We start from the raw sequence: 51792 nt of genomic DNA on the forward strand, positions 1-51792 counted from the left end.
TGCTTCAACCCGATAACGCGGGCACCATGTCGCAACCGGCTTGCGCCGCTCTCGTCATGGATTCGGCAGGCCGGCCGTCGCGATTTCTCGCGACCCGCCCGGTGCCCTGCCGGTTCGTAACCATACCCGGTCGGTTTCACGGCGCCAAATCCGCCTCGCGGCGTTTCTGGCGGCACCTCCCGGTTGGGGCTCCGGTGGGCGTGCCCACCCGACCCCCAGGCCGTTGGCCGGCGCTCCGGCCGCTTCAGGCTTTCGCCTGTTTCGTCCGTTCCGCGCTGGCAGAGAGAAAGTTACGCGTCCGGCGGGATGATCGTCAAATCCGCCGGACGCGTCCCCCGTCACATCGTCGACAGGTGGCTATTCACCCAGCTCAACGCCCGCGAACGAACGCTTCCCCCGGCGCAGCACCAGGTATCGCCCGTGCAGCAGGTCGGCCGGAGACACCGTGGCGTCCACAGCGGTCACCCGGTTGTTGTTGACGTAGGCCCCGCCTTCGGCGATCACCCGCCGGGCCTCCTTGAGGCCACTCACCAGACCGGAGTCCCGCAGCAGACCCGCCACATCCGGCAATTCGCCGGTGAGGCGTACGAGACCCGCCTCGGTCAGGGCCGCGCGCAGAGTCTCCGGCGCCAGCTCGTCCAACGATCCGCGGCCGAAGAGCGCCTGACTGGCGGCGATCGCCTGTCGGGTCTCGTCGGCGCCGTGCACCAGGGTGGTCAGTTCCTCGGCGAGCGCCCGCTGCGCCAGGCGCGCCGCCGGTCGTTCGGCGGTGGCCTTGGCCAGCTCTTCCAGCTCGTCGCGGGTGCGGAAGCTGAAGTACCGCAGGTAGCGGTCGACCTCCTGGTCCTCGACGTTGAGCCAGAACTGGTAGAAGGCGTACGGGCTGGTCATCGTGGGGTCGAGCCAGACGGCACCGCCCTCGGTCTTGCCGAACTTCGTGCCGTCGGACTTGGTGACGAGCGGCGTGGTGAACGCCTGCACCGGCCCGGCGCCCCGTCGGCGGACGTAGTCGACGCCGGCGGTGATGTTGCCCCACTGATCGGAGCCGCCGAACTGGAGCTGACAGCCGTGCCGGCGGTGCAGCTCGAAGAAGTCGTTGGCCTGCAAGAGCTGGTAGCTGAACTCGGTGAAGCTGATGCCGGTCTCCAGGCGGGCGCGCACCACCTCCCGCGCGAGCATCTTGTTCACCGGGAAGTGCTTGCCCACGTCGCGCAGGAACTCGACGATCGACATCTCGCCGGTCCACTCCAGGTTGTTGACCAACTGGGCCGCGTTCTCGCCGGAGTACGACACGAACGGCGCCAGCTGGTCACGGATGCGCTCGACCCAGCCGGCGATCACGTCGAGGGGGTTGAGGGTCCGCTCGGCGCTCTCCTTCGGGTCACCGATCTGCCCGGTCGCCCCGCCGACCAGCAACAACGGGCGGTGACCGGCGAGTTGCAGCCGGCGGGCCATGAGGACCTGCATGAGGTTGCCGACGTGCAGGCTCGGGGCCGTGGGGTCGAAGCCGACGTAATAGGTTGCGGCCGCTCCACCGTCGAGCAGCTCGCGCAGCTCGTCGAGGCCGGTCGAGTCCTGTATCAGGCCACGCCAGAGCAGGTCGTCGGTCAGGGAGTCCCGCCCGGGCGGCGGAGAGTTGCTGTCGGTCACGGTCACCGATTCTCCCCCATCGCCGGCACCAACCCGTACCGGGTTTGTCGCAACCCGCCCCGGCTAGGCTTGCGCCCGTTGATCGAGGAGGGCTTTGCCATGGAGATTCCGGATCTGACGGGCGGTTTCGTCGCCCTGCTCGGCCTCAAGTTCGAGGAGGCCAGCGCCGACCGGGTGGTCATCAGCTGGCGGGTCCGCCCGGAGCTGCACCAGCCGTCCGGCATCCAGCACGGCGGGGTGTACTGCTCGGTCGTGGAGACCGCGGCCAGCGTGGGTGGCTCCCTCTGGCTGGCCGACCGGGGCACCGTGGTCGGGGTGTCGAACCAGACCGATTTCCTGCGGGCCGTCCGGGACGGCGAGCTGACCGCTGTCGGCACGCCGGTGCACCGGGGCCGCAGCCAGCAGCTCTGGCAGGTGGAGATCACCGACGCCGACGAGCGGCTGGTCGCCCGTGGTCAGGTCCGGCTGCAGAACCTCACGCCCGCCTGAGCGACGGCTTTCGCCAGGCCGGTCAGCTGCGGGCCTCGTCCAACATCGGCTCCGCGGCCTGGTCGGTGTCGGTGTCGCCGTCGCCGTCGGCTTCATCGGGTACGCGGCTGAGCCGTACCTCGGTGATCGCTCGGTGGTCGATGCCGGCCACCACCAGCACCCAACCGTCGAGCGTGACGTCCTCCCCGGCGACGGTCGGGATGTGCCCGAGTCGGGTCAGCACCAGCCCGGCGACTGTGGTGTAGTCACCGGCCGGACGCGACGGCAGCTCGACGCCGATGTCCGGCAGGTCGTGCACCGGGAAGGTGCCGGGCAGCAGCAGCGCACCGTCGGGGTCGCGCCGCACCGAGCGCACATCCCGGTCGGTCTCGTCGTAGATCTCGCCGACGATCTCCTCGAGGATGTCCTCCAGCGTCACGATGCCGTCGACGGCGCCGCGCTCGTCCACGACGAGCGCGATGTGCTGACGCTCGGCCTTGAACTGGCGCAGCGCGTCCACGACCGGTAGCGAGTCGGGCAGCAGCATCGGCGGTCGGGCGATCTCGTCCACCGGGCGGTCGTCGGGCACTCCCACCAGGTCGCGCAGGTGGATCACTCCGGCCGTGTCGTCGAGACCGCCGTGGCGCACGACCGGAGCCCGGGAGTGCCCGGTGGCGGCCAGCACGAGCCGCGCGGCCTCCGCGGTGGTCCCGCTGTCGAGCGTGAAGACCTGCAACCGGGGTACGAGGACAGCCCGCAACCGCCGGTCGGCGATCTCCACGGCACCCGCGATGATGGTGCGCTGTTCCTTGGTGAAGCCGTGGTTGCCGGCGACGATGTCGCGCAGCTCGTCCGGGCCGATCTCCTCCGGCTGGTGTTTGGGGTTGAGCCCGACCAGGCGGACCACGATGTCGCTGGTGGCGCCGAGCGCCCAGACGGCCGGCCGGGTGAGGCTGGCGAGCAGGTCGAGCGGACGGGCCACCAGCAGCGCCCACCGCTCGGCGGACTGCATGGCGATCCGCTTGGGCGCCAGCTCACCGAAGACCAGGGTGACGAAGGTCAGCGCGAGGGTGACCGCCACGATCGCCACCGTCTCGGCGCCGCCGCCGAACATGCCGAGCAGCGGCACCAGGGGTTTGGCCAGCGAGACCGCCGCGGCGGCGGAGGCCAGGAAGCCGGCGAGGGTGATGCCGATCTGGATGGTGGCCAGGAAGCGGTTCGGGTCCTTGGCGAGCCGGGCCAGCACCCGCCCGGCCCGACTGGTGCGCTCCAGCCGCTGGATCTGGCTGTCTCGCAGCGACACCAACGCCATCTCGCTGCCCGCGAAGAGCGCGTTGATCACGACCAGGACTCCGACCAGGGCCAGTTGGCTCCCGTAGCTCTGCACGCCCGGTTCGCTCCCTCGTGGTGGTGGCACCGGCCGCTACGCGCGGCACCCGCCGGTCGGCGAGCCCGCCCGGCGTAGGCGTGTCTTTGCCCCGTCCGGTGCCGGCCGAATCCTGCCCCGGCGAGGCTACGCCGAATCGGACGAGGTGAGGCTACGCCGGATGGGGCGACGGTGACGCAGCCCCGAATCGGATGACGGTTACGCAACGCCGGCCGGGGCGTCGGTGACGCAACGCCGGCCGGAGCGACGGTGAGTTAGGCCGACTGGGGCGTCGGTGACGCCGGCAGGTCGAGGACGTACGAGTCACCCTCTGGGCGGAAGCCGAGCCGGTGGTAGTACGGAGCCACCATCCGGGGCGGGCTGACCACCCGGTGGAAGCCCCTTTCGGTGAACAGGTGGCTGCGCCGGTAGACGAACTCACCCGGGGTGAAGTCGCGGAACTTCGGGGTCACGTAGTCCAGGTCGATCTGGGCGACGCCGGGCGCCTCGGCGTGCGACAGGACCACGCCGACCACCTCGTCGGCCGTGACCACGAGGAACGCCGAGCGCCCCGACGCGTCCGGGTCCCAGTGGAAGCCGGGGTTGAACCGGGCGATGTCGGCGGCGTGCACCCGCAGCGTGTGCGCGAGGAACTGGTCGCCGACGCCGACCTCCACCACCTGGTAGGTCTTCTCGTCGTGCCGGGTGGCGAGCATGCCGCGCAGGTACCAGATGTTGATCACCGCGAGCACGACGTTGAGCCCGACGCCGGGCCAGACCTCGATCGCGGCGTTGTAGCCGATCAGCACGAAGCAACCGATGAGGTTGAGCGCCCGCAACCGCAGGATGCGCGACTGCAGCAGCGACCAGACCAGCACCGCGGAGCCGGCCCAGCCGACGAGATCCAACCAGTTCACGCCGCGAGACTAGTGCCCGCCCAGGTCAGGGCCGTCGGCGGGCAGCTCCAGCAGCCACTCCTCGACGTCTTCGCCGCGGCCGTTGGCGTACCCCGAGTCTTCGCCGACCACCACGAAGCCGCACTTGCGGAGCACCGCGAGGGAGGCGGTGTTGTCCTTGGCGGCGCGGGCGTGCACCGGCCTGGGCAGCTCGCGCAGCAGGGCGGCCAGGGCCGCCGTGGCGTGGCCCCGACCCCAGCGCGCCCTGTCGATCCAGTAGCTGACCTCGGTCTGCCCCTCGGCCGGCCAGGCGCTCACGTAGCCGACCACCTCGCCGTCGACCTCGGCGGTGCGGACCAGGTTCGCCGGGTTGGTGAGCACCCGGGCCCAGTGTGCGGCGAACTCCCGCCGGTCGGTCGGGTCCTTGGGGCCGAAAGCTGCCATCCGGTTGGCCTCCGGGTCCTGCTGGTGCAGGAAGAACTCGACGAGGTCGTCCTCACGGACCGGACGCAGCAGCAGATCGGAGGTCATCGGCCGAGGGTACGCAACGGCTGTGACGCGAGGCTGTGACGCGAGGCGGTGGCGCGGAGTCAGCCGGCGACGGCTACGACCGCCAGTACGGCGGCGCCCACGGAGCTCGCCACCGACAGCAGTCGACGCCACGGCACCCGCGCGTCGACCACCGGCAGGGCGCGCCACCGGGTCGCCGCCAGGGCCACCCCCGCCGCCGACAGGCCGGCGCCGAGCGGCCACAGCCAGGCCGGCACCATCGACCAGTCCCCCATCCGGTGCCCCAGCCCGAGGTAGGCGAACGCCCAGACCGCCGCCGCCAGCAGCGTCACCTGGTCCAGTTGGCGACGGCGGGCGGTGCCGAGCAGGGAGAGGCCGCCGAGGAAGGTGAGGACAACCGCGAGGCCGGCGCCGATCCACGGCAGCACCATCGACGTCGCCGAGTCGGCCTCCTTCGGCGGCACCCCGAGCAGCCGCAGCCCGATCGGCTCGACGCCCTTGTCGGTGTTGCCGAGCACCACCACCGCCCGGCCGGTTGCCCGCTCGAGGCCGACGTAGGACCGGAATCCGCCGGTGGCGCCGTTTTGCCAGACCACCTCGCGATCGCCGTGCCGGGTGGTGAACCAGCCGTACCCGATGTGGGTGTCGTCGTCCTCGCGGAAGCGCGCGGTGGCGGCGTCGGCACCTGGTGCGGTGCCGGCGAGGGTCGCGGCGAGCAGCCGGCCGAGGTCCTGGGCCGTGGACCAGGGGCCGGCGCCGGCCGGCGCGTAACCGGCTCCCGCCCACGGATCGAGCGGTCGGCCGCCCGCCCGGCTGCCCTGGGCGCGATCGGCCGGCAGGTCGTCGTCGCGGGTGGCGACGACGGTGGCCGTCATGCCGAGCGGCCGTAGCAGCCGGTCGTGCAGCAGCTCGGGGTACGCGACGCCGGCCTTCGCGGCGAGCGCGTGGCCGAGCACCGACGGCCCGAGGTTGGAGTAGTGGACCTCGCCGCGCTCGTCGTCGTCGGTGCGGACCCGGTCGGTGGCGCTGTGGATGGCGTCGACGCCCTGCCCGGCGTAGGGGTTTCCGCCGGAGACGTTGGACCAGAGGATGCGCGCCCACCCCAGCGGGGAGCCGGGTGCGAGCCGGGGCAGGCCGGCGCGGTGGCTGGCGAGTTCGGCGAGTGTGACGTCGCGGGCGGGGCCGGTGACCTCGGGCCAGGTGGCGCCGAGGCGGTCGTCGGGGCCGACGACACCGGCGGCGACCTGGTCGGCGAGGAGCATGCCGGTGAGCGCCTTGGTGACCGAGCCGATCTCGAACGGGGTGCCGGGTTCCACGGGTCGAGCGTCGAGGCCCCGGTCACCCAGTCCGGCGGTGCGGATCCGGCCGTTCTCGACCAGGGCGACGGCGAGCCCGCGGTGCCCCGAAGGGTCGGGCGTGGCCGAGCGGGCGGCAGCGGCCAGGTCGTGATCGCCGGTGGTCTGGGGGCCGAGTCGGGGCACCCGGGGCATCAACGCCACTCCGACCAGGCCGGCGATCAGCGCGACGAGGAGGACGGTGACGGTCGTCCGGCGCATTGTGGTTCCTTCGTGTGGTGATCGGATGGGTGGCCGAGCCGGCGTCTGGTCAGCGGCCGGCGGCGGTGAGGATGGCCAGCAGCGGCACCACGCGTTCGGCGGGGACCTCGTACCGGCCTCGGCCGGCGCTGCGCAGCCAACCGGCGGCGGTGATCTGGCGCAGGTGGTGGTGCAGTTGGCCGGTGGTGCCCAACTCCTCGATCTCGGCCAGCTCGCTGGTGCTCTGCCGGCCGCCGAGGATCTCGCGCAGTAGCCGCAGCCGCACCGGGTGGGCCAACGCGGAGAGGGTGCCGGGCAGCTCCTCCCAGTCGGCGGCGAGCAGGTCGTCGACGGTGCGGCCGTACTGCCAGTCGTAGTGCTGGCCGGCGAGGCGGACGGTGCCGGTGTAGAGCACCGCACCCGACCCGTCGGATGGCAGGCGCTGTTTGAGGCCGTCGAGCGCCCAGAAGGTGCCCTCGGGCGCGGGTGGTGGTGGCGGCGCGGCGGCGAGCCGTTCGCTCAACGCGGCAACCTGTGCCTCCAGCGCGGCGAGTCGATCTTCCACGGTGTTCATGCGACGATACTACGAACATACGTACTTACGTGCAAGTGCGAATCGACCCGCCGCCGAGACCGGCGCGTCCGGCCCTTCCGGCACGCCCGGCGGGTCGACAATGACCTGACCGACCCAGGGAGCGCCGATGAACCGACCTGTCGTGGTGGGCGTGGACGGCTCGCCGTCCAGCCTTGTCGCCGCCGAACACGCGGCGCGGGCCGCCGTGCTCCGGTCCCGACCGCTGCTCCTGGTGCACGGCTACCTGCATCCGTCCGGTTACGGCGTGCCGCTCAACCCGTACGACCTCGGGGTGCCGGCGCCCTCCGAGGAGGCGCAGCAGATGTTGGAGCGCACGGCGGCCGAGCTGACCGGCCGGTGGCCGGGCCTCGCCGTCGAGGTGCGTCAGGTCCTCGGGGGCCCGGGAGCCACCATGATCGAGGAGTCCCGCCGGGCGGAACTGGTCGTGGTGGGCAGCCGTGGCCTGGGCGGGTTCACCGGGCTGCTGCTCGGCTCGGTCGGCGCGCAGGTCGCCGCGCACGCCCACTGCCCCGTGCTGGTGGTCCGCCCGGACGAGCAGCCGATCCCGGTGGACGGCCCGGTGCTGGTCGGCGTGGACGGGTCCGAGTCGTCAAGGCTCGCCGTGGGCGTGGGCGCCGACGAGGCGGCGCTGCGGGACGTGCCGCTGGTGCTGGCGCACGTCGGTCCTCCGGACGGGGACCGGACCGTGCCGGAGGAGATCGAGGAGTCGCAGGCCGCGTACCAGGCGGAGGCGGTGCGGCTCCTGGCCGACGCCTCCGCCGTGGTGCGCGCCGAACACCCTGACCTGGTGGTGCGGGAGCATCCGGTGCGGGCGGCCGGCGCGGCCCAGGGGCTCATCGAGGCCAGCGGCACGGCGTCGCTGCTGGTCGTGGGCACCCGGGGCCGGGCCGGGTTCACCGGGCTGTTGCTCGGGTCGGTCAGTCAGGCGGCGATCCAGCACGCGCACTGCCCGGTGCTGGTCGCCCACCCGGTCAGCTGACCGGCGCGCCGCCGTCGCCTCGCCCGAGCATCTGCAGGAAGTCGGTGGTGAGGGCGAACGGGTCGGCCGGCCCGGTGGCCGGTGGCCGGCGCTCGATCTGGTCGGCCAACTCCCCGGCGGCGCGCCGGATCCGCGCGCGCAACGCGCCATCGGCGGTGCCGTCGGACCAGTCCTCCGGGGCGGCGAAGACCGCGGTCGGGACGACCACCGACCGAAGGTAGGCGAACATCGGGCGGACGGCATGCTCCAGAGCCAGCGAATGCCGGGCGGTGCCGCCGGTCGCGCCGATCAGCACCGGCCGGTCGACCAGCGACTCGGAATCCAGCACGTCGAAGAAGGACTTGAACAGCCCGTTGTACGAGGCGCTGAAGATCGGGGTGACGGCGATGAGCCCGTCCGCCCCGGTCACCGTGTCGATGACCTCGCGCAGCGCCGCCGGCGCGAACCCGGTGAGCATGTTGTTCACCACGTCGTGGGCGTACTCGCGCAGGTCGACGACGTGCAGCTCCACGTCGGAGCCGCGCCGGACCAACTCGTCGCGGGTGGCCGCGGCGAGCTGGTCGGCGAGCAGCCGGGTCGACGAGGGCTGACTCAGCCCCGCCGAGACCACGGCCAGGGTGCGGCGGGTCATCGGGTCGCCCCCTCCGGCGCCTTGCCCGTCACGTCGTCGACGGCGTGCACGGTGCTGTCCTTCGCACCGCCCGCGGCGGCGACCAGCGAGGCGTGCGTCGGCGCCGCCGGCACGTGCGCCGGACGCAGCGCCGCGAACTCCTTGCGCAGCACCGGCACGACCTCCTCGCCGAGCAGGTCGAGCTGCTCCAGGACGGTCTTCAGCGGCAGGCCGGCGTGGTCCATCAGGAACAGCTGCCGCTGGTAGTCACCGACGTAATCCCGGAAGCCGAGCGTGCGGTCGATGACCTGCTGCGGGCTACCCACTGTCAGCGGGGTCTCCCGAGTGAACTCCTCCAGCGACGGCCCGTGCCCGTAGACCGGGGCGTTGTCGAAGTAGGGCCGGAACTCCCGAACCGCGTCCTGCGAGTTGCGCCGCATGAACACCTGCCCACCGAGGCCGACGATGGCCTGGTCGGCGGAGCCGTGGCCGTAGTGCGCGTACCGCTGGCGGTAGAGCGCGATCATCCGCTGGGTGTGCTCCTTGGGCCAGAAGATGTGGTTGGCGAAGAAGCCGTCACCGTAGTACGCGGCCTGCTCGGCGATCTCCGGGCTGCGGATCGAGCCGTGCCAGACGAACGGGGGCACCCCGTCCAGCGGGCGCGGCGTCGAGGTGAACGACTGCAGCGGGGTGCGGTACTTGCCCTTCCAGTCGACCACGTCCTCGCGCCACAGCCGGTGCAGCAGGTCGTAGTTCTCGACGGCCAGGGGGATGCCGGCGCGGATGTCCTTGCCGAACCACGGGTAGACCGGGCCGGTGTTGCCGCGACCCATCATCAGGTCCACCCGGCCGTCGGAGAGGTGCTGGAGCATCGCGTAGTCCTCGGCGATCTTCACCGGGTCGTTGGTGGTGATCAGGGTGGTCGCGGTGGACAGCAGCAGCCGCTCGGTACGCGCCGCGATGTAGCCGAGCATGGTGGTCGGCGACGACGGCACGAACGGCGGGTTGTGGTGCTCGCCGGTGGCGAAGACGTCCAGGCCGACCTCCTCGGCCTTCAACGCGATCGCGACCATCGCCTTGATCCGCTCATGCTCGGTCGGCTCCCGCCCGGTGGTCGGATCGACGGTGACGTCACCGACGGTGAAGATTCCGAACTGCATGACCAGCTCCTCGCGTGTCAACCGGGTGCCGTCGTGGTACCCGGACGCAGCTCTCAACTTATTTGACGACGCAACTATTCCGGCGGCGGGACGTCTCGCAGTGGCGCCGGTCACCCCCGCAACCGGACAGCGGGTCGGAATCCCCTCGGTGTCGGCCCGGTCAGCCGCCCGCCACCGAGGGCAGCACCTGCACCTCCGCGCCGTCCTCGACCGGGGTGGCCAGACCGCCGGAGTGCCGGCAGTCTTCCCCGTCGACGAAGACGTTGACGTAGCGGCGCAGCTCGCCGCGCTCGTCGCGGATGCGCCGAGCCAGCCGGGGGTGCGCGACGGCCATCTCGTCGAGGACCGCCCGCAGCGTCCCGGCGGCGGTGACGTTCAGCCGACTCGCGCCCCCGGCCTCGCCGCGCAGCGGGCCGGGCAGCAGCACGGTCACCACGCTCAGACCTCCGCTGCCCGAACGCAGAGCACGTCGGGCAGGTGCGCCGCGACAGTCGACCAGGAGTCGCCCTCGTCGCGGCTGGCGAAGACCGAGCCGGAGCGGGTGCCGAAGTAGACCCCACCGGGGGTGGAGTCGTCGGCGCACATCGCGTCGCGCAGCACCGCCGGATAGAACGGCCCCTCGGGCAGCCCCACCGACAGCGGCTCCCACTTGCCGCCGGCGTCGACCGAGCGGAACACCCGACAGCGGTGGTCGGTCGGGAACCGCTCGCCGTCGGCCACCAACGGGAAGGTCCACACCGTGCCGCCACGCCCGGGGTGGGCCACCATCGGGAAGCCGAAGTCGCTGGGCAGCCCGTCGGCGATCGAGGACCAGGTGCGGCCGTCGTCGTCGGAGCGGTAGACGCCGTGGTGGTTCTGCGCGTACAGCCGCTCGGGGTTGCCGGCGTCCCGGGCGACCTTGTGCACGCACTGACCGAACTCCGGCCACTCGTCGGGCATGAAGTAGGCGCGGATGCCGGTGTTGCCCGGCGCCCAACTCGCCCCGGCGTCCTCCGAGCGGTAGACCCCGCCGGTGGACATCGCGACCAGCAGCCGAGCCGGGTCACGCGGGTGGGGCAGCACCGTGTGCACGGCCTGACCACCGAAGCCGGCCTCCCACTGTGGGCGGTGCGGGTGATCCCAGAGGGAACGGACCAACTCGAAGCTGCGACCACCGTCGGTGGACCTGAACAACGCCGAGGGCTCGGTGCCGGCCCAGACAACGTCCGGCTCGTCGGGGCCGGCCGGCACCAACTGCCAGACCCGGCCGAGGGAGACGCCGGTGTCGGCCGGAAACGCGACCGGCGCCTCGTCGGGCTCGTCCCAGGAAGCGCCGAGGTCGTCGCTGGTGGCGACGCTGGGGCCGAAGTGTGAGCTGCTCATGCCGGCGAGCAGCCGCGGGGTGGAACGACGGGTGTCGACAGCGACCGCGTAGACACCGGTCATCGGAAAGTGCGGACCGGTGATCTCCCAACTGCGCCGGTCGTCGGTGCTGGTGGCAAGGAACAATCCCTTCGCTGTGCCGATCGCGAGCAGTGTCGCCATGGCGTCCTCCGAACCGTCGGTGAGCAGGTCCGGTGATTATGGCCACACCCTCCGACAGGCTCCGCCGCTTACACGCCGGACGACGCGCTCAGCCGCGGACGCGCGGCACGTGCCGGCGGTACGCGCTGACCGTAGGGTCGGCGTCCAGCCAGAACCGCCAGGGCAGATCGTGGGCGCCGGTCACGCCGACCCGGGGACCGGCCACCACCGTCTCCGGTGGCACCGGTCGGGCCGGGAGGCGCAGCCGGACCGGGCCGTCGCCGAGCAGGTACGCCCCGTACGCCTCGCGGTCGATGCCGAGCGCGGAGCAGAGCCGGGCGGGCCCGCGGGCCAGGTCCACGTCCCGCCGGATGGCCGGCCGGCGCTCCCGTGCCGTGGCCAGCCCGTCGACCACCTCACCGGCGCGCAGCAGCACGGCGGAGGCCTCCCCCTCGACCCCGGTGACCACGTTCATGCACCAGTGCATGCCGTAGGTGAAGTAGACGTAGGCGTACCCGGCGGGGCCGAACATGACTGCGTTGCGCGGGGTGCGGCCCCGATGGGCGTGCGAGGCGGGATCGCCGCCACTTCCCGCGTACGCCTCGACCTCGGTGATCCGGACGGTGACCCCGCCGGCGTGCAGCCGGCAGCCCAGCAGCCCGCGCGCCGCCGGCAGCAGTGGACCGGCGAGCAGGTCCGCCAGCGCCGCCAGGTCGGTGTCGAAGCTGCGATCACCGGACGACAGGGCCATGTCCCCGACGGTACCCATCCCGCCTCCGCGGCACCCGGCCGGGCGCGCCGACCACTGAGCGCCGGCCCGAACAAGACTCACGTCGCACATCGGACAGCCGGCCGAACAGCGAAACCGGACCGTCGGCTCGGGGGTGTTCCCGATGTCGTCGCAGGGAGCGACGACATCACGGGAGGACATCACCATGACCGTACGGAGCATCCGGCGACCACTGATCGCCACCGGTCTCGTCGCGGCAGCAGCGAGCCTGGCCTTCACACCGTCGGCCAGCGCGAGCGTCCCGCTGCGGGCCGCGGCGCAGGCCGACAACGCGTCAGTGACCTCGTTCGTGGTCGGCGCGACGGGCAAGATCGAGGCGAACGGCGCGGCGGCGATCGTGCCGGTCACCGTGACCTGCTCGAAGGCCATCGACTTCGACCTCACGGTCAAGGTCGCGCAGGCGGTCGGCCAGACCATGCGCGCGGGCACGACGGTTCGGAGGGTCACCTGCGCGGAGGGCACCCAGCAGGTGCGGATCGCTGTGGTCCCGGTCGAGCGTCCGTTCGCGGCGGGCGTCGCGTTCGGCGTGCTGACCGCGAACCCCTGTGACCCGTACTGCACACCGATGCACGACGAGCGCAAGTTCAACCTGGCGCTCTGAGAGATCGCCTGGCGGCACGGCATTGCCCGTGCCGCCAGGCTTCAACAATCTGTTGACAATCAGACGTTCATGCGGTGTGCTCGGGGTATGACGACCGAGGACATCTTCACCGCGCCGGACCCGGGCCGGGCCCGCGCCCACCGCACCCACGAGGCGTTACAGCGGATCAGCGAGCGGCACGCCGGCACCGACACGCGGCGGGGCCGGTGGGCCCACCCGTACGTGCTCGACCCGTGGGAGGCGGTCGCCCTGGTCACCGCGCTGGCCGCCGGCGGGGCCGAGCGCGAACCCGCGGAGGAGCCGATCGACGCCGCCGACCTGACCGCCGCGCTGACCCTGCTGCCCCACGTCCGCGCCGAGCTGGACGCCCTGGAGGCCGGCCTGCTGACGCTGGCCCGCGACCGGGGGCTGACCTGGCAGGCGATCGCGTACGGGCTGGGGTTGGGCAGCGCACAGGCGGCCCGGCAGCGCTACGAGCGGGTCGCCGCCCGCTCGGCCGAGCAGACCCCCTGACGACGATCGGCACGCCGCGCTTGCGACGGCGTCCGGGCGGGCACACTGTGCGCACGACGAGGAGGCACCCATGGAGCGCGCGGAGATGCTGGCGTACTGCCTGGCCAAGCCGGGAGCGTGGCTGGACCAACCGTGGGAGGGCGACGAGGTGGTGAAGGTGGGCGGCCGGATCTTCGCCTTCCTCGGCAGCGCCGAGGGCAAAGCGACGGTCGGCATCAAGTGCGGGGCGACCCGGGAGGTGGCCGACGAGTGGCTGCACCGACACCCCGGCGACGCCAGCGTGATGCCCTACATCGGCCGGTCCGGGTGGAACACGCTGCGCCTGGACGGCGGAATCGACGACGAGGAGCTGACCGAGGCCGTCGACTCGTCGTACGACATGGTGGTGGCCAAGCTCCCCAAGCGGGAGCGCCCGACGGCCTGAACCGCCGTGGCGCCGACGGCCAGCGCCGACGCCACGGCACAGCTCAGCGCGGAACGACCCGCTCGGAAGCCCACTCCCGCCAGCTGGTCAGCCGGTCCGCCGCGTCGGCGAGCTGGTCGGCGACCGGGCCGGGGCCGGTGGAACCGGGGGTGGTCCGGGCGGCGAGAGCCGAACGGACCGAAAGCACGTCGCGCACCGACGGGTCGAGGTGCCCGCTGATCGCGGCCAGGTCCTCGTCGGAGACGTCGTTCAGCTCGCACTCCCGAGCCGCGCAGAGCGCCACCAGCTGACCGGTGATCTCGTGCGCGTCGCGGAACGGCACGTTGCGTCGGACCAGCCAGTCGGCGACCTCGGTGGCGAGGGAGAAGCCGACCGGGGCGGCGGCGACGAGGCGGTCCACCCGCACCGTCATCGTGGAGATCATTCCCGCCAGGGCCGGAAGCAGCAGCTCCAGGGTGTCGACCGCGTCGAACGCCGGCTCCTTGTCCTCCTGCATGTCCCGGTCGTAGGTCATCGGCAGGCCCTTGAGCATGGTGAGCACCGTCATCAGACCGCCAACCAGACGCCCCGACTTGCCCCGGGCCAGCTCGGCGATGTCCGCGTTCTTCTTCTGCGGCATGATCGACGAGCCGGTGGCGAAGGAGTCGTCCAGCTCCACCCAGCCGAACTCGTGCGACGTCCAGAGCACCACCTCCTCGCCGAGTCGGGACAGGTGCACGCCGATCAGGGCGGTGGTGAACAGGAACTCCGCGACGAAGTCCCGGTCGGCGACGGCGTCCATGGAGTTGGCGAACGACGTACGGAAGCCCAGCTCCTTGGCCACCGCCACCGGGTCCAGTGGGAGCCCGGAACCGGCCAGTGCGCCCGCGCCGAGCGGGCTGATCGCCGCCCGGTGGTCCCAGTCACGCAGCCGCTCGAGGTCACGCAGCAGCGGCTGCACGTGGGCGAGCAGCCAGTGCCCGAAGGTGACCGGCTGGGCGTGCTGGAGGTGGGTCATGCCGGGCGCGGCGGTGTCGATGTGCCGCTCGGCCTGCTCGACCAGCGCCTCGGCGAGCTCGACGAGGCGGCTGGCCACGCCCCGGGCGTGGTCGCGCAGGTAGAGCCGCAGGTCGGTGGCGACCTGGTCGTTGCGGGACCGGCCGGCGCGCAGCTTGCCACCGAGGCTGCCGAGACGCTCCAGCAGGCCGCGCTCCAGCGCGGTGTGCACGTCCTCGTCGTCGATGGTGGGGCGGAACGTTCCGGAGGCGCAGGCGGCCTCCAGGTCGTCCAGCGCGGCCAGCATCCGGCCCAGCTCCTCCGGATCGAGCAGGCCGGCGCCGGCCAGGACCCGGGCGTGCGCCCGGGAACCGGCGATGTCGTACGGGGCCAGGCGCCAGTCGAACTGCACGCTCACCGACAGTCGGGCGAGCGCCTCGGCGGGGCCACCCGCGAACCGGCCACCCCAGAGGCTGGTCCGGTTGGTGGCGGCGCTGTTCTCGGTCAGGCTCTTGTCGTCCACGTCGCCCATCATTGCGTTGGTTGCCTCTCGCTCGCGACTGCGGGGCCCGCTCGCCGCGCTTGCTCGGTCTTCGCGCTCACATCTGTCACTGTCCGGCACCGCCCAACCGGGCGTCCCGAGCGGCGGCCATCCGGCTCGGCAGCCCCCACAGCTGCACGAAGCCCTTGGCCAGGGACTGGTCGAAGGTGTCGCCGGTGTCGTAGGTGGCCATCCCGAAGTCGTAGAGGCTCGCCTCGGAGCGCCGGCCGGTCACCGTGGCCCGGCCGCCGTGCAGGATCATCCGCACCTCGCCGCTCACGTGCCGCTGCGCGTCGTCGATGAACGCGTCCAGCGACGCCTTCAGCGGCGAGAACCACAGCCCGTCGTAGACGAGTTCGCCCCAGCGCTGGTCGACGCCCTTCTTGAACCGGGCCAGGTCCCGCTCGACTGTCACCGCCTCCAACTCCTGGTGGGCGGTGATCAGCGCGATGGCGCCGGGCGCCTCGTACACCTCCCGGCTCTTGATGCCGACCAGGCGGTCCTCGACCATGTCGAGCCGGCCCACGCCCTGAGCGCCGGCGCGCCGGTTGAGCTCCAGGATCGCCTGGTACGGGGTGACCGTCTCACCGTCGATCGCCACCGGCACGCCGCCGTCGAAGGTGACCACGACCTCGTCGGGGTCGCGCTCCTGGGTCGGGTCGGAGGTGTACGAGTAGAGGTCCTCGACGGGGGCGTTCCAGATGTCCTCCAGGAAGCCGGTCTCCACCGCGCGACCCCACAGGTTCTGGTCGATCGAGTACGGCGACTTGGCCGACACGTCGATCGGCAGCCCCTTCTCCTCGGCGAAGGCGATCGCCTTGTCCCGGGTCCAGGCGAAGTCCCGGGCCGGCGCGATGATCTTCAGGTCGGGGGCGAGCGCGTTCAGGCCCACCTCGAACCGGACCTGGTCGTTGCCCTTGCCGGTGCAGCCATGGGACACGATCGTGCCGCCGTGCTTGCGCGCCGCCGCCACCAGGTGCTTGACGATCAGCGGCCGGGACAGCGCCGACACCAGGGGGTAGCGGTCCATGTAGAGCGCGTTGGCCCGGATCGCCGGCAGGCAGTAGTCGGCGGCGAACTCGTCGCGCGCGTCCACCACCTCGGACTCGGCGGCGCCACAGTCCAGGGCACGCTGACGGATGGCGTCGAGATCCTCACCGCCCTGCCCGACGTCGACAGCGACAGCGATCACCTCCGCGCCGGTCTGCTCGGACAGGTACGGAATGGCGACGGAGGTGTCCAACCCGCCGGAGTACGCGAGCACGACCCGCTCGGTCATGACGTGGTGTTCCCTTCAGCGGTGTCGTCCCGGCGGGCCCAGCCGGCGAGCTTGTCCCCGAGCGCAGCCCCGCCGGCGGCCTCACGGGCCACGACCAGGATGGTGTCGTCGCCGGCGATGGTGCCGACGATCTCGGGCAGGCCCGCCCTGTCCAACGCGCTGGCCAGGTACTGGGCCGCGCCCGGCGGTGTCCGCAGCACGGCGATGTTGCCGCTGGAGTCGACCCCGTTGAGCAGCTCGCGCAGCAGCCGTACCAGCCGGGCCGGCGCGGCCTCGGCGTCGCGCAACGGTCGCTGCCCGTCCTCGGGGATCAGGTAGACGGCCGGACCGTCGCCACCGCGCACCTTGACCGCGCCCAACTCCTCCAGGTCCCGCGAGAGGGTGGCCTGGGTGACGCCGACCCCGTCGGCGGCGAGCAGGTCGGCCAGCTCGGTCTGCGACCGGATCGACCGATCGCGGATCAGCTCCACGATCCGGGCGTGCCGGGCCGCGCGAGTCAGCGGCGCGGTCATCGCGGGCCCCCGGTGGCGGCATCGCCGGTCGCGGCGCCTCCCGTCGCGGTTCCCCCCAGCAGGAACGTCAGCAGCGCCTTCTGCACGTGCAGCCGGTTCTCCGCCTGGTCGAAGACCGCGCTCTGCGGCCCGTCGAGCACCTCGTCGGTGATCTCCTCACCGCGGTGTGCGGGCAGGCAGTGCAGCACTATCGCGTCCGGTGCGGCCTGACCGAGCAGCTCCTTGTTGACCTGGTACGGCAGGAACGGGGTGATCCGGTCCAACCCGTCGGACTCCTGCCCCATCGACGTCCAGGTGTCGGTGGCCAGCACGTCGGCGTCGCGTACCGCCTGGGCCGGGTCGGTCAGCACCCGCACCGACCCGCCGGTCTCCGCGGCGATCTGGCCGGCCCGTTCCACAACGACGGCGTCCGGCGCGAACCCGGCCGGGCCGGCGACCCGCACGTGCATCCCGGCGGTCGCCCCGGCCAGCAGGTACGACTGCGCCATGTTGTTCGCGCCGTCCCCCACGTACGCCAGGGTGCGCCCGGCCGTGCCACCGCACCGCTCCCGGATGGTGAGCAGGTCGGCCAGCAGCTGGCACGGATGGAAACCGTCGGTGAGCGCGTTGACCACCGGCACCGTCGCGCCCGCCGCCACCTCGGCGATCCGCTCGTCACCGTGGGTCCGCAGCACGATCGCCGCGACGTAGCGGGACAGCACCCGCCCCGCGTCGGCGAGCGACTCACCACGACCGAAGTGGGTGACCTGCGTGTCCACCACCAGGGGGTGCCCACCCAGCTCCGCGATGCCGGCGTCGAACGAGATCCTGGTCCGCAGGCTCTGCTTGTCGAAGAGCACCGCCACCGAGCGGGGGCCGACCAGCGGCCGGTGGCCGAACCGGTCCGCCTTCATCAGCGCCGCCAGGTCGAGGACCGCTGACTGTTCGACCGGCGAGAGGTCGTCGTCGCGCAGGAAGTGCCGGGTCATCGAGTCGTTCCCGTCGTGGTGGTCACTGTGGCTGGTGCGCTCTGCGCGCCGGCGGCGGCCGGGGCCGTCGCGTCCAGTGCGGCGGGCAGCGCCGCGAGGAAGGTGTCCGCCTGGGCGGCGGTGAGGATCAGCGGTGGGGCCAGCCGGATCACACCCGGCTGCACCGGGTTGACCAGGAAACCGGCCTCCCGCAGCGCCTCGGCCAGCACCGAGGCGACCGGCGCGGTGAGCGCCACGCCGAGCAGCAGACCGGCGCCGCGGACTTCGCCGATCAGCGGGTGGCCCAGCGCCTCGATGCCGCGACGCAACCGCTCACCGACCCGCTTGACGTTGTCGAGCAGGCCCTCGTTGGCGATGGTCGCCACCACGGCGAGCGCCGCCGCGCAACTGACCGGGTTGCCGCCGAACGTGGTGCCGTGCGAGCCGGGGGTGAGCAGGTCCGCGGCGGGGCCGAAGGCCAGCGTCGCGCCGATCGGCAGCCCACCACCCAGCCCCTTGGCCAGGGTGACCACGTCCGGCTCCACACCCTCGGCCTGGTGCGCGAACCAGTGCCCGGTACGCCCGACGCCGGTCTGCACCTCGTCGAGGACCAGCAGCGCGCCGTGCCGGGCGGTGATCCGACGGGCCGCGGCGAGATAGCCGGCCGGCGGGACCAGCACACCGTTCTCACCCTGGACGGGTTCCAGGATCACCATGGCGGTGGCCTCGGAGACGGCCGCGTCGAGGGCGGCGACATCGCCGTAGTCGACGTGGGTCACCTCGCCGGGCAGCGGCCGGAACGGATCGGCCTTGGCCGGCTGACCGGTCAGCGCGAGGGCGCCCATGGTGCGGCCGTGGAAGCCACCCCTGGTGGCCACCACCTGGGTGCGGCCGGTGCGCCGGGACAGCTTGAACGCCGCCTCGTTCGCCTCCGCACCCGAGTTGGCGAAGAACACCCGCCCCGGTCGGCCGGCGAGCGCCAACAGCAGCTCGGCGAGGGCGACCGGCGGCTCGGCCACGTAGAGGTTGGAGACGTGCCCAAGGGTCGCGACCTGCTTCGACACCGCCGCCACCACCGCCGGGTGGGCGTGACCGAGGGCGTTGACAGCGATGCCACCCACCAGGTCCAGGTATTCCCGACCGGCGTCGTCGACCACGACGGCACCGTGACCGGAGACCAACGCCATCGGCGGTGTGCCGTAGTTGTCCATCATGGACTGCTTCCACCGCTGCGCCAACGTGCTCATGTCGCGTCCGTCCCGTCTCCCGGCACCACCATCGTTCCGAACCCTTCCGAGGTGAACACCTCAAGCAACGTCGAGTGCGCCACCCGGCCGTCGACGACGTGCGCGGCGGGCACTCCCCCACGCACCGCCCGCAGGCAGGCCTCCATCTTCGGCACCATCCCCGACTCCAAGCTGGGCAGCAGCTTGGCCAGGTCGTCCGCGGCGATCTCGGAGACCAGGCTGGTGGTGTCCGGCCAGTCCGCGTACAGGCCGGCCACGTCGGTGAGCACGACCAGCTTGCGGGCCCGCAACGCGATGGCCAGCGCCGCGGCGGCGGTGTCCGCGTTGAGGTTGTGCAGCACACCCTCCACGTCCGGCGCCACCGTGGAGATCACCGGAATCCGGCCGGCCTCGATCAGGTCGGTCACCGCTGACACGTCGACCGACTCGACGTCCCCGACCTGGCCCACGTCGACCGGCACCCCGTCCACGTACGCCGGACGCCGCACCGCCGTGAACAGCCGGGCGTCCTCGCCGGAGAGGCCGACGGCGTACGGACCGTGCGAGTTGATCAGACCGACCAGCTCCCGGCCCACCTGACCGACCAGCACCATCCGGACCACGTCCATCGCCTCGGCCGTGGTCACCCGCAGACCACCCCGGAACTCGCTGGCGATGCCGAGGCGACCCAGCATCGCGGAGATCTGCGGACCACCGCCGTGCACCACCACGGGCTTCAGGCCGGCATAGCGCAGGAAGACCATGTCGGCCGCGAACGCCCGCTGCAACTCCGGATCGGTCATCGCGTTGCCGCCGTACTTGACCACCACCGTCGAGCCGGTGAAGCGCGCCAACCAGGGCAGCGCCTCGATCAACGTCTCCGCCTTGACCTGGGCGCGAGCCAAATCGCTGCTGAGACTCACCGTGCCGGCCTTTCGTTCGCGACTGCGGGACTCCGCTGCGCTGCGTTCCTCGCGCTCACGTCGCTGGCCTTTCGTTCGCGACTGCGGGACTCCGCTTCGCTGCGTTCCTCGCGCTCACGTCGAGTACGCCGAGTTCTCGTGCACGTACGCGTGGGACAGATCATTGGTCCAGATCGTGGCGGCCGACGTACCCGCGTGCAGGTCGATCCGGATGGTCACGTCCCGCCCGGTCAGGTCGACCTTCGAGCGGTCCTCGGCGGCGGCGCCACCCCGGCACACCCACACCCCGTTGACCGCCACGTCCACCTCGTCCGGCTCGAACGCGGCGGCGGTGGTGCCGACGGCGGCGAGGATCCGGCCCCAGTTCGGGTCGTTGCCGAACAACGCCGTCTTGACCAGGTTGTTGCGGGCCACCGTACGGCCCACCTCGACCGCCTCGTCCTCGTCCGCCGCGCCGACCACGTCGATGGCTATCTGCTTGGTGGCGCCCTCGGCGTCGGCCACCAATTGCTGGGCCAGGTCGTGACAGGCCGCGGTGACGGCGGCCGCCAGCTCGGCCGGTGTCGGCTCGATGCCGCTCGCGCCGCTGGCCAGCAGCAGCACGGTGTCGTTTGTGGACATGCAGCCGTCGGAGTCGACCCGGTCGAAGCTGACCCGGGTGGCCGCCCGCAACGCCTCGTCCAGCGTCGCCGGCCCGGCCACCGCATCGGTGGTCAACACGCAGAGCATGGTGGCCATCCCGGGCGCGAGCATCCCGGCACCCTTGGCCATGCCGCCGACCGTCCAGCCGCTCCCCCGGGCCACAGTGGTCTTCGGCCGGGTGTCCGTGGTCATGATCGCCTCGGCGGCGGCCGGGCCACCGTCGCGGGACAGCCCGCGGATCGCCGAGCGGACGCCCGGCAGCAGCTTGGGCATCGGCAGCCGCTCACCGATCAGGCCGGTCGAGCAGACCGCGACCTCACCGGCGCCGAGGATCAGCCGAGGGCTGACCGAGGTCAGCGCGGCGGCGGTGTGCTCGGCGGTGGCGTGCGTGTCCTGGAAGCCGGCCGGACCGGTGCAGGCGTTGGCGCCACCGGAGTTGAGCACCACCGCGCGGACCACACCGCCCTGCACCACCTGCTGGGTCCAGCGCACCGGCGCGGCCTTGACCCGGTTGGTGGTGAAGACACCGGCCGCGCCGGCGTCCGGGCCGTCGTTGACCACCAGGGCGACGTCCGCGCCGCCGCTGGCCTTGAGGCCGGCGGCCACACCGGCCGCCCGGAACCCCCGAGGGGTGGTGACGCTCACGGCGCCTGCCTCTCGTTCGCGACTGCGGGGCTCCGCTGCGCTGCACTCCTCGCGCTCACGGGGTGACTCCCCAGATCGACAGGCCCGTCGTCTCCGGCAGGCCGAGCATCAGATTGGCGTTCTGGACGGCCTGACCGGCCGCGCCCTTGCCCAGGTTGTCCAACGCGCTGAGCACGATCAGACGACCCGAGTCGACGTCGACGGTGGCCTGTAGGTGACACGAGTTGGAGCCGAGGGTGGCGGCGGTGTGCGGCCAACGGCCCTCCGGCAGCACGTGCACGAACGGCGCGTCCGCGTACGCCCGCGCCAGCACCTCCTGCGGGTCGACGCCGCGCGCCGGCACCGCGGTGACGGTGGCCAGGATGCCGCGCGGCATCGGCGCCAGGACCGGGGTGAGCGACAGGCCGGTCGCGCCCGTGGCCTGCTTGATCTCCGGTACGTGCTGGTGGGTGCCCACCCGGTACGGCGACAGGTCGCCCATCACCTCGCTGGCCAACAGGTGCGGCTTGGTCGCCCGGCCGGCGCCGGAGGTGCCGGAGGCGGCGACCACCACCACGTCGGCGGGGCTGGCCGCGCCGTCGGCGATCAGCGGCGCGAGCGCCAGGGTGATCGCGGCGGCGTAGCAGCCGGTGTTCGCCACCCGGGTGGAGCCGGCGATCAGCTCCCGCTGACCGGGCAGCTCCGGCAGGCCGTAGGTCCACTGCCCGGCGTGCGTGCCGCCGTAGTACTGCGCCCAGGCGTACGGGTCGGCCAGCCGGTGGTCGGCACCCAGGTCGACGATCCGCACCTCGGCCGGAAGCTGGGCCGCGAGAGCCGCCGACTGGCCGTGCGGCAGGGCCAGGAAGACCAGGTCCGCATCGGCCAGGATCGTCGGGTCGGTCTCGCCGAGCACCAGGTCGAGCCCGGTGAGCTGCGGGTGCACCACGTCGACGCGGTGCCCGGCCTGGCTGTGCGCGGTGGCGGCGACCAGGTCGAACTGCGGGTGCCCGGCGATCAGGCGCAGCAGCTCGCCTCCGGCGTACCCGCTCGCTCCGGCGACCGCGACTCGGATCCCCATACTCACCTCCGCATGACTATGCAGCGAAGATTAACAAGGACGACTCACGAGTGCAAGTTCATGCAGCACACTGCATGGTAATGAACAGATCCACTGTACGGCGGCGTGTCCCCCAGCCGACGATCATGCTTTGGCTCCCCGGGCTGTGGAGAGCCGATCTCAGTCATCCGGTAGGGGCGGGTGCATCGGGCGGGCCGGCCAAGCGACCGATCGCTTCCCGATCTGAGGCTCGTTGGTCTGGCATGCGCATCCCGGACGAGACCCGTGACCGATCAGGTCCTGGCCACCGTGCTCCACCTGCGGGCCACCCTGGCCGCGGAACCCCTCGCCGTGCTGTTCGGCACCAGCCGCAGCGCTATGCACCGCACCCTCCTGAAGAACCCGCGACTGCTCGCGGCCCACGGCATCACCATCGCACCGGCGACAACTCCGCCCACGACCCTCGCCGCCCTCCAGGACCGGGTCCAGGCACAGACCGGCGAGGACAACAAGATCAAAACAACGTGTTAATGATCTGCAATCCCTTAGTCGAGTGGCCAATTCGTCAGTTTCAGTGGATTAAGCATCAGCCACACGTTCGTGACACAGTCAGCACTGACGTCGAAGGTGGCCATCCCATATCGATGCTCCCCATTCCTCAGCATGTATCCGAGACCGTCAGCCGTGTCTCGTCGCTCAAAACGAAGAGCGGGTTGCTTACGCATCACTCCCACGAGCCACCGCGCCACATGATCCGAACCACGGATAACCTGAGGTGCGGCATTGACGAATCCGCCGCCATCTACTCGCAGTTCGACATCTGGGGCCAATACGCGCAACAGGTCTTCAATATTCCCTCCAACCGTTGCGTCGCGGAATGCCCGAACAACTCCATCATGCTGTTGAGGAGAAACTTGTGCTCGCCTTCCTCCTCGAACGTGCCGACGTGCGGACGTCGCCAATTGCCTTACGGCTCCTGGTGAACGGCCTACAACACTGGCAATCTCGCCAAACGGCACGCCGAATACGTCATGCAGTACGAACGTCACTCGCTCCGCTGGGGTCATGGACTCGAGGACCGTCAACAAAGCCATACTGACCGTATCATCGAGGGAAACGCGATCGAGCGGATCGGCGGCGATATGACTGGAGCTCGTTGGCTCCTTCGCTGCGTCCGCAAAGAGGTCAGATGGGACTGGCTCCGGTAGCCATTGTCCGACGTACGTCTCCCGTCGTGCCCGCGCGGAGCCCAGCATGTCGAGTGAGATACGGCTCGCAACTCGCATCAACCATGCAGCGGGCGTGGCAATCGCTTCGCGTTCCTCGGCCCCAAGGCGGTACCATCTGACATACGTCTCTTGCACAACATCTTCAGCATCGGCCAGGGTGCCCATCATACGAAAGGCCAGCGACATCAAACGGTGTCGCTCGGCAGCGACGGAATCGAGAATCCGCGATTCATCACGCTCGGCTCCTCCAAACCCTATGGATTTGGCAGGAAAGTCTTCCGACATTGGGCACCCTTTCCGACCTGAGCGCGGCATGCCTCAACTATCCTCTGACGGCCGAGCGTCCCATCGTCCCCTTATTGTGGTTTCAGGCGAGGGGGATTCCTGAAATGGGGTACCTCACAGTGCCTACCCGGTGAGCGCCACGTGGAACCATCGCATCGGGTGCCCCTTCCGCCTCCACGGTCACAACCTCGCGGTCGTCTCCGCGATCAGCCAGCGTGGCACGGAAGAGGTCATCGTGGTAGAAGCGGTCGGGTCCAGCGATCTCGACCTCGCTTCCCGGCTCCAATGTCGTGGCAGCCTCGGCGAGCAGCTCGATGACCTCGTCCAGCTCGACAGGCTGGATGACCGACCTGGGAGCGAAAACCTTTCCGTCCACAGAGTGCTGGTCAATGAGGATGGGAAGGTAGCTCTGGAACTGAGTGGCTCGAATGATGGTTGCGGGGATCGAACCGGATCGTGCGGCCTTCTCCTGCGCCACCTTGCCGAGGTAGTACCCAACCTCAGACGCGTCTCCTTGTCCGACGCCGACGATGGAGAGCAGGACGTGGTGACGCACACCTGCCCGCTTGCCCTCCGCATTCAGATTGTTGATCGCTCCCTCGAAGAACGAAATGGCCCCCTCCGCATCAAAGCGGGGGGTGTTCAGGACGTTCACGATGGTGTCGACTCCGACCAGGGCCTCGGCGAGCCCCTCGCCAGAGATCACGTCGATCCCGTCATCAAGTCCTCCCGAGACCACCTCGATGCCCCTGGCCTCCAGCTTGTCAGCAAGGGGGGAGCCGACACGGCCGCGCCCACCAGCGATGAAAATCTTCATTTTTCACTCCGTCCCCGGGGCACCGGTCGCCGCCCTCACCAATATGACGACGCAGGCCAGGAAGATGTCAGGCTCCGAGGCAGACCTCTTCTCAGAGCCCCTCAGCCGCTGCGACCGGCGGGGGCAGCTGGGGCGGACCTCACCGGTGAATGCGGGCCGTGGGAAGGGCTACGGCGCGCGCGTCGCATGGTAAGGCGTAGGCCAACACGAGGCGAATGTGTGTGGAGCCCGGTGTCGGCGTGATCGACCTCACCCGACTCCCGTTCGCGCCTCTCACGACGGGAGAACGACGCTTACCCCCCTCGTCGTCGAGATCACCTTCGACCTCGGTGACCTCCCGCAGGTATGCCACCTCGGCGTCATCCTGGCCTGGGCCCGTCATGCCCCCAGGATCGCATCCGGCGGCGAACCGCGCTGGGAGTTACGAGACGTCTCCTAATCTCCCTGGTCACGGCACCAACTGCCGGTGCCATGACATCGAGAACGGGCTTCCGTGCGGCGTCACTTGTCCATGGTCACCCGAACACATTCCAGCCAGTCCGTCCACGCAGGTACCCACGAGAACCTCCGTCGGGTGTCGTATTCAATCCACCGCCTGTAAAGGCCCTGGCCTGGTGAGAAATCACCAGGCCAGGGCCTTTGATCGCAGGTGCCCCGCCAGCGACTCGGACCCCGGACCCGCGGACCAAGAGATCGCGGGGCAGGGACGAGCCGATCCGGTTACGCGCCGCGCAGGGTGGCGCCGAGGCGTTCCGCCGCGACGGCGACCGCCGCGTCCCGTGCGGCGACCGCCTCCTCGACGGTGAGCGTCCGGTCCGGTGCCCGGAAGGTCAGCTTGTACGCCAGCGACCGGCGGCCGGCGCCGAGCTGCGCGCCGGAGTACACGTCGAAGAGCCGCACATCCTCCAGCAGTTCACCGGCGCCCGCCTCCAGCGCCCGGCGCACCTGCTCCGCCGGCACCGAGTCGTCCACCACCAGGGCCACGTCGATCAGCGCCGGCGGGAAGCCGGAGACCGTCGGCGCCGGCGTCACCGGGGTCGGCGGCAGCGTGTCGAGGTTCAGCTCCATCGCGCTGGTGCGGCGGGGCAGCTCCAACGCCGCGACCACCACCGGGTGCAGCTCGCCGGCGTGTCCGACGACCGAGCCGTCGACCCGCAGCTCGGCGCAGCGACCCGGGTGCCACGGGGCGTACTCGGCGGCGCGCACCTCGACCCGCTCGTCCGGGATCCCGGCGGCGGCCAGCACGTCACGGGCCGCCTCGATCGCGTCCGCCCAGCCGGCCGGTCGACCCGGCCCCCACCAGCCGGCCGGGTCCAGGTCGCCGGAGAGCACCACCGCGACGTGCACCGGCTGCGCCGGCACCACCGCGTCGGCGGCGGCGAACTCCTCGTCGGTGGGGCGCCGGTCCACGCCCATCGCCGGCGGGCTGCCGGCGCCGACGCGCGGGTGGAAGACCGCACCGATCTCGTAGAGGGCGAGGTCGCGGTGACCCCGGCCGAGGTTGCGCTTGAGGATGCCGAGCAGCGGGCCGAGCAGCGTGGTGCGCAGCAGCGGCTCCTCCTCGGACAGGGGGTTGGCCAGCCGCACCGCGGGCCGGCGCGGGTCGTCGGCCGGCAGGCCGAGCTGGTCGGCCAGCTCCGGCGACACGAACGGGTGCGCGAGCACCTCCACGTACCCCCGCTCGGCCAGCGAACCGGCGACGGCCCGGCGGCGACGCTGCCGCGGCGTCAGACCACGCCCGGGGGGCGCGGTGGGCAGCACCGACGGCACCCGGTCGTACCCGTCGAGGCGGACGACCTCCTCGACCAGGTCGGCCGGGTCGGTCAGGTCGGGCCGCCAGGTCGGCGGGGTGACGCTCAGCACCGTCCCGACGCCGCTGGCCACGCCGACCGCGCCCGGGTCCTCGGACAACCGGTCCGCGCCCTGCGCGACAGTGCAGCCGACCCTCTCCAGCAGGGCGACCACCCGCGCCGGCGGGTACTCGACGCCGACCCGCCGGGTCGGCAGGTCCGCCGGAAGACTGATCGGGGTACGCGGCCGGACGTGGTCGATGTCCAGGATCTCCGCGCTGGGCGTGCCCCCACCGTGCTCGGTGAGCAGCCGCACGGCACGCTCCAGCGCGACCAGTGCCACGGCCGGGTCGACGCCCCGCTCCCAGCGCTTCGCGGCCTCGCTGAACAGCTTGTGCCGGCGGGCGGTGCGCCCGACCATCGCCGGGTCCCAGTGCGCCGCCTCGAAGAGCACTGTGGTGGTGCCGGCGACGACCTCGCTGGTCTCGCCGCCCATCACCGCCGCCAGGGAGATCGGCCCGGTGTCATCGCAGATCACCATGTCGTCGGCGGTGAGCACCCGGTTGACCCCGTCGAGGGTGGTCAGCTTCTCCCCCGCCTCGGCGCGCCGGACCACCAGCGGCCCGGCGATCCGGTCGGCGTCGAAGGCGTGCATCGGCTGGCCCAGCTCCAGCATCACGTAGTTGGTGATGTCGACGGGCAGCGAGATGCTGCGGATGCCGGCGGTGACGAGCCGCTGCTGCATCCAGGACGGTGTGGGAGCGGTCGGGTCGACCCCGCGGACCAGGCGGGCCGTGAACCGGTCGCAGCCGACAGTGTCGCGGACCTCCACCGGGTACGCGGGCGTCTCGGTGCCGCCCGGGGCTGGCGTGAGGGCCGGGTCGCGCAGCGGCACGTCGAACGCGTGCGACAGCTCCCGGGCCAGGCCGCGCAGGCTCAGCGCGTACCCCCGGTCAGGGGTGATCTCCAGATCGAGGACGACGTCGTCGAGACCCACCACCGGGCGCGCGTCGTCGCCCGGCTTGGCCGTCACGTCCGGCCCCAGCACGATGATGCCGGAGTGGTCGTCGCCCAGGCCCAGTTCCTTGGCCGAGCAGATCATGCCCGCCGAGTTGTGCCCGTACGTCTTGCGGGCGCCGATGGCGAAGCCGCCGGGCAGCACGCCGCCGGGCAGGATCACCACCACCCGGTCACCCGGGGCGAAGTTACGGGCACCGCAGACGATCTCCTGCGGCTCACCGGTGCCGTTGGCGGCACCCACGTCGACCCGGCAGAACCGGATCGGCTTCTTGAAGCCGGTGAGCTCCTCGATCTCGCGGACCTCACCGACGACCAGTTGGCCGGTGACGGTCTCGGCCAGGTCCACAGCGGACTCGACCTCGATGCCGAGGTCGACCAGGGCCTGCTCCAGGTCACCGGTGGGCAGGTCGGCGGGGAGGTCGATGTACTCCCGCAGCCAACTGACAGAAACTCGCATGACTTCAGACCACCGTTCCCGTGTCTCGTACCCGCATCGCCTACGCCCCGGTCCCGAGCGCGCGGCTGAACCGCACGTCGCCCTCGAAGAGATGGCGGATGTCGCTGACCCCGTGCCGGACCATCAGGGTCCGGTCGATGCCCATGCCGAAGGCGAATCCGGAGTAGACCTCCGGGTCGACGCCGCAGGCGCGCAGCACCCGGGGGTTGACCATGCCGCAGCCACCCCACTCGACCCACTGCGGGCCGTCGCGGTGTTCCGGGAACCACACGTCGAACTCCGCCGACGGCTCGGTGAACGGGAAGTAGTGCGGCCGCCACCGGGTCTTCGCCTCGGGGCCGAACATCGCCCGGGCGAAGTGGTCAAGCGTGCCCCGCAGGTGGGCCATCGTGATGCCCTTGTCGACCACCAGGCCCTCGGCCTGGTGGAACACCGGGCTGTGGGTGGCGTCGATCTCGTCGGTGCGGTAGACGCGACCCGGCACGATCACGTAGATCGGCGGCTTGCGGCTGAGCATCGTGCGGGTCTGCACCGTCGAGGTGTGCGTCCGCAGGACCAGGCCGGAACCCTCCGGTGCGATGTGGAAGGTGTCCATCAGCCCGCGAGCCGGGTGGTCGGCGGGGATGTTCAACGCGTCGAAGTTGACCCACTCCAGGTCGACCTCGGGCCCCTCGGCCACCTCGTAGCCCATCCCGACGAAGAGGTCGCTAATCGACTCCATCAGGGTGCTCAACGGGTGCCGGGCGCCGCGCGGACGCCGGTCGTAGGGCAGGGTGACGTCCACCCGCTCCTCGACCAGCACCCGCTCGGCCTGCTCGCGCTCGACCACCTCGGCGCGCTCGGCGTACGCGGACTCGATCGCCCGGCGGGCCTCGTTGACCCGCTTGCCGGCGTCGGACTTCGCGGCCGGCGGCAGCGCGCCGATCTCCCGGCGCGCGAGGGAGACCGGTGACCGGTCACCCAGGTGCACCGAGCGCAGCGCGCTCAGCGCGTCCGGGTCGGCGGCGGCCTCGAACGCCTTCGTGGCGTCCGTGACGGCCTCGGCCAGGGCGGCGGGGTCGAGCAGGGCAACCTGCTTCGGGTCGTACGGATCGTTGCGGTAGCTCATGGCGTACGGGCACTCCCTCACGGCGGCGCCAGCCCTCACCGGGGCGGCTAGGCGAGTCTACGGACGCGCGGCTGTGCCGCAGCCCGCCGGTAGGAGTTGCGCAGGGAGCAGGTCAGGCCCGCCGCCCGCCGACACCGGCGGGCTGGCTAAACGAACGCCGTGTCGCGTTCATGGACGGACGCTCTCCCCTGCTGTCAGTCGCGCCGGAGGCAATCACCCTCAGCGCTGCGCTCTCGCTGAAGCGTACAGGCAGACCGCCGCGGCGGCAGCCAGGTTGAGGCTCTCCGCGCGCCCGTACAGCGGCACCCGCACCGTGGTGTCGGCGGCGGCGGTCAACTCCTCGGGCAGGCCGTGCGCCTCCGAGCCGAACAGCCAGGCGGTGGGCCCGACGAGCCGACCGTAGTCGGTCAGGTCGTCCAGGTCGTTGTCGCCGTACCCGGTGGTGGCGAAGATCGACAGCCCGGCGGCGCGCAGCGCGTCGACCACCGCGACCGGGTCGGGGGCGCGCACCACGTCGACGTGGAAGAGGCTGCCGGCAGAGGCTCGCACACACTTGCCGTTGTACGGGTCGACGGCGTCTCCGGCGAAGATCACCGCACCCGCGCCGGCCGCGTCGGCGGTGCGCAGCACGGTGCCGGCGTTGCCCGGGTCACGGATCTCGGCGAGCACCGCCACCAGCCGGGGCGCACCCGCGAGGGCCTGCTCCAGTGGGACGTCCAGGTGCCGGCAGACGGCGACCAACCCCTGTGGGGCGACGGTCTCGGTCAGCGCCGCGAGGGCATCGTCGGTCACCTCGGAGACCGGCACGTCGGCGCGGGCCGCCGTGGCGGCCAACTCCGGATACCTGTCGAGCGCGGTGGTCGTACCGAACAGTTCGGTGACCACCTCCGGCCGCGCGAGGGCCTCGCGGACCGCCTGCGGGCCCTCGGCCAGGAAACGGCCTGTGGCGTCGCGGTCCCGGCGGCGTTGCAGGCGGCGGGCGGCGACGACCCTGGGGGTACGCGGGGTGAAAGCCATGGTGTGCGCTCCTCCGGCACGATTGAGGCGCCCCCCGGACGGCGGTGCCGACACGGGAGACGCCTCGCTCTGGTGCGTGGGGATCAGGCGGCCTGAGCCGCCGCGCCGCCGGTGCCCTCGGCCGTGACCGCGGCCCGGGCCAGCTCGACGATCGCCGCGAAAGAGGCGGCGTCGTTGACAGCCATGTCGGCCAGGATCTTGCGGTCGACCTCGATGCCGGCCAGACGCAGGCCCTGGATCAGACGGTTGTAGGTCATCCCGTTGGCCCGGGCGCCCGCGTTGATCCGCTGAATCCACAGCTGCCGGAAGTCGCCCTTGCGGTCGCGACGGTCCCGGTAGGCGTACTGCATCGAGTGCAGCACCTGCTCCTTGGCCTTGCGGTACAGGCGGGAGCGCTGACCGCGGTAACCACTCGCGGACTCCAGCAGGGTACGACGCTTCTTCTGGGCGTTTACAGCCCGCTTGACGCGTGCCATCTCAACTCCTAATTACGTAAAGGTGGCGCGCGTCAGCGGCCGAGCAGCTTCTTGATGCGCTTGACGTCGGCCTTGGCCAGCACGACCGTGCCGGTCAGCCGGCGGGTCTGGGTGGAGGGCTTCTTCTCCAGGTTGTGGCGGAGGCCGGCCTGCTGGGCAACGATCTTGCCCTTGCCGGTCACCTTGACCCGCTTACCCATACCCGTGTGGCTTTTCATCTTCGGCATGTGGAACGTCTTCTCCCCTGTTACTCGCTGCTGGTGTCGGCGGCGAGGCCGGTGTCACCGGCTGCTGCGGTTTCGCTGACCGCTGCGGTCTCATCGGCTTCCGGAGCGGCGGACTCGTCCCCTGCCCGGTCCCGAGGTCCGCCGCGAGACGCCGTAGCGGCGACCGCGGAGGCCTTGACGGCCCGATGCGGGGCGAGAACCATGATCATGTTTCGGCCGTCCTGCTTCGGAGCGGCCTCGACGTATCCCAGTTCCGTGATCTCGGATTCGAGCCGGCGCAGGAGCCGGTAACCCAGCTCCGGACGGCTCTGCTCGCGACCGCGGAACATGATCGTCACCTTGACCTTGTCGCCCGCCTTGAGGAACCGCACCACGTGACCCTTCTTGGTCTCGTAGTCGTGCGGGTCGATCTTCGGCCGAAGCTTCATTTCCTTGATGACGGTCTGCTGCTGATTACGCCGCGCTTCGCGCGCCTTGAGTGCGCTCTCGTACTTGAACTTGCCGAAGTCCATGAGCTTGCACACCGGCGGGCGCGCCATCGGCGCAACCTCGACCAGGTCCAGATCGACGTCCGCGGCCAGCTGAAGAGCGCGCTCCAGCGGGACGATGCCCACCTGCTCACCCTCTGGGCCGACCAGTCGGACCTCACGTGCCCGGATCTGCTCGTTCACGCGTGGTTCGACGCTGATGGGGCCTCCTCGAGTCGTTTCTGCTCACTCGCCGACCCCTGCGGCTCCCGGGAGGGAACCGACCCGAAAAGCAGAAGGCCCCGGCGCATGCCAGGGCCCGCTCGACCGGTCAGCGCGATCACCAGGATCGCGCACCCGGCACCGGGACATGCCCGGAACCGGTGACCGGACCCGGCCACCGTAGCGGCGACTCGGGTGGGAGCAGGCGCTCCGCTTTCAAGGCTGTCTGCTCGCACGCGGAGACAGCCTGGTCGACTCGATAACACTACACCGGCGCCCCGGCGACCCCCAAACCGGGCACGACCTGGTGTTCAAAGACGCCCGGCAGGTCGGCGGGTCGGCCGCGCTGGGTCAGCGGCCGACGGCGCGTTCGGCGAGGCGGACCTGGTGGGCCTCGTGCAGCCGGCGCAGCGCGCGGACCCCGTCGACGGCCAACTCCTTGTCGGCGGCCTGCAACGCGACCATCGGCAGCAGGTCGTCGTCGTGCAGCTCCAGGCTGGCCCACGGCGCGCCCCGGTCGAAGCGGACGCCCCGGACAACCTCCCAGGGCAGCTCGTAGGAGCTGATGACGTTACGGACCCGGATGCTCCGGGCGTCCGCCTCCACCCGGGGACGGGTGAACAGCAGGAAGCCCAGCGCACCGAAGATGCCGAGGCCGATCATGGCGATCTGGTCGCCGCGCTGGAAGCTGCCGTAACCATCGCCGGTCGGGCCACTCAGCGAGGTAGCGACCAGACCGAACACCACCACCAGGGCGGCCGCCGCCGACCAGCAGACCACGCGGATGCGGCGGGGCTTCAGGCGGACCAGTTCGGTTTCACTCACCCCACCAGTCTGCCACCCGCACTCGTCCACCAAACGCACCACCCGCCGAGCCACCACCCCGAGTCCTGTGGCGGCCAGCCGCCCCAAGATCGTGCTCGATCCAGGATCCAGTGGCCTCCGCCGAGCTGGAGGCCACTATTTCCATGATCGAGCGCGATCTTCCCGGTCCGGGCGGGGCCGCGGGACGGGTCCCGCGTGCGCCGGGCCGCACCGGCCGGGGACGGTCAGAGGCGGCAGGCGTGGATGTTGGTGACGAGGATGGCGCGGGCGCCCAGTTCGTACAGCTCGTCCATGATGCGGTGCACGTCGTCGCGGAGCACCATGGCCTGCACCGCCACCCAGCCCTCGCGGTGCAGCGGCGACACCGTGGGCGACTCGATGCCCGGAGTGAGCCCGCTGGCCCGGTCCAGCAGACCGGCCGGCACGTCGTAGGCGAGCATCACGTAGCGGCGGGCCACCAGCACACCGTGCAGGCGGCGCAGCAACTGCTCGGCCTGCGGTTGCGCGGGCGCGCCGGCACGCCGGACCAGCACCGCCGACGAGCGCAGCAGCGGCTCACCGAAGACCACGAGGCCCGCCTGGCGCAGGGTCGCGCCGGTCTCCACCACGTCCGCGATCACGTCAGCGACACCGAGGCGTACGGCGTTCTCCACGGCGCCGTCGAGGCGGATCACGTCGGCCTTGACGCCCACCTCGCCGAGGTGCCGTTCGACCAGCCCCGGGTACGCGGTGGCGATGCGGTGACCGCCCAGCTCCTGGACGGAGGCGATGTCGTCGGGGCGGGCGGCGAAGCGGAAGGTGGCCCGGCCGAAGGCGAGGTCGACGACCTCCTCGGCCGGCGCGGCCGAGTCGATCAGCAGGTCCCGGCCGGTGATCCCGAGGTCGAGGTCACCGGAGCCGACGTAGGTGGCGATGTCCTTCGGACGCAGGTAGAAGAATTCGACGTCGTTGGCCTCGTCGCGGCAGACGAGGTCCTTGGGGTCGGTGCGCTGGCGGTAGCCCGCCTCACGCAGCATCTGGGCGGCCGGTTCGGCCAGGGTGCCCTTGTTGGGAATGGCGACACGCAGCATGACGGAGTGCTCCTTCGATCCGGTTGGCGATCAACAGGGGTGGGGGCACTCACAGATGTCGGTAGACGTCCTTGAGCTCGAGACCACTGGCGAGCATCAGCACCTGGACCTGGTAGAGCAGTTGGGAGATCTCCTCGGCGGTGCGCTCCGGCCCCTCGTGCTCGGCGGCCATCCACGACTCGGCCGCCTCCTCGACGACCTTCTTGCCGATGAAGTGCACGCCCTTGTCCAGCGCGGCGACGGTGCCCGACCCCGGGGTGCCGGCGGCGGCCTTGGCCTGCAGCTCGGCGAACAACTCCTCGAACGTCTTCACGGGGAACGATTCTTCCAGCCACCCGCGCGGCACCCCACGTCCGGGTCCGTCGGAATCCAGCAAGCGGACAATTCCCTACCAACATGGTGGGACAATTGCCTATCGATGCCCATGGAGCTCTACGCTGTCCGCCATGGCCAGCCGCTCACGTCTCCTCGCGCTCACCTTCGCCGGCGCCGTCGTCGTAGCCACCGCCGGATGCGCGCCACAGGACGAGAAACCCACCCCCACTGTCACCGCCCCGCCGTCCTGCGCCAAGGACAGCCTGCCCACGCGTACGCCGGGCAAGCTGACCATCGCCACCGACCAGCCCGCGTACGAACCGTGGTTCGCCAAGGACAAGCCGGACAGCGGCGAGGGCTTCGAATCCGCCGTCGCGTACGCGGTGGCCGAGAAGCTCGGCTACGCCCGCGCCGACGTCACCTGGACCAGGGTCAAGTTCGACACCGCCATCGCGCCGGGGCCGAAGGGCTTCGACTTCGACATCAACCAGTTCTCCATCACCGACGAGCGCAAGCAGGCTGTCGACTTCTCCGCGCCGTACTACCTGGTGCGGCAGACAGTCATCGCGTTGAAGTCCTCGAAGATCGCCGGCCGGAAGTCGCTGGCCGACCTGCGGGACGCCCGGCTCGGCGCGCAGGTCGGCACCACCAGCTACCAGGCGATCACCGACGTGATCAAGCCGACCGCCAAGCCGCAGGTCTACAACAGCAACGACGATGCCAAGAAGGCCCTTCAGAACGGGCAGCTGGACGGTCTCGTGGTGGATCTTCCAACCGCCTTCTACATCACCGGCGCGGAGATCACCGACGCGACGATCGTCGGGCAGGTGCCGCAGGTCGGTACGCCCGAGGCGTTCGGGTTGCTGCTGGACAAGAACTCCCCACTGACCTCCTGCGTGAGCGGGGCGGTCGGTCAGCTCACCACGGCGGGCACGCTGAAGGAGCTGGAACAGAAGTGGCTCGCGCAGGTGGCGGGGGCGGCCGAGCTGCGGTGACGCTACTGGATCATGTGCCCTCGGAGGCGCAACTGCGCCGGTCGGCGTACCGGCGTCGGCAGACGATCTACAGCGTGCTCGTCGCGGCGTCCTCGACGGCGGCGCTCGGCACGCTGCTGGTGATCGCGGTGACCGGGGCGCCGGGCTGGGACCGGGTCCGGCAGTCGTTCCTGGATCCGGAGATCGCCCGCGACGCGCTGCCGACGGTGCTGAGCGGGCTCTGGCTCAACATGCGGCTGCTGGTCTGCTGTGCGGTCGGCGCGCTGCTGCTCGGGCTGGTGATCGCCGTGCTGCGGACGCTGCGCGGGCCGGTCTTCTTCCCGGTCCGCGCGCTGGCCGCCGGCTACACCTACACCTTCCGCGGCCTACCGCTGATCATCGTGCTGTACCTGCTCACCCTCGGCGTGCCCGGCCTGCGGTTGCAGGGCATGCCGCCGGTGCTGGTGCTGGGTGGGATCGCGTTGGTCCTCACCTACGGCGGCTACCTCGCCGAGGTGTTCCGAGCCGGCATCGAGTCGGTGCACTCCAGCCAACTCGCGGCGGCCCGCTCGTTGGGCCTGAGCCACCGGCAGACGATGCGGCACGTGGTCCTGCCGCAGGCCGTCCGGCGGGTGGCGCCACCCCTGCTCAACGACGTGGTGGCGTTGCAGAAGGACGTGGGGCTGGTCTCCCTCGCGGGGCCGATCGACGCGGTCCGTGCCGCGCAGATCGCCACCGCCCAGACCTTCAACTACACGCCGTACGTCGTGGCGGGGGTGCTCTTCGTGCTGCTCGCCATCCCACTGATCGCGGTCACCGACTGGGTGACGCTGCGCGCGGCCCGCCGACAGTCGGGAGGCTGACCCATGGCGTTGCTGCGCTGTCGGGGTCTGCGCAAGGAGTACGGCGGGCACGCCGTGCTCGACCACCTCGATCTGACCGTCGCCGAGCATCAGGTGGTGGCACTGATCGGCGCGTCCGGGTCCGGCAAGTCGACACTGCTGCGCTGCGTCAACCTGCTGGACGAGTTGGACGACGGCACCATCGAGTTGGACGGGGAGGACATCTCCGATCCCCGGGTGGACCCGGACCAGGTCCGGCGGCGAATCGGCATGGTGTTCCAGGCGTACAACCTCTTTCCGCACCTGAGCGTGTTGGACAACATCACCCTCGCGCCGCGCCGCGTACACCGGCGGGGCCGGGCGGAGGCCGAGGCGCAGGCCCGGGAACTGCTCGACCGGGTGGGGCTCGGCGCCAAGGCGGACGCCTACCCGGACCGGCTCTCCGGCGGGCAGCAGCAGCGGGTGGCGATCGTCCGGGCGCTGGCCAACTCACCGCGACTGATGCTGCTCGACGAGGTCACCTCCGCGCTCGACCCGGAGCTGGTCGGCGAGGTGCTGGCGATGATCCGCGACCTGAAGGCCGACGGCATGACAATGGTGCTGGCCACCCACGAGATGGGCTTCGCCCGGGAGGTCGCCGACGAGGTGTGCTTCCTCGACGCCGGACGGGTCGTCGAGAGCGGCCCGCCCGAGCAGGTGCTCGGCGAGCCGACGCAGCCTCGTACCCGGCAGTTCCTGCGCCGGATCATCGAGGCCGGCCGTCTCTGAAGGCGGGCCTTCGGAGACGGCCGAGGCGTCAACCGCCGAAGCCGACCCGCTGGGCGTTGCCCGCAGCCACCGTCCGTACGGCCAGCGCCGCGTCGAGCGCCGCCACTGTGGCGGACCAGCCCTTGTCCTCCGCCGAGCCGGGCAGACCGGCGCGGTCGCGGGCCTGCTCGATGGTCTCCACCGTCAACACCCCGTGCGCCACCGGCTTGCCCTCGTCCAGCGCCACCCGGGTCAGCCCGTCGGTGACCGAACGGCACACGTAGTCGAAGTGGGCGGTGGACCCGCGGACCACCACGCCGAGGGCGACCACCACGTCGCAGCGGCGGGCGAGGGCCTGCGCGACCACCGGCAGCTCGACCGAGCCGGCGACCCGGGCGACCACGGAACGCGCGCCGCACGCCTCGGCGGCGGCCACCGCACGCTCCAGCATGTGGTCGGTCAGCTCGCCGTGCCAGCGGGCGGCAACGACCCCGACGGTCAGCCCCGCGGCGTCGACCGCCTCGACTCCCGGCTCACCGAAACCCGCCATCGTCATGCTCCGATCTCGTCGTTGGCGACCGGGCGCCCCAGCGGCGCCTCGGACACCTCGTCCAACTCGTCCAGCAGGTGACCCATCCGGTCCCGCTTGGTGCGCAGGTAGCGCATGTTCTCCGGGTGCGCGCCGACCGGCAGCCCCTCACGGCCGGTGATGGTCAACCCGTACCCCTCCAGCCCGGCCCGCTTGGCCGGATTGTTGGTCAGCAACCGCATCGACCGCACGCCCAGGTCGTAGAGGATCTGCGCGCCGGTGCCGTAGTCGCGGGCATCGGCCGGCAGGCCCAGGTCGAGGTTGGCGTCGACGGTGTCGCGGCCCAGATCCTGCAACTGGTACGCCTGCAGCTTGTGCAGCAACCCGATGCCGCGCCCCTCGTGCCCACGCACGTAGAGCACCACGCCCCGGCCCTCCTGCCCGACCCGCGCCAGCGCGGCGTCCAGCTGCGGCCCACAGTCGCAGCGCAACGAGCCGAACACGTCCCCGGTCAAGCACTCGGAGTGCACCCGGACCAGCACGTCCTGGCCGTCACCGAGGTCACCCAGCACCATCGCGACATGCTCGGCCGGGTCGTGCTCGGCGCGGTAGCCGAGCGCCCGGAACACCCCGTGCTTCGTCGGCATCCGGGCGTCGGCGACCAGCTCGACCTGCTTCTCGGTACGCCGACGGTAGGCGATCAGGTCGGCGATGGTGACCAGCGTGAGGCCGTGCTCGGCGGAGAACTTCTCCAGGTCCGGCAGGCGCATCATGGTGCCGTCGTCGTTGACCAGCTCGCAGAGCACGCCGGCCGGGCGCAGCCCGGCCAGCCGGGTCAGGTCGATCCCCGCCTCGGTGTGTCCCGGTCGGCGCAGCACCCCACCCTCGCGAGCGCGCAGCGGCACCACGTGCCCGGGGCGGGCCAGGTCGGTCGGGTCGGTCGCCGCGTCGGCGAGCAGCCGGCTGGTGTGCGCGCGGTCGGCCGCCGAGATGCCGGTGCTGACCCCCTCGCGGGCGTCCACCGTCACCGTGTACGCGGTGCCGCGCCGGTCCTGGTTGGTGTGGTGCATCGGCGGCAGGTCGAGCCGGTCGGCTTCGCTCTCGGTCAGCGCCACGCAGACGTAGCCGGAGGTGTAGCGCACCATGAACGCCATCAGCTCCTGCGTGGCCAACTCGGCCGCGAAGATCAGGTCGCCCTCGTTCTCCCGGTCCGCGTCGTCGACCACGACGACCGGCCGGCCGGCCGCGATGTCCGCGATCGCCTGCTCAATGCTTCCGAAGCTGGTCATGCGACGGCCTCCCGGTAGATGGGCGTACGGACGGTGGCCGCGGCGCGCGAGGTGCGCCACCAGGCGGCGAAGCCCCAGACGCAGAGGGCGCCGTAGATCAGGTACATGACGGCCGACGGGTAGAACCCGCCGCGCAGCAGCAGCGGCACCCCGACCGCGTCCACGGCGATCCAGAGCAGCCAGAACTCCACCCAGCCGCGGGCCATGCCGTACGTGGCCAGCAGGCTGCCGGTGAGGATCCAGGCGTCGGGCAGCGGGCCCCACGAGCCCAGGGCCTTGAGCAGCGGGTACGCCGCGGCGGTGCCGATCACGGCGGCCACCAGCAGCATCAGTCGCTCCCGTCCGGTGGCCCAGCGCGGAACGACCGCAGCCTGCCCACCGTCGGCGCGACGGTTGCGCTGCCAGCGCCACCAGCCGTAGACGCTGACAGCGAAGAAGAACACCTGCCGGCCGGCCTGCCCGTACAGGTCGTGCTCCTGCGGGGTGGCGAACACCCCGCCGAGGAAGACGGTGAGGAGCAGCGCGTTACCGATCATGCCGACCGGCCACGCCCAGACCAGCCGGCGCAACCCGAGCAGCGCCGAGACCAGCCCGAACGCGTTGCCGACGATCTCCCTGGCCAGCACCGGCGAGCCGGCGACGTGCACCTGCGCGTCCAGCAGCCAACTGAGCGGGCCCATCAGGCCACCCCACCCGGGTTCGCGGCCAGCCCGCTGGCGTCGGCGTCGGTGAGCCGGTCGCCGAGGAGCCGCTCGACGTACTTGGCCAGCACGTCGACCTCCAGGTTGACCGGGTCGCCGACGCCCTTCGCGCCGAGCGTGGTCAGCTTGAGCGTGGTGGGGATCAGCCCGACGGCGAACTCGTCCGCGCCGACGGCGGCGACAGTCAACGAGACACCGTCGATGGTGATCGAGCCCTTCTCGACCACGTACCGGGACAGGGCGGCGGGCAGCCGGAACCGGACGGTCTCCCACTGCTCGGCCGGCTCCCGGGAGATGAGTTCACCGACGCCGTCGACGTGCCCCTGCACCAGGTGCCCGCCGAGGCGGCTACCGAGCGCGGCGGCCCGCTCCAGGTTGACCGGGTCGCCGGGGCGCAGCGCGCCCAGCGCGGAGCGGCGCAGCGTCTCCCCCATCACGTCGGCGGTGAAGACACCGTCGGCCACCTCCACGACCGTCAGGCAGACACCGTTGACGGCGATCGAGTCGCCGTGCCGGGCGTCGGAGGTGACCAGTGGGCCGCGTACGCCCACCAGCGCCGAATCGCCTGCCGTCGGCTCCACCCGGACGATCTCGCCCAATTCCTCGATAATGCCGGTGAACATCTCAGCCCTCCCTTTTGCGGGGCAAAGCGGTGATCCGGAGATCCGGACCGATCTGCGTAACGTCGACGAACTCCAGATCGATGGCCTCGGCGATGGTGGTCACTCCCGCGTCGACCAACGCGGTCGGGCCGGCGCCGAGCAGCCGCGGCGCGACGTACCCGACGATCTTGTCGACCAGGCCGGCGTTCAGGAACGCGCCGGCCAGCCGGGGGCCGCCCTCCAACAGCACCGCGCGGACCCCGCGCAGGTGCAGCGCCGCGAGCAGCGCCGACAGGTCGACCCGGCCGTCCGGGCCGGCGCCGACCTCGTCGGCGGTCGCGATCCACGTGCGTGCGGCGCCGTCGCGGACCTTGGCGTCAGCCGGGGTACGCCCCGAGCTGTCCACCACCACCCGCAGCGGCTGCCGGATGGCCAGGCTGCCGTCGCGCAGGTTGCGGGCGGTCAACCGGGGATCGTCGGCGAGCACGGTGCCCACCCCGGCGATGACCGCGTCGACAGTGCCGCGCAGCGCGTGCACGTCGATCCGGGCCGCCTCCGAGGTGATCCACATGCTGGTGCCGTCCGCCGCGGCGGAGCGCCCGTCGAGCGTGGCGGCGTACTTCCAGATCACGTACGGCCAGCCCCGGCGCATCGAGGTCAGCCACGCGACGTTGCCGGCCTCGGCCTCCTCGCCGCGTACCCCCAGATCCACCCGGACCCCGGCGGCGCGCAAGGTGGCGGCGCCCCCGGAAGCGACAGGGTTCGGGTCGGGTACGGCGATGACCACACGGCCCACCCCGGCCTGGACGAGCGCGGAACTACAGGGGCCGGTGCGGCCGGTGTGGTCGCAGGGTTCCAGAGTGACGACAGCGGTGCCGCCCTTGGCCCGCCGCCCGGCCTGCGCCAGGGCGACGATCTCGGCGTGCGGCCCCCCGGCGTACGCGTGGAAGCCCTCGCCCACGACCTCGCCGTCCTCGTCGAGGAGCACGCACCCGACCACGGGGTTGGGGCTGGTGGTGCCGAGCCCGCGCGCTGCCAACTCGATCGCACGCCGCATCGCCTCATCAACGGAGACGCTGGCCATCGCGCTGCCCCTGCCCTCTCACTCGCCCGGTCCGCGCGCGGGCGGTCAGGGAGGCGGTGGCCATGGGGCCACTGGCAGGCGGTGGCGGATTCCGGGAACGGCACAGCCGCCCCCGGGGGGTCGGCACGGCACGCTGAAGCCAGCGGCCGGCTCGGACCCGTCCGTCCCGCGCGCTGTCTCCCATCCGGACTGTCTGGGCGCGGACGAACCGCCCCCAACCGTCGGCCCCGGATTTTCACCAGGTCCACCGGACGGCAGAGCCGTCCGGGTCGCGGGCTGACCACGGTTGGACCGTGGATCACCGCCGGTTCGGAATTTCACCGAGTCCCGCCAGCGCGTGGTGGGTACCCGGAAAGTCTTACACGCCGATCCGGCTCCGTCGCCACCTAGGCGAGCTACTTCACAGCGTTATCACGCTCAGGTGACGCCGCGACGCCGGTCCACCGCCACGTACGAGCCCGGTTGACTCTTGGCCACCGTCTTCATCTCCGAGGCCACCGCGATCGCTTCGAGCGGGTCGGTGAACCGCTTGCCGGCGTCGGAGAGGGACACCCCGATGGAGAGCGTGACCAGGGCCGCCCGCCGGATGTTGCCACGTCGATCCTTCAACTCGACGAAGCCGCGCTCCCGGTCGGTCTGGTCGTAGAGCGTGTCGGCGGCGTTCTCGAAGTCGACGACCGCCCGGGACGTCAGTGGGCGCACCTGGTCCGGGGCGCAGACGATGACGAAGTCGTCACCGCCGACGTGACCGAGGAAGGCCGGTGGCAGCCCCACGCCCACCACCGCACGGTGCAGGCTGCGGGCCAGCGCGGAGATGAAGTCGTCGCCGCGCACGAAGCCGTACCGGTCGTTGACGCTCTTGAACCGGTCGATGTCGACGTAGCCGACGGCGTAGTCCACGCCGTTTCGGACCCGATCGCTGATCTCCCGACGAATCCGGCTGTTGCCGGGCAGCCCGGTCAGCGGGGAGACCTCCCGGAACTCCTTGTTGCGGCGCAGCGTGGACGAGACCCGGGCCACCAGCTCGGCGGTGTCGAACGGCTTGACCAGGTAGTCGTCCGCGCCGGCGCTGAGCCCGTGCACCTTGTCGACTGTCATTCCCTTGGCGGTCAGCATGATCACCGGAAGGGCGGACGTCATCGGGTCGGCGCGCAGCCGGCGGGTCAGCTCCAGCCCGTCGATCCGGGGCATCATGAGGTCGACCACCGCCAGGTCCGGCCGCTGGCGCTCGATGACCTCCAGGGCCTCCTGGCCGTCGCTGGCGTGGATCACCTCGAAGCCGTGCAGCCGCAGGTTGAACTCGACGAACCGAGCGATGTCCTCGTCGTCGTCCACGACGAGAATGATGTCCTTGCGATCGGCCTCGGGCTCCACCTCAGGCCCCGGGCGCCGCGCGTTCCGCCAGTGCCCGCAGGTGCCGTACCGCCTCCGCCGGGTCGGCGGCCCCGTAGACGGCGGTGCCGGCCACGAACGCGTCGGCGCCGGCCGCGGCCGCCTGCTCGATGGTGTCGGCGGCGATCCCGCCGTCCACCTCGATGCGCAGCTCCAGGTGCCCGGCCGACGCGTGCCGCCGGGCCGTCCGCACCTTCTCCAGGAGCTGCGGAATGAACCGCTGCCCACCGAAGCCCGCCTTGATCGTCATGATCAGCAGGGTGTCGAAGCTGGGCAGCAGGTCCAGGTAGGGCTCGATCGGGGTGTCCCGGTCGATGGCCAGGCCCGCCTTCGCGCCGGCCGAACGCAGGTCCTTGGCGAGCGCCACCGGGTCGTCGGACGCCTCCGCGTGGAAGGTGACGTTGTACGCCCCGGCGTCGGCGTACCCGGGGGCCCACCGGCGCGGGTCCTCGATCATCAGGTGCACGTCGAAGGGCATCGCCGTGACGGCCCGCAGGCTCTGCACCACGGGCAGCCCAATGGTCAGGTTCGGCACGAAGTGGTTGTCCATCACGTCGACGTGCAACCAGTCCGCGGCGTCCTCGACGGCGCGGACTTCTTCGGCGAGGCGGGCGAAATCGGCGGCCAGGATGCTCGGCGCGACGATCGGCGGCGGTACGGTCACGGGGCCAGTGTACGAACGTGGCCACCCGCCACCCGCATCGCGCCACCTTCGGGGACGCGCTGTGACCCAGCAGTGACCATTGGTGCAGAATTGGACGCTCCGGACCCCCGAATCCGGACGAACAGACATCAGCCACTGGCCGATCGACGGAAACGCGACGACACTCCAACCGGGACGGTGCCGTAGGCTGCACGCCCGCCGGGGTCTCGCCGCGGGGCGCGGCGACCGGCCGCCAGCTCCCGGGAGGGCGGACGATGCGACGGTGGCTTCCAGCGCTGGTGCTGGCCAGCGTCACGACGATGCTGCTGGCCGGCTGCGCGCCGGCGCGAGGCGCGGACGGTGATCTCACCGACGACTGGCCGACCCTGCGGGTTCCGAAGCCGTTCACCCCCGCCACCGACACCTGCCTGCCGCGGATCGCCACTGTCGTGCAGGCCAGCACGTACGAGACGGTGGACTGCGCGCGCAACCACCTGGCCGAGAGCATCCACGTCGGCACCTTCGTCGGGCCCGACGCGCTGACCGAGGCCCGACCGGAACCCGGATCGTCGGCGCTGCGCACGGCTCGCGCCGAGTGCGACCAGCGGGCCCGAGAGGTGCTCGGCGGCGACTGGCACACGGCCCGACTCGCGCTGTCCCTCGCGTTGCCGTCCGCGCCCGCCTGGGCCGGCGGCGCCCGCTGGTTCCGCTGCGACCTCAGTGAGACCGGCAGCATCGACAACACCCGACCGGTGAACCGCACCGGCAGCCTGCGCGGCGCGTTGATCGGCGACACGCCCCTGACGCACCGCTGCTTCGACCCCAAGCTGATCGGCGACAACCTCAACTACATGGCGCCGGTGCTCTGCACCGAGCCGCACCGCGCCGAGTTCGTGGGCGTCTACGAGGAGCGGGACATGAGCTGGGCGGAGTTCGCCAGGTCCGCCGAGCAGGCGCACCGACGCTGCATGGCGCTGATCGCCGCGTACGCGGCGGTGCCCAACAACAGCGAACTGCCGTACCGGGCCGGGTCCATCTACTACCCGCCGTCGCAACGGGAGTGGGAGGAGGGCGACCGTGGAGTGCGCTGTTTCCTGTGGAGCGACGACCGCAAACTCACCCGCTCGATGCGCGGCGCCGGTCCTGAGGGACTGCCCGCGATCTGAGCATCGTTGCCGTATGCTGCTGCGCCGTGGCGCTATCGACCGGCTGGGTCCGGTCGGGGGCCGGCAGCGGCGGGAGGTCGGGATGCGACGGTGGTTGGCGGCGTTCGCCGGGGGTGGGGCGCTGGCCCTGGCGCTGGCCGGGTGCGGCGCACCCGCCGGAGTCGACAGTGACCTCATCGACGACTGGCCGGCGCCCGTCGCGGCGCAGCAGTTCGTCCCCGCTGCCGACGTCTGCCACCAGAGCTCCCAGCAGGTCGGCTTCCTGACCGGCTACAACCCGACGGCGTGCACGGAGGCGCACCGGGTGGAGACCATGCACGTCGGCACCCTCACCGGCCCGGGTGCCGAGGGTGGCACGCCCCCGCAGCCCGGCTCGCCCGGCATGCGAGCCGCGCAGACCGGGTGCGACACGGCGGTCAACAAGGCGGTGGGAGCCGACTGGCGTTCCGGGCGGCTCGGCCTGACCGTCGTGCTGCCGTCGCCGCAGGCCTGGTCGGGCGGGGCCCGCTGGTACCGCTGCGACGTCACCGAGATCGCCAGCATCGACGACACCGCCGTCGACCTGCGCACCGGCAGCCTCAAGGGCGCGCTGTCCGGAGCGGCCCCGCTGGCGTACCGCTGCTTCAACCCGAAGCTGGTCAAGGACGACATCGACGAGATGGCCCCGGTCTCCTGCACCGCCAAGCACCACGCCGAGTTCGTCGGCGTCTGGCAGGCGCCGAACACCAGCTACGCCGAGTTCACCCGCAGCACCAAGCGGACCCACCGGGCCTGCCAGACGATGATCGCCAAGTACGCCAAGGTCCCGGACAACTCCCAGCTCGACTTCCGCGCCGGCACGATCTACTACCAGCCGTACGAGGAGGAGTGGCGCAACGGAAACCGGGGCGTGCAGTGCTTCCTCTGGATCTCCGACCGGAACCTGACCCGCTCGATGAAGAACGCCGGCACCAAGGGCCTTCCGGTCACCTAGGGCGTGGCGGTCGAGCCGAGCGTGATCGCACCGCGTCCGGCCGGTCAGCTGACCGGCCGGACGCGTGGAACGGATCAGCCTCGGCGCAGGACGGCGAGGAACATCGCGTCGGTGCCGTGGCGGTGTGGCCAGAGCTGCACGGTCGGCCCGTCACCGAGACCGGGCATGCCGGCCGGCAGCAGCGGGCGGGCGTCCACGAAGTCCACAGCGACCCCGCTACGGCGGGCCGCCTCGGTCACCGTCACGTGCGTCTCGACGGTGTGCGGCGAACAGGTGACATAGGCGACCAGGCCACCCGGGCGGACCGCCCGCAGCGCCGCGCCGAGCAGCTCCCGTTGCAGCCGGGTCAGCGGCGGCAGGTCCGACGGTTGGCGACGCCAGCGCGACTCCGGCCGACGACGCAGCGACCCCAGCCCGGTGCACGGTGCGTCGACCAGCACCCGGTCGAAGTGCTGCTCCGGCAGTTTCGGGTCCCCGCCGACCTCACGGCCGTCCATCGTCAGCACCGCCACCGGCAGGTCCCGGGTCGCCAGGGAGACCAGCCGAGCGCGGTGCTCGGCCACCTCCACCGCTGTCACCCGGGCACCCCGCTGCGCGGCCAGCGCGCCGAGCAACCCGGCCTTGCCACCCGGGCCGGCGCACAGGTCCAGCCACCGCCCGTCCGGGCCGTCCAGCGGTGCGTCGGCGAGCGCGGCGGCCACCAGTTGGGAGCCCTCGTCCTGGACGTGGGCCCGGCCGTCGACCACCGCCGGGATGTCGCCCGGCGACCCGCCGGGCAGATAGACGGCGTACGGCGAGAAGGCACCGGGCGCTCCGCCGACCTGGTCGGCCAGCTCGACCGGGTCGATCAGGCCGGGCCGGGCACACAGGTGCACCGGAGGGCGCTCATTGTCCTCGATCAGGAGGCGCTCCGTCTCGCCCAGATCGCCGCCGAGCGCCTCGGAGAACGCCCGCACGATCCACTGCGGGTGGCTGTACGCCAACGAGAGGTGCCCGACCGGATCGGTCTCCATCGGTGGGGCGAGCTTCGCCACCCAGGCGTCCGCGTCACGGGTAGACACCTCGCGCAGCACCGCGTTGGCGAAACCGGTAGCGCCCGGTGCGACCGAACGGACCAGGTCCACAGTCGACGAGACCGCGGCGTGCGGCGGCACCCGGGTGTGCAGGAGTTGGTACGCCCCGAGCCGCAGCGCGTCGCGTACCGGCGGGTCGATCCGGGCCACGTCCCGGCCGGCCGCGTCGGTCAGGATCGCGTCCAACGTGCCCAGGTGGCGCAGGGTGCCGTAGGTCAGCTCGGTGGCGAAGGCGGCATCCCGACCGAACAGCCCCTCTTCCCGCAGGATGATGGGCAGCACCAGGTTGGCGAACGCGTCGTCCCGATGCACCGCCGCCACCGCCTCGTACGCGGCCCGACGCGGTCGGTCCAGCGGTGGTCGGACCGGGCGGCGATCCCCGCCACGGCCGGTCGACGGGCCGGAGCGCGTCGGTCGGGTTCCCTCCGGTGCCGTCACGCGAAGTCCTCTCCAGTGCCGACCCGGACGCCGCGCGCCCAGTCGGTCGCGTCCATCGCCCGTTTGCCCGCGGCGCGGACCTCGCCGAGACGTACCGGCACTGTCGCCGTGCCGGCCAGCACCCGGGACTTCTCCACCAGCAACTCCCCCGGCTTCAGCTCGGGGCCGTCGGGCACCGGGACGACCGGGCCGAGCTTCACCCGCTCGTCGCGGAACGTGGTCCAGCCACCCGGCGCGGGCGTGCAGGCCCGGATCCGCCGGTCCACGGCGAAGGCCGGGTCGCTCCAGCGCACCCGCGCGTCGTCCACTGTCAGCTTCGGCGCCAGCGACACCCCGTCGGCCGGCTGCGGCTCGGCGCGGGCGGTGCCGTCGGCGATCGCGTCGAGCACCGCCACCAGCAGCCCGGCACCGGAGTCGGCGAGCCGGCCCAGCAGATCACCGGAGGTGTCGGTGGCGCGGATCTCGTCGGTCAGCGTGCCGTAGACAGGGCCGGTGTCCAGGCCCTCCTCCAGCTGGAAGACGCTGGCCCCGGTCAGCTCGTCGCCGTGCAGCACGGCGTGCTGCACGGGTGCGGCGCCGCGCCACGCGGGCAGCAGGGAGAAGTGCAGGTTGATCCAGCCGTGCTGGGGGATCTCCAGGGCCGCCGGCGGCACCAGCGCGCCGTAGGCGACCACCGGAACGCAGGCCGGCTCCAGCTCGCGCAGCCGGTCGAGGAACTCCGGCTCGCGGGGGCGGGCAGGCGTGAGCACCTCGACGCCGTGCTCGTCGGCCCACGCGCCGACCGGCGAGCGGGACAGGCCCCGCCCACGCCCGGCGGGCGCGTCGGGCCGGGTGACCACTGCCACCAGCTCGTGTCGGGAGGCGGCGACGGCGGCCAGGGCGGGAACGGCGACGGCCGGCGTACCGGCGAAGATCACGCGCATCCGGGTCAGCGCCCCAGACCGAAGGGGTCGCTGATGTGCGGGCTGAGCTTGACAGTCGGCGGGGCCGCCGCGTCGTACCACTCGGCCTGGCGGATCGCCTTCATGGCTTCCTTGCGCCCCTCCGGGTCCAGTCGGTCCAGGAAGAGCACCCCGTCGAGGTGGTCGGTCTCGTGCTGCACGCAGCGCGCCATCAGGCCGGTGCCGACGATCTGCATCGCGTCGCCGAACGAGCTGAAGCCCTTGGCGACGACGTTCTGCCGACGCTTGGTGTCGAAGTAGAGCCCGGGGATGGACAGGCAGCCCTCCGGGCCGTCCTGCTCCTCCTCGTCGGGAAACTCCAGCACCGGGTTGATCAGGTGCCCGAGGACGTCGTCGACGTCGAAGGTGAACACCCGCAGGCTCACACCGAGCTGCGGCGCGGCCAGGCCTGCGCCGTTCTGCTCACGCATCGTGTCGGTGAGGTCGGCGACCAGCCGACGTAGCTCGGCGTCGAAGTCGACGACCGGATCGGCCGGCGTGCGCAGCACCGGATCCCCAAACAGACGGATGGGCTGGACGGTCACGCGGGACGGCTCCTTCTTCGGGCGGACGAGCGGTGCCGTACCAGTCTACGGAGTGCCCGGCCGAGCGCCGGGCGGCGCACCTCGCTCAACCGCCGACGGTGTGCCCAGCGTCACCGCCGGGCTCCCCGGTCAACAGCTCCCGTACCCGCTCGGCGTCCGGGTGGCCGAGATCGTCGAGGATGACCAGGGCCCGCCGCCAGGTACGCGCGGCGCCGACCGCGTCCCCCACCGCCTGCCGGCTCTCGCCGAGCCGGGACAGGGTGTCCGCCTCGTCGTAGCGGTCGCTGACCCGCCGGTACAGCCCGATCGCACGCTGGAAGCAACGGATCGCCGCTCGGTGGTCGGCCAGTCGGGCGTGGATGAAGCCGAGGCTGTCCCAGGTGTTCGCCTCGCCGTGCCGGTCGCCTGTCGTCCGCAGCAGCGCCAACGCCTCCCGGCAGTGCCCGAGCGCCGGTTCGTACCGGCCGAGCTGGGCGTACGCCCACCCCACCGCGTTGCGGGCGCTGGCCTCCCCGGCGACGTGCCCGGCGGCCCGGTACAGCGCCAGGGCCCGCTCGCTCTGCTCCAGCGACTCGGCGTGCCGGTCGAGCCCGTCGAGCATCGCGCCGAACGCCCGGTGGGTGCGCGCCTGCCCGGTGTGGTCGCCCAGTTCGGCGAAGATCGCCAGGGCTTGCCGGTAGTTCCTCGCCGCCTCGTTCACCCGACCCAGCCGGGACAGCACCCGGGCGAGGTCGCGGTGGGCGTTCGCCTGCCCGGGTCGGTCGCCGGCCCGCTGCGCCCCGGCCAGGGCGTTGCGCTGGGCCACGGCCAGGTCCGGCCACCGCCCCCGGCGTTGCAGGAAGTCCACCAGGGTCCAGGCCAGCTGCCACGCGTGGCCGTCGAACCCGGCCCGCCTCGCGTGGGCGACCGCCGCCAGCAGCACCGGATACTCGACGCCGAACCAGGCGAGCGCCTGACCGAGGTCGCTGATCTCCTCGGGCAGCACACCCGGCGCGGCGGCGGTGAGGGTGACCGGGTCCCGTCCCGGTTGCAGCAGCAGCGCCGCCGCGTGGGCGGTGTGCAGGTAGTGGTCCAGCCCGCGCCGGATCGCGGCCCGCCGGGCGTGCTCCGGTTCGAGACGTTCGACCTGCTCGGCCGCGTACGCCCGGAGCAGGTCGTGGGCGCCGAACCGGCCGGGGGTGTGCTCGGTGACGAGGTGCGCGTGGGCCAGCTCGGCCAGCAGCCGGGGCACCCGGGCCCGGGGCAGCCCGGCCAGACTGGCCGCTGCGGCGAACCCGATGTCCGGTCCGGGATGGCAGCCGAAGAGCCGGAACAGGCGGGCCGCCGCCGGGGTCAGGCTCCGGTACGACCAGGAGAAGACGGCCTGCACGTCGGTGCCGACGTCCCCTCCGTCGAACGAGTCCAGCGGTCGCGGCGCCGCCCGCAGTTCGGCCGCGAGGGTGGCTAGCGGGAACGTCGGCTTCTCCGCACCTCTCGCGGCGAGCACGGCCAGCGCCAGCGGCAGCCGCGCACACCGCTCGATGATCTCGTCCACCGCCTGCGGTTCGGCCGTCAACCGGTCCGTGCCGAGCCGCCGGGCCAACAGTTGCCAGGCCTCCGGGGTGCTGAGCAGGTCGACGCCGATCGGCCGGGCGCCTTCGGCGGCGATCAGCCCGGCGAGCCGATTGCGGCTGGTCACCAGGACCAGGCAGTGCGGGCTGCCGACCAGCAGCGGTCGGATCTGGTCGGCGTCGCGGGCATTGTCCAGCAGCACCAGCATCCGACGGCCGGCGAGCAGGCTGCGGTAGAGGCCCACCTGCGCGGGCAGGTGGGTGGGGATGCGTTCGGGTGGTACCTCGAGGGCCTCCAGGAAGCCTCGGATCGCCTCGACGGCCGTCACCACCGTTCCGGTGGAGTCGAACCCACGCAGGTCGACGTAGAGCTGCCCGTCCGGGAAGCGATCGGCGACCCGGTGCGCGAAGGTGACCGCGAGGGTCGTCTTGCCGACCCCGGCCGTACCGGACAACGTCATGACGGTGACTGACGCCGCGCCGTCGTCCCCGGGTGCCACGACGCGAGCGCATTCGGCATCGAGCTGGGCGAGTTGAGCTGCCCGTCCGACGAAGCCGGGCAGCGCCGGGGGTAGTTGGCGGGGTATCGGGAACCGGAGGGACGTGGCCCCGGCGCGCGGGCCGCCGGCCCTGGCCCGTGCCACCGCCCGCCCGGTGGTGGCGTGGTCGCGGTTCGGGCGTCGACGTCGCTCCTCGACCCGGTCCCGCGCGGTGGCCAGCACTCCCTGTTCGGCGGGGGTGGCCCCGAGCAGTCGGATGAGGGCGTCGAACCGCTCCGGCGGCGGCAGGACGTTGCCGGCGAAGTACTCCCCGATGATCCCTCGCGACCAGCCGGTCTTCGCGGCCAACTGCCGGTACGTCAGCAGGGTCTCGCCCTGCTGACGGGCTTCGCGGCGGCGTAGCTGACGCAGCAACCCGGCCAACTCGGGCAGTGTCCGCACCTCGGTGCCGGCGCGGGCCAGCTCGGGTGACCCGTGTGACGTCTGATGAGTGCCGGAAGGTATCCACTGCTCAGACATGCGACCCCCACCCCGGTCATCCGGCCCCCCGGATGCGCACGGGCAGGGTAATTCCGGGCCGTCACGGCTCGATAGACGGCTGCCAATGTATGACAGTTCCACGTCGCCGGTACCGGCGACGTGGCCGCCCGTCGGGTCTGGGCCTGGCGGATGCACGACGAGGGCATGGCCTGAGTCTGAGCCTCAGGCGTCATCCTCGGCTGAACCGTCTCGGCGACCGCCGTACGACTCGGTGGCCGAGACGGCGCGCGCACCCGCGCGTGGGCCCGGCCTCACGCTGGGTTCAGACGCTGGCGCCCGGGTCCCCCGCGAGCACCGCGTCGCCGCGGAGCAGCGCGGGCTCGGGCAGCGGCAGTTGGATCTTGTGAGCCGCCTCCCAGTCGTAGATCAGGCCGGGGCGCACCTGAGCGGCGAAGTAGTCGATAGCGCTCATCCCACCCACTACCGGCTCGTCGACCTCGGCGACCAGTTGGGCGGGCACCATCGAGAACCCGTTCTGCAGAGCGGCGCTGAGGCGGCGGTGACCGTCGACGACGAAGAAGTACTCGCCGGTGAACCCGATCTTCAGCGGTTCGAGGGCCTCGTCGCCGGCCTCGGCCACCCCACCGACGAAGTCGGTGTCCCACAGACCGCGCAGGGTGGCGATGTCCTCGGTCGGGTAGACCCGGGCCGGGTCCAGCAGCAGCAGCGGCGGCGCGTCGCGCAGCACCTCGGCGCCGAGCGTGCCCTCGTACGCGGCGACGATGTGCTCGATCACCTCGCTGGCGGACGCCCGGGTGGTGTCGCAGATCAGGTCATAGTTGCGCAGCCGGGCCTTGTCCACCCCGTACCGGATGATGAACCGGCTGCGCTCGCTCGCGCTGCGCTCCCGGAGCTTGGCCTTGGCCTCGTCCAGGGAGGCGTAGCTCTCCGCCGGCCCGGAGGGGCGGGCGAGCACCCGGCGGGCCGCCTCACCCGGCTCGGTGATCATGTGCACCTTGAGCGCGTCGGTGAAGAAATGCCAGGCCAGCCGGGAGTCCATGATGAGACGCTCACCGGAGGCGGCGATGTCCCGCTGGAGCTGGTCGACGTAGCCGTCGACGGCCTGGTCGAGCTCGGCGTGCAGGTTGAGCTGCAGCGCGGTCATCTGCCGCTGCTGCGCCATCTCCCGGTAGAGGTCCCCCACGCTGACCCGGCGCATGCCGAGCCGCTTGGCGATCTCGACCGACACGGTGCTCTTGCCGCTGCCGAGGTCGCCGTTGAAGACGATCGATTGTCCAACGGTCACGACTGGTCCACCCCTGATCACCGGCTCATTGACATCATCGACCTCGCGCCCGACCGACGCGTTTCCGCCATCGTCGCGCCATCCCGCGGCGGCTCCAGCTCGGCGCGGCTGACGCCCCCTCGTAACCTGGAGCCCGTCGTACGCCTTGGCATGACGGGCGATGCTACCACTCGGGCGCCACCGCTTTGCCGGACGCGGTGTGCGAGGGCCCCTGGCAGCGGGCGAGGTCCGTGACCGTCGGCACCGGCCGAAACGCCTCAGAACAGGCTCAGCGGATCGACCTGGAGACGAACCGGATCGGCCGCCTTGCGAGCGGCCCGGACGCCAGCGGCCGAGTGCAACGCCTCGGCGAGCGCGGCGGCCCGG

The 51792-nt window shown here is 71.8% G+C and carries 52 protein-coding genes, 1 pseudogene and 1 riboswitch; of the genes and pseudogenes, 11 read left to right on the top strand and 42 right to left on the bottom strand.

Going from position 1 to position 51792, the window contains the following annotated elements:
• Nucleotides 1-357: 357 nt before the first annotated feature.
• Nucleotides 358-1650, bottom strand: a complete 1293-nt coding sequence (gene tyrS / locus NIE111_RS24760) for a tyrosine--tRNA ligase (RefSeq protein ID WP_238686782.1) — start codon at nt 1648-1650, stop codon at nt 358-360.
• 99 nt (nt 1651-1749) lie between these two features.
• On the opposite strand from tyrS, the gene NIE111_RS24765 reads away from it, so the two are divergent.
• A complete protein-coding gene (locus NIE111_RS24765; RefSeq protein WP_238686742.1) occupies nt 1750-2139 on the top strand; it encodes a PaaI family thioesterase in 390 nt (129 codons plus the stop codon).
• 22 nt (nt 2140-2161) lie between these two features.
• Here NIE111_RS24765 and NIE111_RS24770 read toward each other — a convergent pair whose 3' ends face one another.
• The 5 genes from NIE111_RS24770 to NIE111_RS24790 form a co-directional block, all read right to left on the bottom strand.
• On the bottom strand, nt 2162-3505 hold the full coding sequence (locus NIE111_RS24770; protein ID WP_238686743.1) for a hemolysin family protein: 1344 nt from the start codon (nt 3503-3505) through the stop codon (nt 2162-2164).
• Nucleotides 3506-3759: 254 nt separating this feature from the next.
• On the bottom strand, nt 3760-4401 hold the full coding sequence (locus NIE111_RS24775) for a YgjV family protein (RefSeq protein ID WP_238686744.1): 642 nt from the start codon (nt 4399-4401) through the stop codon (nt 3760-3762).
• Nucleotides 4402-4410: 9 nt separating this feature from the next.
• Nucleotides 4411-4911 (bottom strand): GNAT family N-acetyltransferase, encoded by a 501-nt coding sequence (locus tag NIE111_RS24780; RefSeq protein WP_238686745.1) that lies wholly within the window; start codon nt 4909-4911, stop codon nt 4411-4413.
• Nucleotides 4912-4970: 59 nt separating this feature from the next.
• Complete coding sequence (locus NIE111_RS24785; RefSeq protein ID WP_238686746.1) at nt 4971-6446, bottom strand: serine hydrolase domain-containing protein; 1476 nt, start codon at nt 6444-6446, stop codon at nt 4971-4973.
• A gap of 49 nt (nt 6447-6495) precedes the next feature.
• The gene (locus NIE111_RS24790; RefSeq protein WP_238686747.1) at nt 6496-6999 is read right to left on the bottom strand and encodes an ArsR/SmtB family transcription factor; all 504 of its coding nucleotides are present in this window, start codon (nt 6997-6999) and stop codon (nt 6496-6498) included.
• Nucleotides 7000-7126: 127 nt separating this feature from the next.
• On the opposite strand from NIE111_RS24790, the gene NIE111_RS24795 reads away from it, so the two are divergent.
• Nucleotides 7127-7999, top strand: coding sequence for a universal stress protein (locus tag NIE111_RS24795; protein WP_238686748.1), 873 nt, complete (start codon nt 7127-7129; stop codon nt 7997-7999).
• Here NIE111_RS24795 and NIE111_RS24800 read toward each other — a convergent pair.
• The 5 genes from NIE111_RS24800 to NIE111_RS24820 form a co-directional block, all read right to left on the bottom strand.
• Complete coding sequence (locus NIE111_RS24800; RefSeq protein ID WP_238686749.1) at nt 7992-8630, bottom strand: FMN reductase; 639 nt, start codon at nt 8628-8630, stop codon at nt 7992-7994. The two genes, NIE111_RS24795 and NIE111_RS24800, sit on opposite strands and share 8 nt — an antisense overlap.
• A complete protein-coding gene (locus NIE111_RS24805) occupies nt 8627-9769 on the bottom strand; it encodes an LLM class flavin-dependent oxidoreductase (protein WP_238686750.1) in 1143 nt (380 codons plus the stop codon). Before NIE111_RS24805 ends, NIE111_RS24800 begins: the two co-directional genes overlap by 4 nt.
• Nucleotides 9770-9929: 160 nt before the next feature.
• Entirely contained in the window at nt 9930-10205 is a 276-nt protein-coding gene (locus NIE111_RS24810; protein ID WP_196922357.1) for a ubiquitin-like small modifier protein 1, read from the bottom strand.
• A 2-nt stretch (nt 10206-10207) separates the two neighbouring features.
• Complete coding sequence (locus NIE111_RS24815; RefSeq protein WP_238686751.1) at nt 10208-11293, bottom strand: WD40/YVTN/BNR-like repeat-containing protein; 1086 nt, start codon at nt 11291-11293, stop codon at nt 10208-10210.
• Between the two features lie 88 nt (nt 11294-11381).
• The gene (locus NIE111_RS24820; RefSeq protein ID WP_238686752.1) at nt 11382-12023 is read right to left on the bottom strand and encodes a DNA-3-methyladenine glycosylase; all 642 of its coding nucleotides are present in this window, start codon (nt 12021-12023) and stop codon (nt 11382-11384) included.
• 184 nt (nt 12024-12207) lie between these two features.
• Between NIE111_RS24820 and NIE111_RS24825 the strand changes: the two genes are divergently transcribed.
• From NIE111_RS24825 to NIE111_RS24835, 3 genes are all read left to right on the top strand, one after another.
• Entirely contained in the window at nt 12208-12663 is a 456-nt protein-coding gene (locus NIE111_RS24825) for a hypothetical protein (protein ID WP_238686753.1), read from the top strand.
• Nucleotides 12664-12750: 87 nt separating this feature from the next.
• A complete protein-coding gene (locus NIE111_RS24830) occupies nt 12751-13176 on the top strand; it encodes a DNA-binding protein (protein WP_210786251.1) in 426 nt (141 codons plus the stop codon).
• A 70-nt stretch (nt 13177-13246) separates the two neighbouring features.
• Nucleotides 13247-13600, top strand: coding sequence for an MmcQ/YjbR family DNA-binding protein (locus tag NIE111_RS24835; protein ID WP_238686754.1), 354 nt, complete (start codon nt 13247-13249; stop codon nt 13598-13600).
• A 43-nt stretch (nt 13601-13643) separates the two neighbouring features.
• On the opposite strand, the gene argH is transcribed toward NIE111_RS24835, so the two are convergent.
• The 8 genes from argH to argC all read right to left on the bottom strand — a co-directional run bounded on the left by argH (nt 13644) and on the right by argC (nt 22347).
• Complete coding sequence (gene argH / locus NIE111_RS24840) at nt 13644-15107, bottom strand: argininosuccinate lyase (RefSeq protein WP_238686755.1); 1464 nt, start codon at nt 15105-15107, stop codon at nt 13644-13646.
• Nucleotides 15108-15183: 76 nt separating this feature from the next.
• Entirely contained in the window at nt 15184-16395 is a 1212-nt protein-coding gene (locus NIE111_RS24845) for an argininosuccinate synthase (RefSeq protein WP_238686756.1), read from the bottom strand.
• The gene (locus NIE111_RS24850; RefSeq protein WP_238686757.1) at nt 16392-16907 is read right to left on the bottom strand and encodes an arginine repressor; all 516 of its coding nucleotides are present in this window, start codon (nt 16905-16907) and stop codon (nt 16392-16394) included. The genes NIE111_RS24845 and NIE111_RS24850 overlap by 4 nt, the downstream gene beginning before the upstream one ends.
• The gene (gene argF / locus NIE111_RS24855) at nt 16904-17875 is read right to left on the bottom strand and encodes an ornithine carbamoyltransferase (RefSeq protein ID WP_238686758.1); all 972 of its coding nucleotides are present in this window, start codon (nt 17873-17875) and stop codon (nt 16904-16906) included. The genes NIE111_RS24850 and argF overlap by 4 nt, the downstream gene beginning before the upstream one ends.
• The gene (locus NIE111_RS24860; protein ID WP_238686759.1) at nt 17872-19101 is read right to left on the bottom strand and encodes an acetylornithine transaminase; all 1230 of its coding nucleotides are present in this window, start codon (nt 19099-19101) and stop codon (nt 17872-17874) included. Before NIE111_RS24860 ends, argF begins: the two co-directional genes overlap by 4 nt.
• Nucleotides 19098-20003, bottom strand: a complete 906-nt coding sequence (argB, locus tag NIE111_RS24865) for an acetylglutamate kinase (protein WP_091402003.1) — start codon at nt 20001-20003, stop codon at nt 19098-19100. Before argB ends, NIE111_RS24860 begins: the two co-directional genes overlap by 4 nt.
• A 114-nt stretch (nt 20004-20117) precedes the next feature.
• On the bottom strand, nt 20118-21290 hold the full coding sequence (argJ, locus tag NIE111_RS24870; RefSeq protein ID WP_238686760.1) for a bifunctional glutamate N-acetyltransferase/amino-acid acetyltransferase ArgJ: 1173 nt from the start codon (nt 21288-21290) through the stop codon (nt 20118-20120).
• Nucleotides 21291-21345: 55 nt separating this feature from the next.
• Entirely contained in the window at nt 21346-22347 is a 1002-nt protein-coding gene (argC, locus tag NIE111_RS24875) for an N-acetyl-gamma-glutamyl-phosphate reductase (RefSeq protein WP_238686761.1), read from the bottom strand.
• A 270-nt stretch (nt 22348-22617) separates the two neighbouring features.
• Here argC and NIE111_RS24880 point away from each other — a divergent pair.
• Nucleotides 22618-22857: pseudogene (locus tag NIE111_RS24880) on the top strand (ISAzo13 family transposase); the annotation flags it as partial.
• Nucleotides 22858-22871: 14 nt separating this feature from the next.
• Here the strand turns inward: NIE111_RS24880 and sigJ are convergent.
• The 11 genes from sigJ to NIE111_RS24935 all read right to left on the bottom strand — a co-directional run bounded on the left by sigJ (nt 22872) and on the right by NIE111_RS24935 (nt 33649).
• Nucleotides 22872-23840, bottom strand: a complete 969-nt coding sequence (sigJ, locus tag NIE111_RS24885; RefSeq protein WP_238686762.1) for an RNA polymerase sigma factor SigJ — start codon at nt 23838-23840, stop codon at nt 22872-22874.
• Nucleotides 23841-23922: 82 nt separating this feature from the next.
• The gene (locus NIE111_RS24890) at nt 23923-24657 is read right to left on the bottom strand and encodes an SDR family oxidoreductase (RefSeq protein WP_238686763.1); all 735 of its coding nucleotides are present in this window, start codon (nt 24655-24657) and stop codon (nt 23923-23925) included.
• A gap of 720 nt (nt 24658-25377) precedes the next feature.
• On the bottom strand, nt 25378-27924 hold the full coding sequence (pheT, locus tag NIE111_RS24895; RefSeq protein WP_238686764.1) for a phenylalanine--tRNA ligase subunit beta: 2547 nt from the start codon (nt 27922-27924) through the stop codon (nt 25378-25380).
• A gap of 40 nt (nt 27925-27964) precedes the next feature.
• Nucleotides 27965-29032 carry a phenylalanine--tRNA ligase subunit alpha gene (pheS, locus tag NIE111_RS24900; RefSeq protein ID WP_238686765.1) on the bottom strand — a complete coding sequence of 356 codons (1068 nt, stop codon included), beginning with the start codon at nt 29030-29032 and terminating at the stop codon, nt 27965-27967.
• Between the two features lie 219 nt (nt 29033-29251).
• Entirely contained in the window at nt 29252-30049 is a 798-nt protein-coding gene (locus NIE111_RS24905; RefSeq protein WP_274531638.1) for a TrmH family RNA methyltransferase, read from the bottom strand.
• 83 nt (nt 30050-30132) lie between these two features.
• Complete coding sequence (rplT, locus tag NIE111_RS24910; RefSeq protein WP_030488429.1) at nt 30133-30525, bottom strand: 50S ribosomal protein L20; 393 nt, start codon at nt 30523-30525, stop codon at nt 30133-30135.
• Nucleotides 30526-30557: 32 nt separating this feature from the next.
• Nucleotides 30558-30752, bottom strand: coding sequence for a 50S ribosomal protein L35 (gene rpmI / locus NIE111_RS24915; protein WP_007458415.1), 195 nt, complete (start codon nt 30750-30752; stop codon nt 30558-30560).
• A 20-nt stretch (nt 30753-30772) separates the two neighbouring features.
• The gene (gene infC, locus NIE111_RS24920) at nt 30773-31423 is read right to left on the bottom strand and encodes a translation initiation factor IF-3 (RefSeq protein WP_238686767.1); all 651 of its coding nucleotides are present in this window, start codon (nt 31421-31423) and stop codon (nt 30773-30775) included.
• A 369-nt stretch (nt 31424-31792) separates the two neighbouring features.
• Nucleotides 31793-32266, bottom strand: coding sequence for a PH domain-containing protein (locus NIE111_RS24925; protein ID WP_238686768.1), 474 nt, complete (start codon nt 32264-32266; stop codon nt 31793-31795).
• A 224-nt stretch (nt 32267-32490) separates the two neighbouring features.
• Nucleotides 32491-33336, bottom strand: a complete 846-nt coding sequence (gene hisG / locus NIE111_RS24930) for an ATP phosphoribosyltransferase (protein ID WP_030488425.1) — start codon at nt 33334-33336, stop codon at nt 32491-32493.
• Nucleotides 33337-33385: 49 nt separating this feature from the next.
• Nucleotides 33386-33649: a phosphoribosyl-ATP diphosphatase gene (locus tag NIE111_RS24935; RefSeq protein ID WP_030335709.1), complete on the bottom strand. Its 264-nt coding sequence runs from the start codon at nt 33647-33649 to the stop codon at nt 33386-33388.
• A gap of 133 nt (nt 33650-33782) precedes the next feature.
• Here NIE111_RS24935 and NIE111_RS24940 point away from each other — a divergent pair, with 133 nt between their 5' ends.
• Genes NIE111_RS24940 through NIE111_RS24950 form a run of 3 tightly spaced genes read left to right on the top strand, consistent with a single transcriptional unit; the run spans nt 33783 to nt 36235 of the window.
• On the top strand, nt 33783-34646 hold the full coding sequence (locus NIE111_RS24940; protein ID WP_238686769.1) for an ABC transporter substrate-binding protein: 864 nt from the start codon (nt 33783-33785) through the stop codon (nt 34644-34646).
• Complete coding sequence (locus tag NIE111_RS24945) at nt 34643-35488, top strand: amino acid ABC transporter permease (RefSeq protein ID WP_238686770.1); 846 nt, start codon at nt 34643-34645, stop codon at nt 35486-35488. The genes NIE111_RS24940 and NIE111_RS24945 overlap by 4 nt, the downstream gene beginning before the upstream one ends.
• Nucleotides 35489-35491: 3 nt before the next feature.
• Nucleotides 35492-36235, top strand: a complete 744-nt coding sequence (locus NIE111_RS24950; protein ID WP_274531639.1) for an amino acid ABC transporter ATP-binding protein — start codon at nt 35492-35494, stop codon at nt 36233-36235.
• 28 nt (nt 36236-36263) lie between these two features.
• Here NIE111_RS24950 and ribH read toward each other — a convergent pair whose 3' ends face one another.
• From ribH to rpe, 7 genes are all read right to left on the bottom strand, one after another.
• Nucleotides 36264-36764, bottom strand: coding sequence for a 6,7-dimethyl-8-ribityllumazine synthase (gene ribH, locus NIE111_RS24955; RefSeq protein ID WP_210785464.1), 501 nt, complete (start codon nt 36762-36764; stop codon nt 36264-36266).
• A gap of 2 nt (nt 36765-36766) precedes the next feature.
• Entirely contained in the window at nt 36767-38032 is a 1266-nt protein-coding gene (locus NIE111_RS24960) for a bifunctional 3,4-dihydroxy-2-butanone-4-phosphate synthase/GTP cyclohydrolase II (protein WP_238686771.1), read from the bottom strand.
• Complete coding sequence (gene pnuC, locus NIE111_RS24965) at nt 38029-38712, bottom strand: nicotinamide riboside transporter PnuC (protein ID WP_238686772.1); 684 nt, start codon at nt 38710-38712, stop codon at nt 38029-38031. The genes NIE111_RS24960 and pnuC overlap by 4 nt, the downstream gene beginning before the upstream one ends.
• Nucleotides 38712-39356, bottom strand: a complete 645-nt coding sequence (locus NIE111_RS24970; RefSeq protein ID WP_238686773.1) for a riboflavin synthase — start codon at nt 39354-39356, stop codon at nt 38712-38714. The genes pnuC and NIE111_RS24970 overlap by 1 nt, the downstream gene beginning before the upstream one ends.
• A 1-nt stretch (nt 39357) precedes the next feature.
• Entirely contained in the window at nt 39358-40419 is a 1062-nt protein-coding gene (gene ribD, locus NIE111_RS24975; RefSeq protein ID WP_238686774.1) for a bifunctional diaminohydroxyphosphoribosylaminopyrimidine deaminase/5-amino-6-(5-phosphoribosylamino)uracil reductase RibD, read from the bottom strand.
• 168 nt (nt 40420-40587) lie between these two features.
• Nucleotides 40588-40758: riboswitch (FMN riboswitch) on the bottom strand.
• A gap of 78 nt (nt 40759-40836) precedes the next feature.
• Complete coding sequence (locus tag NIE111_RS24980) at nt 40837-41793, bottom strand: response regulator (protein ID WP_238686775.1); 957 nt, start codon at nt 41791-41793, stop codon at nt 40837-40839.
• 1 nt (nt 41794) lies between these two features.
• Nucleotides 41795-42475, bottom strand: coding sequence for a ribulose-phosphate 3-epimerase (rpe, locus tag NIE111_RS24985; protein ID WP_238671589.1), 681 nt, complete (start codon nt 42473-42475; stop codon nt 41795-41797).
• A gap of 254 nt (nt 42476-42729) precedes the next feature.
• On the opposite strand from rpe, the gene NIE111_RS24990 reads away from it, so the two are divergent.
• Nucleotides 42730-43620 (top strand): septum formation family protein, encoded by an 891-nt coding sequence (locus NIE111_RS24990; RefSeq protein WP_238686776.1) that lies wholly within the window; start codon nt 42730-42732, stop codon nt 43618-43620.
• 82 nt (nt 43621-43702) lie between these two features.
• Nucleotides 43703-44593 carry a septum formation family protein gene (locus NIE111_RS24995; RefSeq protein ID WP_238686784.1) on the top strand — a complete coding sequence of 297 codons (891 nt, stop codon included), beginning with the start codon at nt 43703-43705 and terminating at the stop codon, nt 44591-44593.
• A gap of 74 nt (nt 44594-44667) precedes the next feature.
• Here the strand turns inward: NIE111_RS24995 and NIE111_RS25000 are convergent, their stop codons facing one another.
• The 5 genes from NIE111_RS25000 to NIE111_RS25020 form a co-directional block, all read right to left on the bottom strand.
• A complete protein-coding gene (locus NIE111_RS25000; RefSeq protein ID WP_274531646.1) occupies nt 44668-46146 on the bottom strand; it encodes an RsmB/NOP family class I SAM-dependent RNA methyltransferase in 1479 nt (492 codons plus the stop codon).
• Nucleotides 46101-47027, bottom strand: coding sequence for a methionyl-tRNA formyltransferase (fmt, locus tag NIE111_RS25005; RefSeq protein WP_238686778.1), 927 nt, complete (start codon nt 47025-47027; stop codon nt 46101-46103). The genes NIE111_RS25000 and fmt overlap by 46 nt, the downstream gene beginning before the upstream one ends.
• 5 nt (nt 47028-47032) lie before the next feature.
• Complete coding sequence (def, locus tag NIE111_RS25010; RefSeq protein WP_238686779.1) at nt 47033-47590, bottom strand: peptide deformylase; 558 nt, start codon at nt 47588-47590, stop codon at nt 47033-47035.
• Between the two features lie 85 nt (nt 47591-47675).
• On the bottom strand, nt 47676-50159 hold the full coding sequence (locus NIE111_RS25015) for an ATP-binding protein (RefSeq protein ID WP_238686780.1): 2484 nt from the start codon (nt 50157-50159) through the stop codon (nt 47676-47678).
• Nucleotides 50160-50442: 283 nt separating this feature from the next.
• Nucleotides 50443-51426: an AAA family ATPase gene (locus tag NIE111_RS25020; RefSeq protein ID WP_238686781.1), complete on the bottom strand. Its 984-nt coding sequence runs from the start codon at nt 51424-51426 to the stop codon at nt 50443-50445.
• Nucleotides 51427-51792: the final 366 nt, after the last annotated feature.

Source organism: Micromonospora hortensis, from assembly GCF_022230935.1.
In the GTDB taxonomy this organism is placed as follows: Bacteria; Actinomycetota; Actinomycetes; order Mycobacteriales; family Micromonosporaceae; genus Micromonospora; species Micromonospora hortensis.

Bases quoted from the DNA above. Each gene is read 5' to 3' on its own strand.
- hisG (WP_030488425.1), bottom strand. From the start codon at position 33,336: ATGCTGCGTGTCGCCATTCCCAACAAGGGCACCCTGGCCGAACCGGCC.
- NIE111_RS24785 (WP_238686746.1), bottom strand. From the start codon at position 6,446: ATGCGCCGGACGACCGTCACCGTCCTCCTCGTCGCGCTGATCGCCGGC.
- NIE111_RS24815 (WP_238686751.1), bottom strand. From the start codon at position 11,293: ATGGCGACACTGCTCGCGATCGGCACAGCGAAGGGATTGTTCCTTGCC.
- NIE111_RS24950 (WP_274531639.1), top strand. From the start codon at position 35,492: ATGGCGTTGCTGCGCTGTCGGGGTCTGCGCAAGGAGTACGGCGGGCAC.
- rplT (WP_030488429.1), bottom strand. From the start codon at position 30,525: ATGGCACGCGTCAAGCGGGCTGTAAACGCCCAGAAGAAGCGTCGTACC.
- NIE111_RS24830 (WP_210786251.1), top strand. From the start codon at position 12,751: ATGACGACCGAGGACATCTTCACCGCGCCGGACCCGGGCCGGGCCCGC.
- NIE111_RS24800 (WP_238686749.1), bottom strand. From the start codon at position 8,630: ATGACCCGCCGCACCCTGGCCGTGGTCTCGGCGGGGCTGAGTCAGCCC.
- argH (WP_238686755.1), bottom strand. From the start codon at position 15,107: ATGGGCGACGTGGACGACAAGAGCCTGACCGAGAACAGCGCCGCCACC.
- NIE111_RS24905 (WP_274531638.1), bottom strand. From the start codon at position 30,049: ATGGCTTTCACCCCGCGTACCCCCAGGGTCGTCGCCGCCCGCCGCCTG.
- argF (WP_238686758.1), bottom strand. From the start codon at position 17,875: ATGACCCGGCACTTCCTGCGCGACGACGACCTCTCGCCGGTCGAACAG.
- NIE111_RS24990 (WP_238686776.1), top strand. From the start codon at position 42,730: ATGCGACGGTGGCTTCCAGCGCTGGTGCTGGCCAGCGTCACGACGATG.
- NIE111_RS24940 (WP_238686769.1), top strand. From the start codon at position 33,783: ATGGCCAGCCGCTCACGTCTCCTCGCGCTCACCTTCGCCGGCGCCGTC.
- NIE111_RS24765 (WP_238686742.1), top strand. From the start codon at position 1,750: ATGGAGATTCCGGATCTGACGGGCGGTTTCGTCGCCCTGCTCGGCCTC.
- NIE111_RS24995 (WP_238686784.1), top strand. From the start codon at position 43,703: ATGCGACGGTGGTTGGCGGCGTTCGCCGGGGGTGGGGCGCTGGCCCTG.
- fmt (WP_238686778.1), bottom strand. From the start codon at position 47,027: ATGCGCGTGATCTTCGCCGGTACGCCGGCCGTCGCCGTTCCCGCCCTG.
- pheT (WP_238686764.1), bottom strand. From the start codon at position 27,924: ATGCGAGTTTCTGTCAGTTGGCTGCGGGAGTACATCGACCTCCCCGCC.
- NIE111_RS25015 (WP_238686780.1), bottom strand. From the start codon at position 50,159: ATGTCTGAGCAGTGGATACCTTCCGGCACTCATCAGACGTCACACGGG.
- ribH (WP_210785464.1), bottom strand. From the start codon at position 36,764: ATGGCGGGTTTCGGTGAGCCGGGAGTCGAGGCGGTCGACGCCGCGGGG.
- NIE111_RS24850 (WP_238686757.1), bottom strand. From the start codon at position 16,907: ATGACCGCGCCGCTGACTCGCGCGGCCCGGCACGCCCGGATCGTGGAG.
- ribD (WP_238686774.1), bottom strand. From the start codon at position 40,419: ATGGCCAGCGTCTCCGTTGATGAGGCGATGCGGCGTGCGATCGAGTTG.
- NIE111_RS24835 (WP_238686754.1), top strand. From the start codon at position 13,247: ATGGAGCGCGCGGAGATGCTGGCGTACTGCCTGGCCAAGCCGGGAGCG.
- argC (WP_238686761.1), bottom strand. From the start codon at position 22,347: ATGGGGATCCGAGTCGCGGTCGCCGGAGCGAGCGGGTACGCCGGAGGC.
- sigJ (WP_238686762.1), bottom strand. From the start codon at position 23,840: ATGTCGGAAGACTTTCCTGCCAAATCCATAGGGTTTGGAGGAGCCGAG.
- NIE111_RS24780 (WP_238686745.1), bottom strand. From the start codon at position 4,911: ATGACCTCCGATCTGCTGCTGCGTCCGGTCCGTGAGGACGACCTCGTC.
- pnuC (WP_238686772.1), bottom strand. From the start codon at position 38,712: ATGGGCCCGCTCAGTTGGCTGCTGGACGCGCAGGTGCACGTCGCCGGC.
- NIE111_RS24970 (WP_238686773.1), bottom strand. From the start codon at position 39,356: ATGTTCACCGGCATTATCGAGGAATTGGGCGAGATCGTCCGGGTGGAG.
- NIE111_RS24860 (WP_238686759.1), bottom strand. From the start codon at position 19,101: ATGAGCACGTTGGCGCAGCGGTGGAAGCAGTCCATGATGGACAACTAC.
- NIE111_RS24845 (WP_238686756.1), bottom strand. From the start codon at position 16,395: ATGACCGAGCGGGTCGTGCTCGCGTACTCCGGCGGGTTGGACACCTCC.
- NIE111_RS24790 (WP_238686747.1), bottom strand. From the start codon at position 6,999: ATGAACACCGTGGAAGATCGACTCGCCGCGCTGGAGGCACAGGTTGCC.
- NIE111_RS24805 (WP_238686750.1), bottom strand. From the start codon at position 9,769: ATGCAGTTCGGAATCTTCACCGTCGGTGACGTCACCGTCGATCCGACC.
- NIE111_RS24825 (WP_238686753.1), top strand. From the start codon at position 12,208: ATGACCGTACGGAGCATCCGGCGACCACTGATCGCCACCGGTCTCGTC.
- NIE111_RS24795 (WP_238686748.1), top strand. From the start codon at position 7,127: ATGAACCGACCTGTCGTGGTGGGCGTGGACGGCTCGCCGTCCAGCCTT.
- rpmI (WP_007458415.1), bottom strand. From the start codon at position 30,752: ATGCCGAAGATGAAAAGCCACACGGGTATGGGTAAGCGGGTCAAGGTG.
- NIE111_RS24960 (WP_238686771.1), bottom strand. From the start codon at position 38,032: ATGACCAGCTTCGGAAGCATTGAGCAGGCGATCGCGGACATCGCGGCC.
- NIE111_RS24820 (WP_238686752.1), bottom strand. From the start codon at position 12,023: ATGGCCCTGTCGTCCGGTGATCGCAGCTTCGACACCGACCTGGCGGCG.
- pheS (WP_238686765.1), bottom strand. From the start codon at position 29,032: ATGAGCTACCGCAACGATCCGTACGACCCGAAGCAGGTTGCCCTGCTC.
- NIE111_RS24890 (WP_238686763.1), bottom strand. From the start codon at position 24,657: ATGAAGATTTTCATCGCTGGTGGGCGCGGCCGTGTCGGCTCCCCCCTT.